At 72.0% G+C, this 56054-nt stretch carries 51 protein-coding genes, 2 rRNA genes, 1 pseudogene and 1 riboswitch (1 of these 55 cut by a window edge); of the genes and pseudogenes, 18 read left to right on the top strand and 36 right to left on the bottom strand.

The annotated features are described in order from the left end of the window. Positions 1-131, top strand: the end of a protein-coding gene (locus tag FHX73_RS25400) for a hypothetical protein (RefSeq protein WP_145907292.1). It extends 856 nt beyond the left edge of the window; the window shows 131 of its 987 coding nt (coding positions 857-987); its start codon lies beyond the left edge, outside the window; its stop codon occupies positions 129-131. A 20-nt stretch (positions 132-151) separates the two neighbouring features. On the opposite strand, the gene FHX73_RS25395 is transcribed toward FHX73_RS25400, so the two are convergent. From FHX73_RS25395 to FHX73_RS25380, 4 genes are all read right to left on the bottom strand, one after another. Then, entirely contained in the window at positions 152-625 is a 474-nt protein-coding gene (locus FHX73_RS25395) for a universal stress protein (protein ID WP_145907290.1), read from the bottom strand. Between the two features lie 140 nt (positions 626-765). Next, on the bottom strand, positions 766-2418 hold the full coding sequence (locus FHX73_RS25390; RefSeq protein ID WP_145907289.1) for a SpoIIE family protein phosphatase: 1653 nt from the start codon (positions 2416-2418) through the stop codon (positions 766-768). A gap of 12 nt (positions 2419-2430) precedes the next feature. After that, positions 2431-2886 (bottom strand): universal stress protein, encoded by a 456-nt coding sequence (locus tag FHX73_RS25385; RefSeq protein WP_145907287.1) that lies wholly within the window; start codon positions 2884-2886, stop codon positions 2431-2433. After that, positions 2883-5375 (bottom strand): ATP-dependent Clp protease ATP-binding subunit, encoded by a 2493-nt coding sequence (locus FHX73_RS25380; RefSeq protein WP_145907285.1) that lies wholly within the window; start codon positions 5373-5375, stop codon positions 2883-2885. Before FHX73_RS25380 ends, FHX73_RS25385 begins: the two co-directional genes overlap by 4 nt. Positions 5376-5527: 152 nt before the next feature. Between FHX73_RS25380 and FHX73_RS25375 the strand changes: the two genes are divergently transcribed. After that, the gene (locus FHX73_RS25375; protein WP_145907283.1) at positions 5528-7009 is read left to right on the top strand and encodes an MFS transporter; all 1482 of its coding nucleotides are present in this window, start codon (positions 5528-5530) and stop codon (positions 7007-7009) included. 7 nt (positions 7010-7016) lie between these two features. Here the strand turns inward: FHX73_RS25375 and purB are convergent, their stop codons facing one another. The 5 genes from purB to FHX73_RS25350 all read right to left on the bottom strand — a co-directional run bounded on the left by purB (position 7017) and on the right by FHX73_RS25350 (position 10987). Next, positions 7017-8447 carry an adenylosuccinate lyase gene (purB, locus tag FHX73_RS25370; RefSeq protein WP_145907281.1) on the bottom strand — a complete coding sequence of 477 codons (1431 nt, stop codon included), beginning with the start codon at positions 8445-8447 and terminating at the stop codon, positions 7017-7019. Between the two features lie 52 nt (positions 8448-8499). Beyond that, positions 8500-9231 (bottom strand): sulfite exporter TauE/SafE family protein, encoded by a 732-nt coding sequence (locus FHX73_RS25365; RefSeq protein WP_281292699.1) that lies wholly within the window; start codon positions 9229-9231, stop codon positions 8500-8502. A 106-nt stretch (positions 9232-9337) separates the two neighbouring features. After that, the gene (locus FHX73_RS25360) at positions 9338-9778 is read right to left on the bottom strand and encodes a MarR family winged helix-turn-helix transcriptional regulator (protein ID WP_246213706.1); all 441 of its coding nucleotides are present in this window, start codon (positions 9776-9778) and stop codon (positions 9338-9340) included. A gap of 64 nt (positions 9779-9842) precedes the next feature. Continuing rightward, positions 9843-10226, bottom strand: coding sequence for a DUF3037 domain-containing protein (locus tag FHX73_RS25355; protein WP_145907279.1), 384 nt, complete (start codon positions 10224-10226; stop codon positions 9843-9845). Beyond that, on the bottom strand, positions 10223-10987 hold the full coding sequence (locus tag FHX73_RS25350; RefSeq protein ID WP_145907277.1) for a HipA family kinase: 765 nt from the start codon (positions 10985-10987) through the stop codon (positions 10223-10225). The genes FHX73_RS25355 and FHX73_RS25350 overlap by 4 nt, the downstream gene beginning before the upstream one ends. Before the next feature lie 135 nt (positions 10988-11122). Here FHX73_RS25350 and FHX73_RS25345 point away from each other — a divergent pair, with 135 nt between their 5' ends. After that, positions 11123-12481: an NAD(P)/FAD-dependent oxidoreductase gene (locus FHX73_RS25345; protein WP_145907275.1), complete on the top strand. Its 1359-nt coding sequence runs from the start codon at positions 11123-11125 to the stop codon at positions 12479-12481. A gap of 46 nt (positions 12482-12527) precedes the next feature. On the opposite strand, the gene FHX73_RS25340 is transcribed toward FHX73_RS25345, so the two are convergent. Next, positions 12528-13880 carry an aminotransferase class I/II-fold pyridoxal phosphate-dependent enzyme gene (locus tag FHX73_RS25340; RefSeq protein ID WP_145907273.1) on the bottom strand — a complete coding sequence of 451 codons (1353 nt, stop codon included), beginning with the start codon at positions 13878-13880 and terminating at the stop codon, positions 12528-12530. Between the two features lie 35 nt (positions 13881-13915). On the opposite strand from FHX73_RS25340, the gene FHX73_RS25335 reads away from it, so the two are divergent. The 4 genes from FHX73_RS25335 to FHX73_RS25320 all read left to right on the top strand — a co-directional run bounded on the left by FHX73_RS25335 (position 13916) and on the right by FHX73_RS25320 (position 17587). Then, positions 13916-14617, top strand: a complete 702-nt coding sequence (locus FHX73_RS25335) for a pyridoxamine 5'-phosphate oxidase family protein (RefSeq protein ID WP_145907271.1) — start codon at positions 13916-13918, stop codon at positions 14615-14617. Then, positions 14611-15246: an FMN-binding negative transcriptional regulator gene (locus FHX73_RS25330; RefSeq protein ID WP_145907269.1), complete on the top strand. Its 636-nt coding sequence runs from the start codon at positions 14611-14613 to the stop codon at positions 15244-15246. The genes FHX73_RS25335 and FHX73_RS25330 overlap by 7 nt, the downstream gene beginning before the upstream one ends. Positions 15247-15306: 60 nt before the next feature. Further along, a complete protein-coding gene (locus FHX73_RS25325) occupies positions 15307-16761 on the top strand; it encodes a sugar porter family MFS transporter (protein ID WP_145907267.1) in 1455 nt (484 codons plus the stop codon). A 139-nt stretch (positions 16762-16900) separates the two neighbouring features. Then, positions 16901-17587, top strand: a complete 687-nt coding sequence (locus FHX73_RS25320) for a dienelactone hydrolase family protein (protein WP_246213704.1) — start codon at positions 16901-16903, stop codon at positions 17585-17587. On the opposite strand, the gene FHX73_RS25315 is transcribed toward FHX73_RS25320, so the two are convergent. Beyond that, positions 17559-18662, bottom strand: a complete 1104-nt coding sequence (locus FHX73_RS25315) for a hypothetical protein (protein WP_145907264.1) — start codon at positions 18660-18662, stop codon at positions 17559-17561. The genes FHX73_RS25320 and FHX73_RS25315 overlap by 29 nt on opposite strands. Positions 18663-18825: 163 nt before the next feature. Here FHX73_RS25315 and FHX73_RS25310 point away from each other — a divergent pair, with 163 nt between their 5' ends. Next, positions 18826-20100, top strand: a complete 1275-nt coding sequence (locus tag FHX73_RS25310; RefSeq protein WP_145907262.1) for an MFS transporter — start codon at positions 18826-18828, stop codon at positions 20098-20100. A 47-nt stretch (positions 20101-20147) separates the two neighbouring features. Here FHX73_RS25310 and FHX73_RS46430 read toward each other — a convergent pair. Further along, positions 20148-21266: pseudogene (locus tag FHX73_RS46430) on the bottom strand (MFS transporter); the annotation flags it as partial. A 150-nt stretch (positions 21267-21416) separates the two neighbouring features. Here FHX73_RS46430 and FHX73_RS25300 point away from each other — a divergent pair. Together FHX73_RS25300 and FHX73_RS25295 are read left to right on the top strand one after the other, a co-directional pair. Then, on the top strand, positions 21417-22106 hold the full coding sequence (locus FHX73_RS25300) for a TetR/AcrR family transcriptional regulator (protein ID WP_145907258.1): 690 nt from the start codon (positions 21417-21419) through the stop codon (positions 22104-22106). Between the two features lie 109 nt (positions 22107-22215). Next, positions 22216-22431: a hypothetical protein gene (locus FHX73_RS25295; RefSeq protein ID WP_145908517.1), complete on the top strand. Its 216-nt coding sequence runs from the start codon at positions 22216-22218 to the stop codon at positions 22429-22431. Positions 22432-22523: 92 nt separating this feature from the next. Here FHX73_RS25295 and FHX73_RS25290 read toward each other — a convergent pair whose 3' ends face one another. From FHX73_RS25290 to FHX73_RS25265, 6 genes are read right to left on the bottom strand one after another with little or no spacing between them, the layout of a single operon-like run. After that, complete coding sequence (locus FHX73_RS25290; protein ID WP_145907257.1) at positions 22524-23546, bottom strand: methyltransferase domain-containing protein; 1023 nt, start codon at positions 23544-23546, stop codon at positions 22524-22526. Position 23547: 1 nt separating this feature from the next. Further along, a complete protein-coding gene (locus tag FHX73_RS25285; protein ID WP_145907255.1) occupies positions 23548-23811 on the bottom strand; it encodes a Rieske (2Fe-2S) protein in 264 nt (87 codons plus the stop codon). After that, entirely contained in the window at positions 23808-24626 is an 819-nt protein-coding gene (locus FHX73_RS25280; RefSeq protein WP_145907253.1) for an iron-containing redox enzyme family protein, read from the bottom strand. Before FHX73_RS25280 ends, FHX73_RS25285 begins: the two co-directional genes overlap by 4 nt. After that, positions 24623-25402 carry a dihydrodipicolinate synthase family protein gene (locus tag FHX73_RS25275; protein ID WP_145907252.1) on the bottom strand — a complete coding sequence of 260 codons (780 nt, stop codon included), beginning with the start codon at positions 25400-25402 and terminating at the stop codon, positions 24623-24625. Before FHX73_RS25275 ends, FHX73_RS25280 begins: the two co-directional genes overlap by 4 nt. A 19-nt stretch (positions 25403-25421) precedes the next feature. Beyond that, positions 25422-25919 carry a DUF6190 family protein gene (locus FHX73_RS25270; RefSeq protein WP_145907250.1) on the bottom strand — a complete coding sequence of 166 codons (498 nt, stop codon included), beginning with the start codon at positions 25917-25919 and terminating at the stop codon, positions 25422-25424. Continuing rightward, positions 25909-27102: a pyridoxal phosphate-dependent aminotransferase gene (locus FHX73_RS25265; RefSeq protein WP_145907247.1), complete on the bottom strand. Its 1194-nt coding sequence runs from the start codon at positions 27100-27102 to the stop codon at positions 25909-25911. The genes FHX73_RS25270 and FHX73_RS25265 overlap by 11 nt, the downstream gene beginning before the upstream one ends. A gap of 399 nt (positions 27103-27501) precedes the next feature. Between FHX73_RS25265 and FHX73_RS25260 the strand changes: the two genes are divergently transcribed. After that, positions 27502-28125 (top strand): TetR/AcrR family transcriptional regulator, encoded by a 624-nt coding sequence (locus FHX73_RS25260; RefSeq protein ID WP_211786252.1) that lies wholly within the window; start codon positions 27502-27504, stop codon positions 28123-28125. 43 nt (positions 28126-28168) lie between these two features. Here FHX73_RS25260 and FHX73_RS25255 read toward each other — a convergent pair whose 3' ends face one another. Together FHX73_RS25255 and FHX73_RS25250 are read right to left on the bottom strand one after the other, a co-directional pair. Beyond that, on the bottom strand, positions 28169-28744 hold the full coding sequence (locus tag FHX73_RS25255) for a YceI family protein (protein WP_145907245.1): 576 nt from the start codon (positions 28742-28744) through the stop codon (positions 28169-28171). A 47-nt stretch (positions 28745-28791) separates the two neighbouring features. Further along, positions 28792-29124, bottom strand: coding sequence for a rhodanese-like domain-containing protein (locus FHX73_RS25250; protein WP_145907243.1), 333 nt, complete (start codon positions 29122-29124; stop codon positions 28792-28794). 109 nt (positions 29125-29233) lie between these two features. On the opposite strand from FHX73_RS25250, the gene FHX73_RS25245 reads away from it, so the two are divergent. The 3 genes from FHX73_RS25245 (at position 29234) to FHX73_RS25235 (ending at position 30971) form a co-directional block, all read left to right on the top strand. Further along, entirely contained in the window at positions 29234-29701 is a 468-nt protein-coding gene (locus tag FHX73_RS25245) for a MarR family winged helix-turn-helix transcriptional regulator (protein WP_246213703.1), read from the top strand. 108 nt (positions 29702-29809) lie between these two features. Beyond that, positions 29810-29998 carry a YegP family protein gene (locus tag FHX73_RS25240; RefSeq protein WP_145907241.1) on the top strand — a complete coding sequence of 63 codons (189 nt, stop codon included), beginning with the start codon at positions 29810-29812 and terminating at the stop codon, positions 29996-29998. A gap of 172 nt (positions 29999-30170) precedes the next feature. Beyond that, positions 30171-30971, top strand: a complete 801-nt coding sequence (locus FHX73_RS25235) for a PhzF family phenazine biosynthesis protein (protein ID WP_145907239.1) — start codon at positions 30171-30173, stop codon at positions 30969-30971. Positions 30972-31028: 57 nt separating this feature from the next. Here the strand turns inward: FHX73_RS25235 and FHX73_RS25230 are convergent, their stop codons facing one another. Further along, positions 31029-31826 (bottom strand): CPBP family intramembrane glutamic endopeptidase, encoded by a 798-nt coding sequence (locus FHX73_RS25230; protein WP_145908514.1) that lies wholly within the window; start codon positions 31824-31826, stop codon positions 31029-31031. Positions 31827-31883: 57 nt separating this feature from the next. Next, the gene (locus FHX73_RS25225; RefSeq protein ID WP_145907236.1) at positions 31884-33386 is read right to left on the bottom strand and encodes a glutamate-cysteine ligase family protein; all 1503 of its coding nucleotides are present in this window, start codon (positions 33384-33386) and stop codon (positions 31884-31886) included. Between the two features lie 351 nt (positions 33387-33737). Here FHX73_RS25225 and FHX73_RS25220 point away from each other — a divergent pair, with 351 nt between their 5' ends. Together FHX73_RS25220 and FHX73_RS25215 are read left to right on the top strand one after the other, a co-directional pair. Beyond that, on the top strand, positions 33738-34328 hold the full coding sequence (locus FHX73_RS25220) for a hypothetical protein (protein WP_145907235.1): 591 nt from the start codon (positions 33738-33740) through the stop codon (positions 34326-34328). A 291-nt stretch (positions 34329-34619) separates the two neighbouring features. Beyond that, on the top strand, positions 34620-34811 hold the full coding sequence (locus FHX73_RS25215) for a DUF5999 family protein (protein ID WP_145907233.1): 192 nt from the start codon (positions 34620-34622) through the stop codon (positions 34809-34811). Between the two features lie 72 nt (positions 34812-34883). On the opposite strand, the gene gcvP is transcribed toward FHX73_RS25215, so the two are convergent. Next, positions 34884-37784 carry an aminomethyl-transferring glycine dehydrogenase gene (gcvP, locus tag FHX73_RS25210; protein ID WP_145907230.1) on the bottom strand — a complete coding sequence of 967 codons (2901 nt, stop codon included), beginning with the start codon at positions 37782-37784 and terminating at the stop codon, positions 34884-34886. A gap of 230 nt (positions 37785-38014) precedes the next feature. After that, positions 38015-38120: riboswitch (glycine riboswitch) on the bottom strand. Positions 38121-38290: 170 nt separating this feature from the next. Here gcvP and FHX73_RS25205 point away from each other — a divergent pair. Further along, positions 38291-39322 (top strand): PRC and DUF2382 domain-containing protein, encoded by a 1032-nt coding sequence (locus FHX73_RS25205; protein WP_145907228.1) that lies wholly within the window; start codon positions 38291-38293, stop codon positions 39320-39322. A 207-nt stretch (positions 39323-39529) separates the two neighbouring features. Then, on the top strand, positions 39530-41026 hold the full coding sequence (locus FHX73_RS25200) for an MFS transporter (protein ID WP_145907226.1): 1497 nt from the start codon (positions 39530-39532) through the stop codon (positions 41024-41026). Between the two features lie 84 nt (positions 41027-41110). Here FHX73_RS25200 and FHX73_RS25195 read toward each other — a convergent pair whose 3' ends face one another. The 13 genes from FHX73_RS25195 to FHX73_RS25135 form a co-directional block, all read right to left on the bottom strand. Then, positions 41111-42496: a DNA polymerase IV gene (locus FHX73_RS25195; RefSeq protein WP_145907224.1), complete on the bottom strand. Its 1386-nt coding sequence runs from the start codon at positions 42494-42496 to the stop codon at positions 41111-41113. Positions 42497-42532: 36 nt separating this feature from the next. Then, positions 42533-43213, bottom strand: a complete 681-nt coding sequence (locus FHX73_RS25190) for a SanA/YdcF family protein (RefSeq protein WP_145907222.1) — start codon at positions 43211-43213, stop codon at positions 42533-42535. 138 nt (positions 43214-43351) lie between these two features. After that, entirely contained in the window at positions 43352-44005 is a 654-nt protein-coding gene (locus tag FHX73_RS25185; protein ID WP_145908513.1) for a MerR family transcriptional regulator, read from the bottom strand. 265 nt (positions 44006-44270) lie between these two features. After that, positions 44271-44744, bottom strand: a complete 474-nt coding sequence (locus tag FHX73_RS25180) for a bifunctional nuclease family protein (protein ID WP_145907220.1) — start codon at positions 44742-44744, stop codon at positions 44271-44273. A 54-nt stretch (positions 44745-44798) separates the two neighbouring features. Then, on the bottom strand, positions 44799-45569 hold the full coding sequence (gene ftsR, locus FHX73_RS25175; protein ID WP_145907218.1) for a transcriptional regulator FtsR: 771 nt from the start codon (positions 45567-45569) through the stop codon (positions 44799-44801). Positions 45570-45688: 119 nt separating this feature from the next. After that, positions 45689-46537, bottom strand: coding sequence for an FHA domain-containing protein (locus tag FHX73_RS25170; RefSeq protein ID WP_145907216.1), 849 nt, complete (start codon positions 46535-46537; stop codon positions 45689-45691). 226 nt (positions 46538-46763) lie between these two features. After that, entirely contained in the window at positions 46764-47555 is a 792-nt protein-coding gene (locus tag FHX73_RS25165; RefSeq protein WP_342795317.1) for a DUF881 domain-containing protein, read from the bottom strand. Positions 47556-47757: 202 nt separating this feature from the next. Then, positions 47758-48090, bottom strand: a complete 333-nt coding sequence (locus tag FHX73_RS25160) for a small basic family protein (RefSeq protein ID WP_145907214.1) — start codon at positions 48088-48090, stop codon at positions 47758-47760. Beyond that, positions 48087-49088 (bottom strand): DUF881 domain-containing protein, encoded by a 1002-nt coding sequence (locus FHX73_RS25155; protein ID WP_145907212.1) that lies wholly within the window; start codon positions 49086-49088, stop codon positions 48087-48089. Before FHX73_RS25155 ends, FHX73_RS25160 begins: the two co-directional genes overlap by 4 nt. A gap of 100 nt (positions 49089-49188) precedes the next feature. Further along, positions 49189-51687 carry a sugar phosphate nucleotidyltransferase gene (locus FHX73_RS25150; RefSeq protein ID WP_145907210.1) on the bottom strand — a complete coding sequence of 833 codons (2499 nt, stop codon included), beginning with the start codon at positions 51685-51687 and terminating at the stop codon, positions 49189-49191. A 125-nt stretch (positions 51688-51812) separates the two neighbouring features. Then, a complete protein-coding gene (clsA, locus tag FHX73_RS25145) occupies positions 51813-52424 on the bottom strand; it encodes a cardiolipin synthase ClsA (RefSeq protein ID WP_145907208.1) in 612 nt (203 codons plus the stop codon). A 115-nt stretch (positions 52425-52539) separates the two neighbouring features. Then, positions 52540-52656 (bottom strand): 5S ribosomal RNA (gene rrf, locus FHX73_RS25140). An 84-nt stretch (positions 52657-52740) separates the two neighbouring features. After that, positions 52741-55860, bottom strand: a 23S ribosomal RNA gene (locus FHX73_RS25135). Positions 55861-56054: the final 194 nt, after the last annotated feature.

The raw sequence follows: 56054 nt of genomic DNA, 5'->3' as shown, positions 1-56054 counted from the left end.
CCATCGCGGAGAACTCGGTGTGGCAGTTCAAGATCCCGCAGTCGCTGGCGGACAGCGGCGCCGCCTTCGCCAGGACGGTCTCCGAGTTCCCCTGCCCGACCGGCGCCGGCACGCACTGCGTGAGCGCCTGACGACGGGTCAGGGGAGTTCCTCAGTCCTGGTAGGCCAGCCCCATCCGGCAGTGCGCGGGGGCGATCCCGGAGTCCGGCTCGTCCAGCAGGTCGCCGGCCGGCACCACCAGCACCGGGCAGCCCGCCCGGGCCCGGCAGTACCGGGCCACCGAGGCGGCCCGTCCGGGCCGGCCGGCACCCACCACCAGCAGGTCGGACGGGCGGTCGGCGGCGGCCACCAGGGCCTGCCCGGGATCGGCGCGCACCACCTCGGGGTGCAGGAGCAGGTCGTCCGGCCAGCCGCCGAAGGCCTGCTCGAAGGCGGTGTCCAGGCGCTGCCGGGCCGCGTGCGCCAGTTCGGAGAGCGGACGCAGCGGCTCGTCCCCCGGTTGCCAGGCGACCACGGGCACCAGCACCGCGTGCCGCATCCGGGCCTCCCGCACGGCCCGGTGCACGGCCGCCAGCGCGCTCAGCGAGCTGCCGACCCCGACGACCACCCGTACTCCAGCAGTCATGGCTCCCGCCTCCTGATCCGCCCCACCGCATCGGGGCACCTCCCATTCGAACCCCGCCCGGCCGCCCGTGCGGCGCGTCTTGACGCGCGCGCTACGCGGACGAGGGCTGCTTTGACGACTCCTGAACACCCCCGGGGTGGTCAGTCGCGGCGCAGCAGCAACAGCGCGGCGTCGTCCTCGGCCTCCAGGCGGTCGGTGAGGGTGTCGCGGACGTGGTCGGCGAGGGCGGGGAGGGGGGTGGGGCCGGCCGCGAGGGTGGCGCAGAGGCGGGCGAGGCCGAGTTCGAGGTCCTCGCCGGGGCGTTCGACCAGGCCGTCGGTGTAGAGCAGCAGGGTGTCGCCGGGGGCGAGCCGGAAGGAGGTGGCGGGGTAGCCGCCGGCGCCCCAGGCGTCGGGCAGTCCGAGCGGCAGCCCGGTCGGCAGGTCGAGCCGCAGCACCGTGCCGTCGGCCCGGCGGACCAGCGGCGGCAGGTGGCCGGCGTTGGCCAGCCAGGCCTCCCCGGTGCCGAGCGCCACCTGCGCGTACAGGCAGGTGGCGAACCGGTCGGCGGGCAGGTCGGCGAGGAAGGCGGAGGCCCGGGCCAGCACGGCGGCGGCGCTGTGGCCCTCGGCCGCGTAGGCGGTCATCGCGATCCGCAGCTGTCCCATGATGGCGGCCGCCTCGGTGTCGTGGCCCTGCACGTCGCCGATCGCCACCCCGACCGCGTCCTCGGCGAGCGCGACCGCGTCGTACCAGTCCCCGCCGATCCAGGTGCCGACCCGTGCGGTCCGGTACCGCACGGCCAGGCTGCCGCCACGCAGCCGCGGCAGCCTGCCTGGCAGCATCGCGTTCTGCAGCCCGGCGGCGATCTCCCGGGACTGGTCCACCAGCATCGCCCGCTGCAGCGACTGCGCGATCGCGCTGGTCAGCGTGGTGAGCAGGGTGCGGTCCTCGGAGGTGAAGCTGCGCTTGCCCTCGTAGACCAGGGCGAGCGCGCCGATCGGCCGGCCCTGGGCGATCAGCGGGAGGAAGGCGGCGGCGGTGGCCCGGTCGTCCGACAGTTGCTCGGCCGTCGCCGGGTAGCTGCGCAGGAAGGCCTCCCGGGAGGTGAAGAAGCCCGGCTCGCCGGAGCGCACCGCGTCGGTCAGCGGCCAGTGCTCGCTGAGCCGGGTGCGGCGGCCGACCCGCACGGGCAGCGGGCCGACCGCGCCGACCAGCTTGAGCCGCCCCTGGTCCACCACGCCGATGGTGATGCCCTGGGCGCCGAGCCGGCGCCGGCTCTGGTCGTCCGTCAGCACCGCGACCACGTCGTCCACGGTGAGCGCCTCGCCGAGCGCGGCGGCCACCTCGCGCAGCCGGTGCTCCTGGCGCTGGCGGTCGTCCTCGGCCAGCAGCCGCATCGAGGAGTGGGCGAGTTCCAGGGTGGCGTCGCGGACCACCCCGACGACCCGCAGGCCGGCGCCGTCCGGCTCGCGGATCGCCTGGCCCTGGGTGTGGGTCCAGCGGGTGGCGCCGTCGCGCAGCCGGATCCGGAAGTAGCTGCTGTAGGAGTCGCTGCGGCCGGACTTGATGTCGTCGACCATCCGGTGCAGCCGGATCACCTCCTCGACCGGCATCCGCAGGTGCAGGCCGGCCGCCATACCGTCGTACTCCTCGGGCCGCAGGTCGAAGACGGCCAGGCCGGTGGCGTCGAGGGTGTACCGGCCGGTGGTCGGGTCCCACTCGAAGCAGCCGATCCGGTTGAGGGTGATCGCCTCCAGCCGGTCCAGGCCCGGCGGGTCGGCCGGGGCCGGGTCGCCCTGGTGAACCGTCATCCTGACGGCCGCTCAGCCGGTCCGGCCGTCGGCCCACTCGGCCCGCACCACGGTGACCGGGCAGGGGGCGTGCTCGACCACGTGCCGGCTGATCGAGCCGAGCAGCACGCCGGTGAAGCCGCCCAGGCCCCGGCTGCCGACCACCAGCAGTTCGGCGCCCTCGGCCTGCCGGAGCAGCGCGGTGGCCGCGGGGCCCGGCAGCACCAGTTCGCTGACCGGGACGTCGGGCTTGTCCCCGAGGTTGGCGGACACCGCGTCCCGCAGCGCCCGGGCGCAGAGCATCTGCGGGTTGGCCTCGTCGGTGGCGGGCGGCACGGTGCCGGCCAGCGCGTAGTAGCTGGGGATCTCCCAGGCGCTGACGGCCTCCAGCACGTCCGCCCCGGTCATCGCGGCCTGCCGGGCGGCCCAGCGCAGCGCGGCGGCGGCCGCCGGCGAGCCGTCCACGCCGACCACGATCCGCCGGGTCACGCCTTCACCGCCGGGCGGGCCAGGGTGCAGGTCAGTTCGCCGTCCTGGACGCTCGCGAGCACGGTGTCGCCCTCCCGCACGGTGCCGTCCAGCAGCAGGTTGGCGACCCGGTTGTCCAGCTCGGCCTGGATCGTGCGGCGCAGCGGCCGGGCGCCGAACTCGGGCTGGTAGCCCCGGTTGGCCAGCCACTCCTTGGCCTCGCCGGTGACTTCCAGGTCGACGTCCTGGGCCTTGAGGCGGCGTCTGCTGCGGGCCAGCAGCAGGTCGACGATCCGCACCAGGTCGGCCCGGGTGAGCGCGTGGAAGACGATCACCTCGTCGATCCGGTTGAGGAACTCGGGGCGGAACTGCCGGCCGAGGTCCTTCATCAGGTCGCCGCGGATCGATTCCACGTCGCCGTGGTGGTCCAGGATCCGGCGCGAGCCGATGTTGCTGGTCATGATCACCACGGTGTTGCGGAAGTCCACGGTGCGTCCCTGGGCGTCGGTGAGCCGGCCGTCGTCCAGCACCTGGAGCAGCAGGTTGAAGACGTCCGGGTGGGCCTTCTCGACCTCGTCGAGCAGCAGCACGCTGTACGGCTTGCGGCGCACCGCCTCGGTGAGCTGGCCGGCCTCCTCGTAGCCGACGTAGCCGGGCGGCGAGCCGACCAGCCGGGAGACGGTGTGCTTCTCCTGGAACTCGCTCATGTCGAACCGGATCATCCGGTCCGGGTCGCCGAAGAGCAGTTCGGCCAGCGCCTTGGCCAGCTCGGTCTTGCCGACGCCGGTGGGGCCGAGGAAGAGGAAGGAGCCGGTCGGGCGGTCCGGGTCGCCCATCCCGGCCCGGCCGCGGCGGACCGCCTGGGAGACGGCGGTGACCGCCTCGTCCTGGCCGATCACCTTCTGGTGGAGGGTGTCCTCCAGCTTGAGCAGCCGGCTGCGCTCGGTCTCGGTGAGCTGGGCGACGGGGATGCCAGTGCGCCGGGAGAGCACCTCGGCGATGTCGTCGGCGGTCACGTTGACCACTCCCTCGCGCTGCTCGGCCACCTCGGCCAGCTCGTCCTCGGCCTGCCGCAGGTCCTGCTTGAGCTCGGCGGCCCGGCCGAACTCCTCCTCGTCCACCGCCTCGTCGAGCTCCCGGCGGAGCTTGGCGATCCGGTCCTTCACCTGCTGGCCCTCGGTGCTGGCCCCGAGGTCGCGCAGCCGCACCCGGGCGCCGGCCTGGTCGAGCAGGTCGATCGCCTTGTCGGGCAGGAAGCGGTCGCTGACGTAGCGGTCGGAGAGCGCGGCGGCGGCGTCCAGCGCCTCGTCGGTGAACCGCACCTGGTGGTGCGCCTCGTAGCGGTCGCGCAGGCCCTGGAGGATCTGCACGGTCTCGTCCACGCTCGGCTCGGGCACCAGCACCGGCTGGAAGCGGCGTTCCAGGGCCGCGTCCTTCTCCACGTAGCGGCGGTACTCGTCCAGCGTGGTCGCCCCGACCACGCTGAGCTCGCCGCGGGCCAGCGCGGGCTTGAGGATGTTGCCGGCGTCCATCGAGCCCTCGCCGCCGCCCCCGGCGCCGACCACGGTGTGCAGCTCGTCCAGGAACAGGATGACGCTCTGCTCGGCGGCGACCACCTCGTCGATCACCTTCTTCAGCCGCTCCTCGAACTCGCCCCGGTACTTGGAGCCGGCCACCAGCCCGGTGAGGTCCAGGGTGACCACCCGACGGTCCTTCAGGGTCTGCGGCACGTCGCCGGAGACGATCCGCTGGGCCAGGCCCTCGACGATCGCGGTCTTGCCGACGCCGGGCTCGCCGATCAGCACGGGGTTGTTCTTGGTGCGGCGGGAGAGGATCTCGACGGTCTGCTCGATCTCCTCGGCCCGGCCGACCACCGGGTCGAGGTTGCCCGCGCGGGCCTCGACGGTGAGGTCGCGGCCGTACTCGTCCAGGGTGGGGGTCTGGCTGGGGTGCTCGCCGGTGCTGCTGCGGTCCCCGCCGGTGCCGTAGCCGTCCAGCACCCGGCGCAGCGCGCCCTCGGACGGGGCAGCGCCGCGCAGTGCGGTGCCGGCCCCGGAGCGCTCCTGCTCCAGCAGCGCGCCGAGCAGGTGCTCGGGGCCGATGTAGGAGGCGCCGGCGGCCTGCGAACGGTTGTGCGCGGCGAGCAGCACGCGCTTGGCGGCCGGGGTGAGCGAGGGGTCCTCGGTGACACCTCCGACGGACGTGGGCAGCGCCTTGCGCAGGTCGTCGGCGAGTTCGTCGGGGTCGATGCCGGCCCGCTCCAGCATCCGGCGGGAGGACTCCACCTGGCTCGCGGCCCAGAGCAGGTGGGCGGTGTCCAGGTCCGTGCTGCCGTCCTCGGCCGCCCGTTGGGCGGCGGCCTCGATCAGCTCCTGCGCCGAGTCGCTGAGCAGCCGTCCGATCGGCACCCGCTGCACCGCCGGCGGCGAGGAGTGCGGGCTCATTCCGAAGAACCGGCTGAACAGGTCGGAGAACGGATCGGAGGAGCCGAAGGCGGAGGGCAGCGTCATGGGGCATCACCTGACTGCGGGGGGACGTGGTCCGTGTCCCACCCTCGCCCGGCAGTTGACGGACCGCCACCGGAGCGCCGCCGCCCGGTTTTCCGGCACGCGTGCGGCGCGGGGGACTCCCGTGACCGGCCCGCATCGCGCAGGATGCAGGCATGGAGAACGGGATCAGGCTGCACAGCGCACAGGGCCGGTGGGTGGTGCTGGCCGCCGCCCTCGGGTCCGGGATGGCGATGCTGGACGGCACCGTGGTGAACGTGGCGCTGCCCCACATCGGCGCCGAACTGGGCGCCTCGCTGGCCTCGCTGCAGTGGACGGTCAACGCCTACCTGCTCACCCTGGCCGGCCTGATCCTGCTCGGCGGCTCGCTGGGCGACCGGTACGGGCGGCGGCGGGTCTTCCTGATCGGCGTGGTCTGGTTCGCGGCCGCCTCCGGGCTGTGCGCGATCGCCCCGACCGTCGGCGTGCTGATCGCCGCCCGGGCGCTGCAGGGCATCGGCGGGGCGCTGCTCACCCCCGGGTCGCTGGCACTGCTCCAGGCCACCTTCCACCCGGACGACCGCTCGGCCGCCGTCGGCGCCTGGTCGGGCCTGGGCGGGGTGGCCACCGCCGTCGGGCCGCTGCTGGGCGGTTGGCTGGTCAGCGGGCCCGGCTGGCGGTGGATCTTCGTGCTGAACCTGCCGCTGGCCGTGGTGGTCGTCCTGCTGACGGTGCGCCACGTGCCGGAGAGCCGGGACGACGAGGCCACCGGGCGGTTCGACGTGCCCGGCGCGGTGCTGGCCGCGCTCGCGCTGGGCGGTGTGACCTACGCGCTGACCGATGCGGCCGAGGGCTTCTCCGCCGCGGTGGCCGTCTCGGCCCTGGCCGGGGTGCTCCTCGCGGTGGCCTTCGTGGTGGTGGAGCGGCGCGCCGCCGAGCCGATGCTGCCGCTGGGGCTCTTCTCCTCGCGGCTGTTCACCGTGGTCAACCTGGTCACCCTCGGCATCTACGGGGCGCTCGGCGGCATCTTCTTCTACCTGCAGGTCCAACTGCAGACGGTGGCGGGCTTCTCCCCGCTGGTCGCCGGAGTGGCGTTCGCGCCGGTGACCCTGCTGATGCTGCTCTTCTCGGCCGGCGCGGGTCGGCTGGCCACCCGGCTCGGTCCGCGGCTGCCGCTCACCCTCGGCCCGCTGATCGCCGCCGCCGGTGTGCTGCTGATGCTGCGGATCGGATCGCACGCCTCCTACTGGGCCGACGTGCTGCCGGCCGCCGTGCTCTTCGGAGTCGGGCTGACCCTGCTGGTGGCGCCGCTGACCGCGACGGTGCTGGCGGCGGTGGAGGTGCGCCGGGCCGGCATCGCCAGCGGGGTGAACAACGCGGCGGCCCGGGCCGCGGGCCTGATCGCGGTGGCCGCGCTGCCGCTGCTCACCGGGCTCAGCGGGGACCAGTACCGGGTGCCGTCGGCGGTGGACTCGGCGTTCCGGACGGCGGTGTGGATCTGCGCCGGGGTGCTGGCCGGGGCCGGGCTGCTGGCGCTGGCCACGGTGCCGGGCAAGGCCCCCGAGGCGGCGCCGGAGCCGGATGCCACCTGGTACTGCCAGACCACGGCACCGCCGGTGGACCCGGGGCACGAGTGCCCCGGGTCCACCGCGAACTGACGGTCCGTCAGAGGATGTCGCCCGGCGCGTACTTGGCGGCCTCCGGGTAGCGCGCGGCGACCTCGCCGATCCGCTCGACCAGCTCGGCCACCTGGGCCCCGGCCGCGCCGGTGAAGGAGAGCCGGTCGGCCAGCAGGGCGTCCAGCGCGGCCCGGTCCAGCGGGATCCGCTCGTCGGCGGCGAGGCGGTCCAGCAGCTCGTTCTCCCGGACGCCGGCCCGCATGGCCAGCGCCGAGGCGACCGCGTGCTCCTTGATCACCTCGTGGCCGGCCTCGCGGCCGACCCCGGCCCGCACCGCGCCCATCAGCACCTTGGTGGTGGCCAGGAACGGCAGGTAGCGGTCCAGCTCGGCCTCGATCACGGCCGGGAAGGCGCCGAACTCGTCGAGCACCGTCAGGAAGGTCTCCAGCAGGCCGTCGAAGGCGAAGAAGGCGTCCGGCAGCGCGACCCGGCGGACCACCGAGCAGGAGACGTCGCCCTCGTTCCACTGGTCGCCGGCCAGCTCGCCGGTCATCGAGGCGTAGCCGCGCAGGATCACCGCGAGGCCGTTGACCCGCTCGCAGGAGCGGGTGTTCATCTTGTGCGGCATCGCCGAGGAGCCGACCTGGCCCTCCTTGAAGCCCTCGGTCACCAGCTCGTGGCCGGCCATCAGGCGGATCGTCTTGGCCAGGCTGGACGGCGCGGCGGCCAGCTGGACCAGGGCGGTCAGCACCTCGAAGTCCAGCGAGCGCGGGTAGACCTGGCCGACGCTGGTGAAGACGTTCTCGAAGCCCAGGTGGCCCGCCACCCGACGCTCCAGCTCGGACAGCTTCGCGGCGTCGCCGCCCAGCAGGTCGAGCATGTCCTGGGCGGTGCCGACCGGGCCCTTGATCCCGCGCAGCGGGTAACGGGCGATCAGCTCCTCCAGCCGCGTGAAGGCGACCAGCAGCTCGTCGGCGATCGAGGCGAACCGCTTGCCGAGGGTGGTGGCCTGGGCGGCGACGTTGTGCGAGCGGCCGGCCATCACCAGCTCGGCGTGCTCGGCGGAGAGCCGGCCGAGGCGGACCAGCACGGCCACCGTGCGGTCGCGCACGTGCTCCAGCGACTGGCGGACCTGCAGCTGCTCGACGTTCTCGGTCAGGTCCCGGGAGGTCATCCCCTTGTGGATCTGCTCGTGGCCGGCGAGCTCGCTGAACTCCTCGATCCGGGCCTTCACGTCGTGCCGGGTGACCCGCTCACGGGCGGCGATCGAGGCCAGGTCGACCTGGTCGACGACCCGCTCGTAGTCGGCCACCGCGGTCGCGGGGACGTCGATGCCGAGGTCCTGCTGGGCCTTCAGGACGGCGAGCCACAGATGGCGTTCGAGGACCACCTTGTGCTCGGGGGACCACAGCTGGGCGAGGGTCGCCGAGGCGTACCGGGCGGCCAGGACATTGGGGATCTGGGGCTTCGCGCTCACGCTTCGCAAGCCTAACAGCCGAGGTCAGCGCGCCCGGATGGCGGGCCGCCGGTCACAGCATGCTCATGCCCTTGAGCAGTGTGGTCACCCCGCCGCCGAGGGCGAGCAGCAGCACGACCGTGCGGGCACCGCGCTCGGGCACCCGGTCGGCCGCCCAGTGGCCGATCACCGCGCCGAGCGCCAGCGCGACGGCCACCGCGAGCCAGGCGGGGCCGGCCAGCCGCGGGACGCCCTTGGCGAGCAGCGAGAAGAGGTTCACGGTCAGGCCGTAGAACTGCGCGTTCGGGACGAACTCGCGCACCGTCCAGCCCGCGTTGACGGCGTACAGGGACAGCGCCGGGCCGCCGACGCCGGCCGCCGAGTTCATGAAGCCGCTGGCCGCGCCCGCCGCCACCGCGCCGCCCCGCCCGCGCAGCGCGGCCACCCGGGCGCCGCGCAGCACCAGCAGCACGGCGACCGTGACCAGCGCGCCCATCACCGCGAACAGCTGCGCCTCGGGCAGCCGGGCCGCCACCCAGGCGCCGAGCGGCACGGTGCAGGCGGCCGCCGCGATCAGCGGGAGCATCGCGCCCGGACGCACCTGCCGCCAGGTGCTGGCCAGACCGATCGCGCTGATCGCGCCGGCCGCGCAGTTGGACAGCACCACGCCCTGTTCCGGGCCGAGCAGCAGGGCCAGCACGGGGGCGGTGACCAGGGCGAAGCCGATCCCCGCCATCCGCTGCACCGAGGCGCCGGCCAGCACCACCGCGCCCAGGGTCAGATCGCCCGCCAAGCCTGAGACCACCGCACCGCTCCTCGCCCCGCGTCCACCCGCTTGCGGGACGGCACGCTACCGGTGGAACGGCTCGGTGGCCGAGGTATTTCACCCAGCGGGACGGCCGCCGGCGCCGTCAGCTCTGCAGCAGCGGCAGCAGCTGGGCGCACATCGCCAGCAGGTCGGCGCGCTGCGCGTCGTCCAGCGACTCCAGGGCCCGGTGCGCGCGGGTCATGTCGGCGCGGATCCGCTGCAGCACCTCGGCGCCGGCCGGGGTGATGGTGACGATCTTGACCCGCCGGTCGGTGGCCGCCGCCGCGCGACTGGCCAGCCCCATGCCCTCCAGCCGGTCCACGATCCCGGTCACGTTCGAGGCGTCGCACCCGAGCTGCTCGGCCAGCGCCCGCATCGGCACCGGCTCGGTGACCACCCCGAGCGCCTTGGCCTGGGTCGAGCTCAGCCCGTGCCGCCCGGCGGCCGCCGCGAAGTCGATCCAGAACGCGGCGCTCACGCCGGACACCGCCTCCATCAGTTCGGCGGTGGAGATGCGGGGCGCGGCGGTATTCATGGCAGCCATGACATCACAGTAGGCATAAAAGCTTTATTAACTCCAGCTTTCACCACCAGAACGAACTGTGTGGTTAGGCAACCAGCTGGTCGAAGAGCCGGGTCAGATCGGCCCCGGGGTCGGCGGTCAGGCCGGTGTGCACCGGGCCGGGCTGGATGACGGCGCTGCGCGGGGCGGTGAGCCAGCGGAAGCGCTGCCCGGGGCTGTCCCCGGCGGCCGGACCGGCCGCGGGGCCGCCGGCGGCGACCGCCTCGATGCCGCGCAGCGCCCGGGCGACGCCGACCAGGTCGACGGCCGGGTCGAGCGCCAGCAGCTTGGCCTCCGGCAGCAGGGTGCGGGCCAGCAGCTGCTCCTGCCAGCGGCAGTACAGCAGCACGCCCAGGTTGACGCACTCCCCCCGCTCGACCCGCGGCACCGCCCGGATCAGCGCGTACTCGTACTCGCGCAGCTCGCTCATCGCCCCGCCTCCAGCTCCGGCAGCCAGTCCCGCGGCCCGGCCAGCCGCTCCCCCAGCTGCGCCGCGTAGGCCGCCCGCACCTCGTCCGGCCCGTCGAACCCCGGCTCGTCCACCAGGAACTCGTCCGGCACGGCGGCGGCCGCGGCGGCCAGCAGCCGCGGCGTGCAGCGCGCCGCGAGCTCCGCGTCGGCCTCGGCGAGCCCGCCGGCGAACCGCCGCAGCGCGTGGTCGTCCGCGTCGTAGGCGCGCCGGGCCCAGGCGGCGGCGCCGGGCCAGTTGTGGTGGAAGACCAGGCTCGCCCCGTGGTCGATCAGCACCAACTCGCCGTCGGCCACCAGCAGGTTGGGGTTGCGCCAGGAGCGGTCCACGTTGTTGATCAGCGCGTCGAACCAGAGCACCCGGGCGGCGAGCCCGGCCGGCACCTCGAAGCAGAGCGGGTCGAAGTTGAGCGCGCCGCTGACGAAGGCCAGGCCGATGTTGACCCCGCCGCTGGCCCGCATCTGCTCCTGGATCTGCTGCTCCGGCTCGCTGCGGGCGAGCACCGGGTCCAGCTCGATCCGCACCAGTTCGGGCACCGGCAGGCCGAGCCCGCGCCCGAGCTCCCCGGCCAGCACCTCGGCGACCAGCGCCTTGCGCCCCTGCGCCGCCCCGCTCCACTTGAGCGCGTACAAGCGGTGGTCGTCGCCCGCCACCAGGCCCGGCATCGAGCCGCCTTCTCGCAGTGGCGCCGCGTAGCGGACCGCCGTCACTTCACGAAGCACGGGCCAACCCTATCCATCCGCCCGCCAGCGGTGGCGCCGCCCCAGGGCCCGTGCGATGGTGGCCGGGAACTGGCGCCCCGTCAATCCCCGCGCCGGTGCGTCCCGCAACAGCAAGCCAGCGGCGAAGGAAGTGCCATGGAACGTCCTCGGATCCTGGTGGTCGGCGGCGGTTTCGCCGGTCTGGAGTGCGCCCGCCGGCTGGAGCGCAAGCTCGCTCCCTCGGAGGCGCAGATCACCCTGGTCGCGCCGTTCAGTTACCAGCTCTACCTGCCGCTGCTGCCGCACGTCGCGGCCGGGGTGCTGACCCCGCAGTCGGTGGCGGTGTCGCTGCGCCGCTCGCTGCGCCGCACCCGGATCGTGCCGGGCGGCGCGATCGGGGTGGACCCGCGGTCCAAGGTCTGCATCGTCCGCAAGATCACCGACCAGGAGGTCGTGGAGCCGTACGACTACCTGGTGCTGGCGCCCGGCAGCGTGACCCGCACCTTCGACATCCCGGGGCTGACCGACCACGCGCGCGGCATGAAGACGCTGGCCGAGGCGGCCTACGTGCGCGACCACGTGATCGCCCAGCTCGACCTGGCGGCGGACACCGACGACCAGGCCGAGCGGGAGTCCCGGCTGGGCTTCGTGGTGGTCGGCGGCGGCTACGCGGGCACCGAGACGGCGGCCTGCCTGCAGCGGCTGACCACCGCCGCGCTGGACCGCTACCCGCGGCTGGACCCGCGGCTGATCAAGTGGCACCTGATCGACATCGCCCCGAAGCTGATGCCCGAGCTGGGCGACCACCTGGGGTCGCGCGCCCTGCGGGTGCTGCGCGACCGGGGCATCGAGGTCTCGCTGGGCGTCTCGGTGGCCAAGGTGGACGACACCTCGGTGACCTTCACGGACGGCCGGGTGATCCCGTCGCGCACGCTGATCTGGACCGCCGGCGTCGCGGCCAGCCCGCTGATCGGCACCCTGGACGCGGAGACGGTGCGCGGCCGGATCGCGGTGACCGCCGAGATGCGGGTGCCGCAGTTCGAGGGCGTCTTCGCGCTGGGCGACGCGGCGGCCGTGCCGGACCTGGCCAAGGGCGACGGCGCGGTCTGCCCGCCCACCGCGCAGCACTCGGCCCGCCAGGGCCGCCGGGTGGCCGACAACCTGGTGGCCGCGCTGCGCAACCAGCCGCTGGAGCCCTACTACCACAAGGACCTGGGCCTGGTGGTGGACCTGGGCGGCAAGGACGCCGTCTCCAAGCCGGTGGGTGTGGAGATGTCCGGGGTGCCGGCCCAACTGGTGGCGCGCGGCTACCACTTGATGGCGATGCGGACCAACGTGGCGAAGTTCCGGGTCGGTTGCAACTGGCTGATCAACGCGACCGCCGGCGACGACTTCGTGCGGATCAACTTCCTGGCCCGCCAGCCGGCCCGGCTGCGGGACTTCGAGTACACCGGCGTCTACCTGTCGAAGGATCAGGTGCGCGAGCACGCCGAGGCCCTACGGGCCGAGCACTGAGACCGGGAGCCGCTCCGATCGGAGCGGCTCCCACGCTTTCCGGCGCTCACACCGCCCGCGACGCGCCGCCCACCGTGCCCAGGGCCTGCGCCAGGTCGGCGGCCAGCCGGGGGGCCTCGGCCGGGTCCAGCCGGGAGACGGTGATCCGGATGCCGGGCGGCGACTGGAGCCGGAACCGCGCGCCGGGCGTCACCGACCAGCCGCGCTGGAGCAGTCCGACCACCGCCGCGGTCTCCTCCGGCACCGGCACCCAGACGTTCAGCCCGCTGACCCCGTGGCCGCGCAGCCCGTGCCCGGCGAGCGCGTCGAGCAGCGCGTCCCGCCGCTCGCGGTAGGCGGCGGCCACGCCGGGGGGCGAGGCGCCGACGTCGCGCCAGAGCTCGACGACGGCGCGCTGGAGCAGGTGGCTGACCCAGCCGGCGTCGAGCCGCTGGCGGCCGAGCAGCCGGTCCACGGTCTGCCGGTCGCCGGTCGCGACGCCGACCCGCAGGTCGGGCCCGAAGTTCTTGGCGACCGAGCGGACCACCAGCCAGCGCGCGGTGACGGGCCGGCCGTCCGGGCCGCAGCCGATGGTGTGGAAGGGCTGCTCGGTGATGCCGTGGCCGTGGTCGTCCTCCAGCAGCAGCACCTCGGGGTGCCGGGCGAGCACGGTGCGCAGTTCGGCGGCCCGGGGGCCGGTGACCGCGGCCCCGCTGGGGTTCTGCGCCCGGCTGGTGACGACCACCGCGCGGGCGCCCTCGGCCAGCGCGGCGGCCAGCGATTCGGGGCGCATGCCCTGGTCGTCCAGGGCGACCGGGAGCGGGCGCAGGCCGTGCGCGGCGAGCAGGTCGAGCACGCTGGCCCAGCCCGGGTCCTCGACGGCCACCGCGTCGCCCGGGCGCAGCGTGACGGAGAAGGTGCGGTCGATGGCGTCCAGCGCGCCGCCGGTGACCGCGAAGCCGCCGTCCGGCACGCCGTCGGCGTGGAAGCCGGCGACGGCCAGTTCGATCAGTTCGGGGTCGGCGGCGGGGTGGCCGTAGAGCACCGGTGACCGGTCCGCGGCGGCGGCCGCCGCGGCGAGCGCGGGGCCGAGCGGGGGCAGCAGGGCGGGGTCGGGGTTGCCGGCGCCGAGGTCGCGCACGCCGGGCGGGACGGGCGGCGGGGTCTGGTCGCGGTGGGTGGTGACCGGGCGGGGCCGGATCCGGCTGCCCTTGCGGCCGGCCGTCTCGATCACGCCCCGGTCGCGCAGCAGCCGGTAGGCGGCGGCGACGGTGTTGGGGTTGACGCCGAGTTCGCCGGCCAGGTCGCGCAGCGGTGGCAGCGCCTGGCCCGGCTGGAGGGCGCCCTCGGCGACCGCGCGTTCGACGTCGGCGGCGATCTCCGTGGCACGCCGGCCCTGGATCCGATAGTCTCCTAGCACAAAGCCAAGTATGCACTAGTACAGAGGGGGCTGTCATGTCGGACCCGCAGGACGGCGCGACCCAGGACGACGCGACGCACTACGCCCGCACCGACCGCACCACGCCGACCCGCTACCGGGACCGGGCGACCTGGGAGAAGGCCGAGATCCACGCCGTCCTGGACAGCGCCTGGGTCTGCCACCTGGGCTTCGTCGCGGACGGCGCGCCGGTGGTGCTGCCGACGATCTTCGCCCGGGTCGACGACCGGCTCTACGTGCACGGCTCCACCGGCAGCCGTCCGATGCGCGCCGCCGGCGCCCCCCAGGGCCTGCCGGTCTGCGTGACCGTCACCCACGTCGACGCTCTGGTGCTGACCAAGTCCGCCTTCAACCACTCCGTCAACTTCCGCTCCGTGGTGGCCCACGGGGTGGCCGAGCAGGTCACCGACCCGGCCGAGCTGGCCGTCGCGCTGGACGCGCTGGTGGACCACGCGGTGCCCGGGCGCTCGGGCGACGTGCGCCGGCCCAACCCCAAGGAGCTGGCCAAGACGGCGGTGCTGCGGCTGGTGCTCGACGAGGTCTCGGCCAAGACCCGGGCCGACGGCGCGGACGACGACGAGGAGGACCTCGCCCTGCCGTACTGGTCCGGCGTGGTCCCGGTCCGCACCGTCTACGGCGCGCCCGTCCCCCACCCCGGCACCGAGCGCGAGCTGCCCGGGTACCTGGCGGACTTCCAGCCCGGCGGTGCGCCGTGCTGATCCGCAGCTGGGACCGGGGCGACGAGCAGGAGTGGCGGGACTGGCTGGCCGGGCGGGACTTCGGCCTGCTGTCCGCCAACAACCCGGACGGCGGGCCGGTGCTGGTGCCGACCCACTTCCTGCTGGACGGCGCCGAGATCCTGCTCCACCTGGCCGCGCCCAACCCGCTGTTCACCGCCGTCCGGGCCGACCCCCGGGTCACCCTGGCGGTGACGGACGACTACGCCTTCGCCCCCGGCACCTGGCGCGCCTCGGCGACGCCGACCAGCTACTACGCCTCGGTGCAGTTCGACTGCACCGCCGAGATCCTGGACGGCCCCGCGGAGAAGGCCGAGGTGTTGAACCGTCAGCTGGACCACTTCCAACCGGAGACCCCGGACGTGCGGGTGGTGCCGGGCGAGAAGCCCTACGGCCCGATGCTGAGCGGGATCCGCGGGCTGCGGCTGACGGTGCGCCAGGTCCGGGCCAAGTTCAAGTACGACGACAAGCTGCCGGTGGAGCAGCAGGCGGCCGCGGGCGACCGGCTGGCCGAGCGCGGCGCGCCCGGCGACGCGGCGGCCCGCGAGCAGTTGCTGCGCCGGCTCGGGCGGCGCGGCGGGTGCCCGGTGACGGAACCCGCCCGGGGCTGACTGCGCCGGAATAGCCTGAAAGAAGGTCAATCCGGGAATTCCGGGTAGGCGGCTGGTCTCATGGTCGGGTTCCGTCCGTCCGCTCCCGGGAGGTCAGCCGTGTCCAGGACCGCGCCATCCGCGCAACAGGCCGACAACGCGCACCTCGGCCACGTCGTCTTCATCTCGGCCGCGGCCGCGATGGGCGGCTTCCTGTTCGGCTACGACAGCGCCGTGATCAACGGCGCTGTCACCGGCATCCAGAAGCACTTCCACGTCGGCAGCGGCGAGACGGCCTTCGTGGTGGCGATCGCGCTGCTCGGCTCGGCCGCCGGTGCGGTGGCGGCCGGCTGGCTGGCCGACCGGCTGGGCCGGGTGCGCACCATGCTGCTGGCCGCCGTGCTCTTCGCGATCAGCGGGGTCGGCTCGATGTTCCCGCCGAGCGTGCAGCTGCTGGGCATGTGGCGGGTGCTGGGCGGCATCGCGATCGGCCTCGCCTCGGTGATCGCGCCCACCTACATCGCCGAGGTGGCGCCCACCGCCTACCGGGGCCGGCTGGCCTCCTTCCAGCAGATGGCGATCGTGCTCGGCATCACCATCTCCCAGCTGGCCAACTACGCGCTGAACAGCGCGGCCGGCGGCGAGTCCACCCACCACCTCGGGCCGGTGCAGGCCTGGCAGTGGATGCTCGGCGTGGAGACCATCCCGGCCCTGGTCTACGGGCTGATGGCGCTGTCCATCCCGGAGTCGCCGCGCTACCTGATCGCGGCCGGCAAGGAGCAGAAGGCCCGTCAGGTGCTCAGCGAGGTGGAGGGCACCGGGGTGGACCTGGACGCCCGGGTGGCCGAGATCCGGGCGGTGCTGCGGTCCACCCACAAGCCGAGGCTGCCCGATCTGACGGGCGGTCGGTTCGGCCTGCTGCCGATCGTCTGGGTGGGCATCGGCGCCTCGGTCTTCCAGCAGTTCGTCGGCATCAACGTGATCTTCTACTACTCCTCGGTGCTCTGGCAGTCGGTCGGCATCAACGAGAGCAACTCGCTGCTGATCAGCCTCTCCACCTCGATCGTCAACGTGATCGGCACGGTGATCGCGATGGCCCTGGTGGACCGGATCGGCCGCAAGCCGCTGGCGCTGGCCGGCTCGATCGGCATGGCGGTCGCGCTCGGCATGGCCGCCTGGGCGTTCTCCTACCGGACCGGCCACGGGGACAGTGCCACCCTGCCCAGCCTGCAGGGCACCGTGGCGCTGGTCGCGGCGCACGTCTTCGTGCTCTGCTTCGCCTTCTCCTGGGGCGTGGTGGTCTGGGTGCTGCTCGGCGAGATGTTCCCCAACAAGATCCGCGCGCTGGCCCTCTCGGTGGCCGCCTCCGCGCAGTGGCTGGCCAACTGGGCGATCACCGTGTCCTTCCCGAGCCTGTCGGACTGGAACCTCTCGGCCACCTACGTGATCTACGCCTGCTTCGCGCTGCTCTCGGTGCCGTTCGTCGCGTTCTGCATCAAGGAGACCCGGGGCAAGGCGCTGGAGGAGATGGGCTGAGCCGCGATCGGGCCGGCCACCGGCGCGACACGTGGATGACGGGCCGGGAAACTGCCGGACGGCCCGCCCGCCCCGCACTTACCATCGTCCCCGCGGGCCACCGGGGCCCCGTCCGGCGCGGCAGATGGAGCGTGGACACGTGGGAGCGCAGAACGTCACCTTCTCCAGCAACGGGGGGCTGGCGCACGGGTACCTGGCGCTGCCCCCGCAGGGGACCGGCCCCGGGCTGCTGCTGGTCCAGGAGCGGTGGGGCCTGACCGAGCACATCACCACCACGGCCGACCGGTTCGCCGCCGAGGGCTTCCTGGTGCTGGCCCCCGACCCGTTCGGCCGGGAGACCACGCACGACCCGGCGGCGGCCGCCGAGCGGCCGGCCGCGCTGCCGGTCCAGGACGCGGTGCGCGACCTCGCCGGCGCGGTGGACCTCCTGCTCAAGCACCCGGCGATCATCGGCGACGCGGTCGCGGTGGTCGGCTTCTGCGCGGGCGGCGACCTCGCGCTGCGCCTGGCCGTGCAGGAGGGCGACCGGGTGGCCGCGGTTGTGCCGTTCTACGGGCTGCCGCGCGAACCGGACTTCTCCTACCTGGGCCTGACCGCGCACGTGCTGGGCCACTTCGGCGAGCGCGACGCCGGCATCCCGGAGGCGCTGGTGGACGAGGCCGCGATGCTGATCGGCGAGGCCACCGACCGCCGCCCGGAGATCCACTTCTACCCGGCCGGGCACGCCTTCATGAACGAGGAGGACCCGCAGGGCGGCTACGACCCGCTGCAGGCCCGGGTCGCCTGGCGGCGCACCCTCAGCTTCCTGCGCGGTCACCTGAGCTGAGCCCGACCGACCGGAAGGCCGGGTAGTGCGGCAGGTCGGGCACCTGCCAGTCGTCGGAGAGGGCGAGCAGCTCGCGCATGGTCGCGGTCAGCGCCGGCAGCCCGGGCAGCTCGGCCGCCCGCGCCCAGCGGTGGCGCAGCAGCTGACGGCGGGTCGGCACCGGGCGGCGGCGCGGGTGCACCGGCGCGTCCCCGGTGAGCACCCGGGGCAGCTGACGGGCCGTGAGGTCGACCGTCCAGAGCGCGACGGCGGCGGCCAGCCCGGCGGTCCAGACCTCGTCGTCGGCCAGCTCCGGGTGGATCCGGACGACCCGCTCGCGGTAGGTCCGCTCCACCTGCGCGGCCAGCTCGGGCGGCAGGGTGAAGACGCACCAGCAGCTGGAGAACGGCATCCGGCAGTAGGCGGCGGTGAGGAAGACCGAGAGGTAGCAGGCGGCCTCGAAGTCGATCAGCCGCAGGCCGTCCGGGGTGATCAGGTTGTTGTCGGCGCAGGTGTCGCCGGGGGTGAAGGCCGGGTAGCGGTCGGTCAGCAGCTCGGCCACGCCCGCCAGTTCGGCGGCCAGGCCCGGGGCCGGCGCGACGCCGGCCCCGGCCAGCGCGGTGAGCAGCCCGGTGGCGTTCTCGGCGTGCCAGGGTTCCCGGTCCCAGGACGGCAGCCCCTGGTCGTAGCGGGCCCAGAGCGCGTCGAACTCGGCCCGGCGGGGCGCGGCGGCGACCGCGAGGTCGCCGAGGCCGGCCGCCCAGGCGAGCAGCGCGGCCGTCGCGGCCTCCGGGTCCTCGCCGAGCAGCAGGTCGGCCAGGGTGGGCAGGTCGCCGAGGTCGGTCTGGACCAGCAGGCGGCGGGCCGGGTCGGCGGCCAGCAGGTCGGCGCCGCCCACTCCGAGCGCCAGGCCGGCCGCCTCGCCGGTGAACGAGCGGCCCGCCTCGGGCGCCTGCGCGAAGGCCTTGACCACCACGTCGCGGCCGCTCGCGGTGCGGGCCCGGAGCACCGTGCTGCGGGTGCTGCCGCCGAGGTCGCGGGGATCGGTCAGCGGCTCGCCGAGCAGGTCGGCGGCCTCACGCAGGGTCTGCTCCATCCCGACATCGTTGCGTCGATCTGACACCAGATCAACCGATTATCGATCAGCAAATGGCCGTTTCCGATCAGGTGATGCCGGGTACCTCCATCAACCTGTCAACAGCTGTTCATCCCTGTCCACAGCGTGGACCACCGTCCATGCCAGCGTCATAGTCGGGCGAATGCCGAAACTGATCCACCGCCGCGCCCCCCACCACGAGTGGGCCGGGCGCGGGTACCTGATCCACACCGCCGCCACCGTGGTCAGCGGCCTCGGCAACGCCGGCGCGCCCATCGCCACCGCCTTCGCCGTGCTGCGCATGGGCGGCGGGGCCACCGGGATCGGCCTGGCCACCGGGGCCCGGCTGGCGGCCACCGTGCTCTTCCTGCTGATCGGCGGCGCACTGGCGGACCGGCTGCCCCGGCACCGGGTGATGGTCGCCGCCAACCTCGGCAACGCGCTCTCCCAGGCCCTGCTCGCCGTGCTCGTGCTGACCGGGCAGGCCCGGCTCTGGGAGGTCGTGCTGCTCTCGGTCGCCAACGGGATCGGGCTGGCGTTCTTCGCGCCCGCCTCCGAGGGCATGGTGATGGACTCGGTGGAGCAGCGGCACGCCTCCCGGGCCTTCGCGCTGTTCCGCACCGCGCTCAACTCCTCGCAGATCGTCGGCGCGGCGCTCGGCGGGGCGCTGGTGGCCGCCGTCGGACCCGGCTGGGTGCTGGCGCTGGACGCCACCGGGCTGGCCGCCGCCGGCGGACTGCGGATCTTCCTGCGGGCCGCCGCGCCGGCGCCGCGCGAGCCCGGGCCGGGGATGCTCGCCGAACTGCGCGAGGGCTGGCAGGAGTTCCGCTCGCGCCGCTGGCTGTGGGTGGTGGTCGTGCAGTACGGCGTGGTGAACGCCTGCCTGATCGCCGCCGAGTCGGTGCTCGGGCCGCTCGTCGCCGACCTGCGGCTCGGCGGGCCGCGCCCGTGGGGGCTGGCCAACGCGGCGATGGGCGCGGGGCTGGTCGCCGGCGGGCTGCTGATGGTCCGTTGGCAGCCGCGCCGGCTGCTGCTCGCCGGCACCTTCGGGGTGCTGGCGTTCGGCCTGCCGTCCGCCGCGCTGGCCGCCGGGGCCGGGCTGCCGCTGGTCGGCGCGGCGATGTTCGCCTCCGGGGTCGGCGGCACGGTGTACGGGGTCAGCTGGATGGTCGCGCTGCAGCAGGAGATCCCCGCCGCGCGGTTCTCCCGGGTCGCCGCCTACGACTGGTGCGGGTCGGTGGCGCTGGCCCCGGTCGGCACGGTGGCCGCCGCGCCGCTGGCCAACGGGCTCGGGCTGGACGGGGCGCTGTGGGCCTGCGCCGCCGTGATGACGGCGCTCTCGCTGCTGGTGCTCACGGTGCCAGAGGTGCGCTCGCTGGTCCGCGGCACGTCCGGCGCCGCGGAGCGGTCCAACCGGCTGGAGCCGGTCACCGTCTGACCCCCGCCGGCCGGCCGGCGGCGGCGCAGCACCGGGGCCAGCAGCGGCCCGGTCAGCGCCACCAGCCCGGCGCCGGCCAGGTAGGGCATCCGCAGCCCGTAGGCGTGGGCCAGTTGGCCGCCGAGTGCGGCCCCCACCGCCATGGCGCCGTTCGCCACCAGCTGGTACGCCATGCCGACCCGGCTGAGCAGGTGCTCCGGCACCAGGTCCTGCCGCAGCGAGACCGCGGTGATGACGAAGAGGTAGCTGAGCGCGCCGTAGCCGACGGTGCAGCAGAAGGCCGGCAGCCACCAGCCGGTGGCGGCTGCCCCGGCCAGGAACAGCCCGGCGCCCAGCGGTGCGAGCACCAGCACCCGGTGCACCCCGAAGCGGGCGCCGAGCCGCGCCGCCGCCAGTGAGCCGGCCACCCCGCCGACGGCCGAGCAGACCTCCAGCAGGCCGAAGCCGGTGGCGCCCAGGTGCAGCACGTCGCGGGCGTAGAGCACCAGCAGGGCCACCACCGCGCCGAGCACCAGGTTGCCCGCCGCCGTGGCCAGGCAGAGCGCCCGCACCACGGGCTGGCGGTACAGCCAGCGGATGCCCTCGGCCGTCCCGGCGAACGGCCCGCCGCGCCGGGCCGGCGCCGGGCCCGCCGCCGGCCGCGGCCCGCGCGGGAGGGCCAGCACCAGCAGCGCGGCGGCCGCGAAGCTGAGCGCGTCCACGCCGAACGGCACCAGCACGGCGATGCCGAAGAGCACGGTGCCGAGCGGGGCGCCCAGCAGGGAGTTGCTGATCAGCGCGGCGGCCTGCAGCCGGCCGTTCGCCCGGGGCCGCTGCCCGGGCGGGACCACGCTCGGCACCGCGCCGGTCCAGCCGGCGCTGTAGCAGGTCTGGCCGCAGCCGAGCAGGAAGCCGACCAGCGCGAGCAGCGGCACGTTCACCGCGTGCAGTGCGACGGCGAGGGCGAAGCCGCCGGCCAGCAGGGTGCGCAGCAGGTCGACGGTGGCGAGCAGTCGGCGCCGGTCCACCCGGTCGGCGAAGGCCCCGGCCGGCAGGCTGAGCAGCAGCCAGGGCAGTTGCTCGGCGGTGGCCACCAGGGCGAGGTCGCGCGGGTCGCCGGAGATCCGCGCGGCCAGCAGCGGCAGCGCGACCACCCGCATCCCGTCTCCCAGGCCGGAGACGGTCACCGCGGTCCAGAGCAGGTTGAAGGGTCTTCCCAGCGGCGCCTCGGCCGTTCCCCCGTTAGAAAACACGAACCAGACTTTCGTTCTTGTTTGACGAGCTGTCAAGATGGTTCACGCCAGCAGCCGAGCGGCGCACCCGAGAGGACCGGCCCGATGCCCGAGCCCGACGCCACCGCCCTCCCCGGCGTCCCCGCCCAGTCCGACACCCAGTCCGACGCCCCCGCCCTGCCCGGCGCGCTGCGCGCCCCGCAGCAGGCGCGCAGCCGGGAGAAGGTGGCCCGGATCCTCGCCGCCACCGCCCGGCTGCTGGCCGAACTGCCGTACGCGGAGCTGGGCACCAAGCGGATCGCCGCCGAGGCGGGCGTCTCGGTCGGCATGCTCTACCGGTTCTTCCCGGACAAGCACGCGATCGCCACCGCGCTGGCCGCCGACTGGCTCGACCGGTTCGTCGCGAGCACCGAGCGGGTGCTCGCCTCCTCCCCCGCCACCCCCGAGTTGCTGCTCGCCCGGCTGCTCGACGCCCAGGCCGAGTTCCGGCGCGCCCAGCCCGGCTTCCGCCGGCTCTGGTACGCCGGCCCGGCGCTCCCGGCGCTGCGCGAGCACGACGAGCGCACCGACCGCACGATCGCCGAACTGGTCCACCGCGCCCTGGTCCGGGACCACGGCTACCCCGACTCGGCGGAGTTCGCCCTGCGCACCCGGCTGGCCGTCCGGACCGCCGCCGGCCTGCTCAACCAGGCCTTCGAGCAGGACCCCGAGGGCGACCCCGCCGTCCTCACCGAGACCCGCCTGATGCTGGAGCGCTGGCTGCTGCACCGCCCGGACACGCCGAAGCGGAGTTGAGAATTCCCCCCGACGGCGCAACCTTTCGGCGCCGGCGCCGGTCCTACCCCCCGCGGGCGCACCACTGCGGGAGGGAGCACCATTGCCATCACCGACGGCCCATCCTGGCCTGCCTGACGAACCGTCAGGAACTGACGGCGGTTCGGCCTGCTGGCTGGTCGAGCTGGCGGGGGTGGACGGCTGCCGCTACGCCTACCGGGTCTACGCCGAGCGCACCGCCCGCCCCGGCGACCTCTTCTGGTCCGCCCTGCACCACCACGACGAGGGCCCCCACCCGCGCGCCTTCGACCTCTTCGACACCGCCTCGATCCGCCTGATCGGCTGACCGGTGCCGCGTGCCACGGACCGGGCCGGAACGCCGAGTTGGACGGCCCGCTCGGCGCGGGCCGTCCAACCGGAGCCGTGACCGGGCGCCGCTCAGGCGGTGCCCTGGGAGAAGCTCGCGACGGTCCGGCCGCCCCGGGCCGAGATCACCTCCCCTTCCCAGCGGTAGCCCTGCCGGAAGGTGTGCTCCGACCCGGCGCCGAGCCGGCTGAAGGTGACCACGATGCGATCACCCGGTTCGACCTGGACCGGGGTCTCGATCGGCAGGAAGCAGTGCTTCCAACTGTCCGAGGTGGTCCGCCGCCCGATCTCGTCCCCCGAGATGTCCAACGCCACCGTGTCGGCCAGCGTGGCGACGAAGTAGCCCTTGAACCCGGTGAATCGACCGGGCCGACGACAGGCGTACACCAGCGGGACCCGGTAGTCGGAGGGCTCCGGGGCGGCGGTCAGGTCGAAGGCCCGCAGGATCCTGGGCGCCGCCAGGTAGCCCGACAGCGGCAGGATGGTGTCGTAGTACAGGTCGAACGCGCTGCGCGAGCCGCGTCGGCCCAGCAGGGCCGCGAAGGCCTCGGCACCGCCCGCGTCGGCGGGCGAGCCCTCGCGCAGCCGGCGGTGCGCCCGTTCGGCGGCCACCGGCACCAGGTAGCTCTCCACCCGGCTGGGCAGCATGCGGCCCCCGGGGCGCAGGAAGCGCTGCCGGGCGTCGCCGAGGATCGCCGGCGCGTTCTCGTTGTCGGCGAGGTTGCCGAGGATCTCGGAGATCACCAGGTCCACCCGCTCGGGCAGTTCCAGGTCGAAGGAGAGCCCGTGCAGGGGGACGAACCTGTCGACCAGGCCGAGCACGGTCAGCCGCTCGACGGCGGTGTCCAGGATGGACTTGTTGAGGTCGATCCCGTACACCCGGGCGGCCCCGGCCTCCAGGGCCCAGCGGGCCAGGATGCCGGTGCCGGTGCCGAGGTCCAGTACGGTGTCGCCGGGCCTGACGGACTCGGCGACGGCCGCCCGGTAGGCGTCCATCCGCAACTGGTCGCCGAGCATCAGACGGTGGAAGTCGTCGCTCCAGTCGAGCAGTTGCTCGGAGGCGGGCAGCCAGGGCTGCTCCGGCTCGTACTCCATCTCAGTTCCCTCCGACCGGGCCGGCGTGGTGCACGGTGAGCCGCCCGGCGGCCGGACCCGCCATCACGCAGCCGGTGGCGAGGTCGAAGGAGGTCCGGTGCAGGGGGCAGGTGATCCGCAGGGTGCGGGGGTTCACGTAGCCGTGCGCCAGTCGCCCCCCGCGGTGCGGGCAGGCCGCGTCGATGACGAACTCCTGGTCGGCGACCGTGACCCGGACTAGGTCGCGGCCCAGTTCCTCCACCGTCGTCTCCTCGTGCCCGGTCATGCCGGCACCTCCGCCCGGGCCCGTTCGACGGCGGCCTCGAAGGCCGTGCCGAGCAGGTCGGAGAGCAGCAGCGCGCCGGCCCACAGCTTCGAGGCGTCCAGCCCGCGCGCCGCCTGGAGCTCCCGGATCGCGGTCTGCATCTCCTCCCGGTGGAAGGTGTCGATGTGCAGGTGCTCGGTGTAGTAGGCGCCGTGGGCCAGGCCCAGCCGCTCGCAGGCGCGCGCCTGCACGGTGAAGGCGTCCGGGATGCTGGCCTCCAGGTAGGCCAGCGCCCCGAGGAAGTACTCGACGGCGGGCGCGCGTTGGGCGAGCCAGTAGAAGACGTTCAGGAAGCCGTAGGTCTCGTCGGCGGTCGTCTCCAGGAAGCTCTCCAGGTCCTGCGGCAGGCCGAGTTCGGCCAGCAGGTCGAGGTACAGCCGGGAGTGCGCCCGGGCGATGTTGCCGCAGCCGAACTCGTCGATCAGCACCCGCATCACCGCCATCTGGGCCTTGATCGGCAACCGTGGGATCGCCGGGAAGAAGTTCTGCGCCTCGGTCAGCCCGTCGAGCGCGAACTCGCGGACCACGCGGGCGAACTGCTCCCGCGTGGCGGACTCGGCCAGGTAGTGCCCGGCCGGGCTGCCCGGCTTCTCCGCCGCCAGCAGCTGCGCGAGCGCGCCGAGCCACTGCTCCCGGCTGGTGACCTGCGCGGCGCGGGCGGCGAGCCCGTCCAGCTTCGGCGGCAGCCAGTTCTGCTCGATCTTCAGGATCCGGTCCAGCACGTCCCGGTCCGGCACCGCACGGTTGAGCAGGAACAACTCCTGCTGTTCGGTCATCCCGACACCGTCCGGGCGCTCGACAGCACACCGCGCCGGTGCAGTTCGTCCTTGACCGCCACGTACCAGTCCTCCCGGTCCAGGCCGTACCGCTTGCACATGGCCAGCAGCTCGGGCAGCTTCGCGGGTGCCGGATCCTGGAACAGCCCGGCGCAGAAGGCCGGTTCGACGCAGGACAGGGCGATCACGTAGCCGTCGACCGGCCCGGAGTCCAGCAGCAGTTCCTCCATGCCCTGGTACACCGCGACGCCGGGTTCCGCGGCGATCAGCTCCTTGATGAACTCCACGCTGTTGGAGGAGTCCTTGACCCCGACCACGCCGGGGATCCGGCAGATCTCCAGCAGTGTCGCCAACTCGGTTTTGTTACCGGACAGTTCGGATTCGTGGTAGACCAGCACCGGCAGCCCCGCCGCGGCGAGGGCCGCGAAGTGGCGGACCATCTCGGCCTGCTCGACCTCGGGCCCGTACGGCGTGGTGGCCACCACCGCCGCGGCCCCCAGCTCCCGGGCCCAGGCGATCCGCTCCACCACCTGCGCGGTGGTGGGCAGTTCGATGCCGGCCAGCACCGGTACGCCCTGGGCGTGCCGCACCGTCGCCGCGACCATGTCCCGCCACTGCTCGGGCGTGAGCGCCCAGCCCTCGCCGGTGCTCAGGGTCGCCAGCAGCGCCGCCACGTGGTCCCGCAGCGAACCGACCAACCGCGCGACGTCCGCCTCGGCCACCGCCCCGGCGGGGGTGAGCGGTGTCACCAGCGCCGCCGTCACTCCGCGATACATGTCCTCACCTCAGTTCCGGTCACAGTGCGTCAACAGGCAGTCGGAGCACCAGCGACTGCTGGTACAGGCCCTCCAGGGGTTCCGGGAAGGCGAGTTCGGGCCCGGCGGGCGGCGCGAGCACCTGGCCGTCCGGGCCGCCGAGCAGGCGGGGGCTGACCGTGCGCAGGGTGCCGCGCCGGTTGCGCACCATCGCGAGCAGCAGCCGCTCGTGCATCGGCAGGCCGGTCTCCTCCGCCAGCCCCCGGCTCAGGTCGGCGGCCTCGTACGGCACCCGGTCGATCGCCATGTCGGTGTGCAGCACGTCCATGAACGGGTAGTAGGCGTCCTGCACTTGGCGCGGGAACCGCCAGACCAGGTCGTCGCAGCGGCCGACCTGCTCCAGGCTCATGGTGACCCGCCCGGTCAGCCGGGCCGCGAAGTACGACTTGCAGGCGATCCGGGTCCGCTCGTCGGCGCTGTTCATCCCGAGGAACAGCGCCGCGTCCACGAACTCCGCCCCGGACTGCTCAGCCCGCATGGCCGTCGAGCAGTTGGCGGGTGAGGGCCATCGCGTCGGCGAACATCTGCGGGTCGCGGGCCAGCGCGATCCGGACGTAGGAGTCGCCCTTGCCGGGCTCGTTCCAGTAGAAGTACCGGCCGGGCAGCACGTAGACGCCCTGGGCGTACAGCAGCTTCTGCAGTTCGGTGGCGGACAGCTCGGGGTGGTCGACCCGGAACCAGGCCACGCTGACCTTGGCGACCGGCTCCTGGTACTCCAGGATCGAGCCGTCCAGCGCCTTGCGCGCCGTCTCGCGGTTGCGCTCCAGCACGTCGCGGACCGAGCGCATGCCCTCCTCGCGGGCGTCGTCCACGTACTCGGCGAGCATGTTGAGCACGAACGGCGAGACGTTCAGCAGCACGCTGGTGTGGATGTTGTAGACCGTCTCGGCGATGTCGTCGCTGGCGGTGATCATCGCGGCCTTGGCGTCCTGCACCGGCCAGGTCTTGCCGGTGTCCTCGATCGCCAGGTACGAGACACCGGAGCTCTCCAGCAGCTCGTAGATGTCGAAGCGGGCCAACTCGGGGTCGTCGAGCGTGAAGGAGGCGAAGCAGAAGTCGATCAGCAGCAGCTTGTCGTGGTCCTTGCAGTACCGGACGACCTCCTCGAAGCCGCGCCGGCCGTACTGCAGCAGCGTGAAGCCGGTCGGGTTGTTCGGGTCGACCAGGAACAGCGCGTCGGTCTTCACCCGGCGCTTGAGCTCGGCGTAGATCCGGTCCGGGTCGTGCAGCGCGACCTCGTCCAGCGGGTAGGTCGCCACCCCCAGGTTGGCCAGCACGTCGTGCAGGTTGTCGAAGCAGGGCTCGACGAGGGTGACCGCCATCCGCTGCTGCTTGAGGAACATGCCCGCCACCATGGTGGAGATGGAGGCGGCGTACGACAGCAGCGTCTTGTTCTTCGCCAGTGCGGTCGGCTGGCGGTGCAGGCGGAAGAAGGCCTCGATGAACTTCTGCTCGTAGCCGGCCTGCAGGCCCTCCTCCGCCTCGTACCAGAGGTCGGAGAGGCGGGAGACGATCTGCCGCTGGCGCTCGGACTGGCGCTGGTGCGTGTGGGCGTCGGCGAGGTTGTAGCGGGACTTCAGCGCTTGGATCTCATGCTGGGTCAGGTCGAGCAGACCGACCGGGTCGAGGGTGGTTCTGTCGTCGTCCTGGTGCTCGTTCATGCTGCCTCCAGTCACCCACAGGTCTGTGGTGACCTCCGTATCGGGCGCACGCCGGCCCGGCGTGCGGGGAAGGACATGATTTGGCGCAGGGCGAACCCCACTCGGATCGGCTCGGGGCGAGTGGGGTTCGGGGATTGGCTGAACGTGGTTGTCGCAGTGGACCCACCTGTAACCGGACTACAGTCCGGTAGCGCGACTATGGCATACGCTCCCGGACGTGAACAAGAATTGAGCCATGCTCAGGGGCGATGCGTGAGCCAATATCCCTTCTGTCTGTGCTCCGCCGCCGGCGGCGAAACGGACATCAGCTCACGTACCATCTCCCCAACCGACAACCCAGGACCAAGGTCTCAGCGAACCCGTGCCGAGTCGGATCCGTGACGTCAACGGGAGCGACACATGAGCGACTCCGCCGAACTGGACCTGATCGAGATCCGCCGGAGCCCGCCGAAGGAACGGGCGGACGCCTCGCGCAACCGGGTCCGGATCCTCGACGCGGCCGCCCGGCTGTTCGGCGAGCACGGAGTGGACGGGGTGTCGCTGGACGCGATCGCCGCGGCGGCGGGCGTCGGCAAGGGCACGCTGTTCCGCCGGTTCGGCAGCAAGGCCAACCTCGCCGCGGCCCTGCTCGACGCCCAGGACAGCGAGTTGCAGACCCGGATCCTGTTCGGCCCGCCACCGCTCGGCCCGGGCGCCCCGGCCGACCAGCGGATCATCGCCTTCGTCCAGGCCTACCTCGAACTCCTCTTCCGCAATCTGGAGTTGGTCAGGCTGTCGGAGACCGCGGCACCGAGCGCGCGCTACCAGGTCGGCTCCTACCAGTTCTGGCGGCGCCACCTCGCGCTGCTGGTCGCCGAGGCCCGCCCGGAGCTCGACGCGGAGATCGTGGCCCACGCCCTGCTGGCGCCGCTGGGCGCCGATCTCCAGCACTCGCTCGCCGTCTCGGGCCACTCCCCCGACCGCATCACGCCGACCCTGGTCCGCCTGGTCGCGGACCTGCTCGGCGCCCGGCCCACGCAGTAGCGGGCCCGGCACTGGCGCACCGGACCCGCTCACCCACGGCCGATCAGACCTGCCGCAGGGCCTCCAGGTCCAGCACCAGCTCGATCTCCTTGGAGACCAGGATGCCGCCGGACTCCAGGACCATGTTCCAGGTCAGGCCCCAGTCCTCACGGTTGATCTTGCCCTTGGCGGAGAACACGATCCGGTCGTTGTCCCACGGGTCCCGGGCGTAGCCGAGGTACTCGACGTCGAGCGTGACCGAGTGGGTCACCTCCTTGATCGTCAGGTCGCCGATCAGCTTCCCCTCGACACCGTCCCAGGTCACCGAGGTGGACTTGAAGGTGGCCTGGGGGAACTTCTCCGCGTCGAAGAAGTCGGCGGACTTGATGTGCTCGTCCCGGGCCTGGTCACCGGTCGCCAGGCTGGTGACGTCGATCACCGCGGTGACCTTGCTGTCCTCCGGGCGCTCGCCGATCTCGACGGTGGCCTCCACCGAGGTGAACCGGCCGCGGATCTTGGTGAGCATGAAGTGCCGGCCCACGAAGCCGACCTCGGCGTGGCCGGGGTCCAGCTTCCAGGTGCCGGCGGCCGGCAGCTCGACGCCGCCGACCGAGCGGGTGGGTGCAGAGGCGCTACTCATGGCAACTGGCCCTTCTTGTCGGGTACCGCTGTCGGACGGACGGGAGCTCAGGCGCGCGGGCCCGACTCGGTCGGCAGGCCGGCCTCGACCCAGTCCTTCTTGCCGTCCTCGTACTTGTGCACGTTGGTGTAGCCCAGCTCCACCAGGCGGTCGGCCGCGATGCCGGAGTTGGGACAGGTGCTGTCGCTGCAGTAGACGATGATGTCGGCGTCCTTGTCGGTCAGCAGCGTGCCGGCCAGCCGGTCCACGTCGTCCAGCGGGAAGCAGTGCGCACCGGGCAGGTGCTTGTCCTCGAAGTACTGCGCGGGCAGCGCCTCCAGCACGGTGGCGCCGTTCTCGATCCGCTTGCGAACCTCTTCGCGCCCGATGATCTCGGCCATGGGGATCCCCTCCTCTGGGTCGGTGACGCTCCATCAGGTCAATACCGTGCGTCCGCACACACTTTAACAAGTGCGTGCGGACGCACGCAAGCGCCGTTAGACTCGGCCCGTGAGCAATGGTGATACGAGCCTCGATGCCTGGCGGGCCCTGCTGATGGCGCACAACGCGGCCGTCCGCGCCATCGAGGCGGACGTGCAGCGAGCCGGGACCGTCCCCCTCACCTGGTACGACGTGCTCCTCGAACTCCGCGCCGGGGGGCCCGACGGCCTGCGCATGCAGGAGCTCTCCGACCGGGTCCTGCTCAGCCGCACCCGGGTCAGCCGACTGGTCGACGAGATGGCCCGGGTCGGCCTGGTCCGCAAGCAGCAGGACGCCACCGACAAGCGGGTGAACTGGGCGAGCATCACCGACCAGGGCACCCAGGCCCTGCGCGACACCGCACCGGTGTACATGCGCAGCATCCACCGGCACTTCTCCACCTACCTCACCGAGGACGAGGCGCACGTGCTGGCCGAGGCCCTGCTGCGGGTCGCCCACGGCGACCGGGCCGAGGTCGAGTGGCGGCTCCAGCCGTAGGGCCCGACGGATCCCCGCCACTCGGCTGGCTCATCTGGCCTGCGCCCCAAGAGGTTTGGCCCTACGTTTCCTGACAGGGGGTCAACCGGAGGAAAGGCGTCAACTGCGATGGCAGGCAAGTTCGAGCTCTACACCGACGAGGGCGGCATGTACCGGTTCCGGCTCAAGGCGAGCAACGGATCGGTGGTCGTGATCGGCGACGCGCACGAGACCCGCGAGGACCTGCTGAAGAACATCGAATCGCTGCGCAAGCTCGCGCCCTACGCCAAGCTGCAGGAGGCCGGCGCCCCGGCCTGACCCGGCGTCACGGTGCCCGGCAGGCCCCCGTGCCGCCGGGCACCCGCGCGTCCCGGGCGGGCAGCAGCGGCCGCGTGTCCCGGGCGGGCACCGGCAGCCGCGCGTCCCGAGCAGGCCACTGATGCCGAATTGGCCCTGGGCCCGCCGACCTGACGATCCGTACCCTCGGGCCATGCAGATCACCGTCATCGACGCGTTCACCGACCGCCCGTTCGCCGGGAACCCCGCCGCCGTCTGCCCGCTCCCGGCCGGCGACTGGCCCGCCGAGGAGTGGCTGCGCCGGGTCGCCCGGGAGCTGAACCTCTCCGAGACCGCGTTCGTCCGGCCGCTGCCCGACGGCGAGTGGGGGCTGCGCTGGTTCACCCCGGTCACCGAGGTGCGGCTCTGCGGCCACGCCACGCTGGCCACCGCCCACGCGCTGCGCGAGCAGGGGCTGGTGGGCGCCGAACCGGTGCGGTTCCACACGCTCAGCGGCGTGCTCACCGCCGAACCCCGCCCCGACGGCCGGATCGCCCTCGACCTGCCGACCGCCGCGCTCACCCCCACCGAGGTCCCCGAGGGCCTGGCCGAGGCGCTCGGCAGCCCGGTGCTCGGCTGCCGGGAGACCGGCGAGCTCGACATCCTGGTCGCCGAGCTCGGCAGCGAGCACGCGGTGCGCGCGCTCGCCCCGGACCTGGCCGCGCTGACCCGCGAGGTCGCGGTCACCGCGCCCGCCGAGGACCCGGCGAGCGGCTACGACTTCGTCTCCCGGTTCTTCGCGCCGACCATCGGGATCCCCGAGGACCCGGTGACCGGCAGCGCGCACACCGCGCTCGCCCCGTTCTGGGCCGAGCGGCTCGGCCGCACCGCCCTCACCGGCTACCAGGCCTCGCCGCGCGGCGGCCTGGTCGAGTGCGAGCTGGCCGGCGACCGGGTGGCCGTGGCCGGACACGCCGTCAGCGTGCTGACCGGCACCCTGCTCGCCACGCCGTGAGCCCGGTCCGGGCGCGGTCCGGGCCTGGGTCCTAAGGCTTGGGCCCTAAGGCTTGGGCTAAGGCTTGGGCAGCCAACCGACGTGCCCGACCAGCAGCACGTAGCCGACGAAGGCGGTGGTGTCGATCAGCGCGTGCGCGGCCACCATCGGCATCACCCGCCCCCAGCGCCGGTAGAGCAGCACGAAGACCACGCCCATCACGACGTTCCCGATGAACCCGCCGATCCCCTGGTAGAGGTGGTAGGAGCCGCGCACCACGGCACTGGTGATCAGCACGGCCCGCGGCGACCAGCCGAGCTGGTCCAGCCGGCGGACCAGGTAGCCGAGCACCACCACCTCCTCCAGCACCGCGTTCTGGCAGGCCGACAGCACCAGCACCGGGATCCGCCACCACACGTCCGGCAGCCCGGAGGGCACCACCGTCAGGTTGAACCCGGCGGCCCGGGAGCCGACGTAGAGCGCCAGCCCGGTGCCGCCGATCACCGCCGCGACCAGCGCGCCGCGCCCGAGGTCGGAGAGCTTGCGGCGCAGGTCGAAGCCGAGCACCCGCAGCGAGCTGCCCTCGCGCACCAGCAGGTAGCCGACCAGCACCACCGGCATCACGCCCTTGGTGACGTAGTAGAGCTGGTAGGCCAGGTCGATCCAGGGCCGCCCGGGCGCGGCGGAGGCGTTCAGCGACGCGTCCTGGTGCGAGAGCGCGACGTTGCGGGTGACCGAGTCGACGAAGCTGATCAACGCGTAGACCCCGCTGGCGCCCAGCGAGAGCGCCAGCACGATCAGCAGTTCGGCACCCAGCAGCCTGCGCCGCCGGTCGCCGGGCGGCAGCAGGTGGTCGGGCTCGGCGGGTGGTGCCATCGTCATGGCGGATCATCTTGTCACACGGCCCTGAGAGCCCCCCGGTGCGACGGACCGTCAGCCCACCGGCCAGGTGTGCACCGGCTCGCCCGCCCGCATCAGCTCCATGTAGCGGCGCGTCATGGTGGCCAGCGCGGTGGCCCGATCCGTCCCGTACCGCTCGCGCAGCTGGTGCACGGTGGCCGCCTGCCACGCCGCGCCGTTGGTGCGGCGCAGGCAGCGCTGCTCGATGATCCCCAGGTAGCGGTCCCGGTCGGCCGGCTGCACGCCCCACTCGTCCAACCCCTGGTGGGCCAGCGGCAGCAGCTCGCCGAGCACCAGGTCGACCAGCGGCACCTCGGCCGGCGCCCCCTTGGCCCCGCGGCCCGGCCTCGGCCAGCGCAGCACGGCGTCGATGCCGTGGCGGGCGGCGTCCTGGAAGTTCTGGTCGGCGGCGGCGAACGGCAGCCGGGACCAGACCGGGCGCGACTGCTCGGCCAGCACCCGGACCAGGCCGTAGTAGAAGGCGGCGTTGGCCAGCGTGTCGACCACCGTCGGGCCGGCCGGCAGGCAGCGGTTCTCCACCCGCAGGTGCGGCACCCCGTCGGAGACGTCGTAGATCGGGCGGTTCCAGCGGTAGATGGTGCCGTTGTGCAGCTTCATCTCGAACAGCCGCGGGATGCCGCCGGAGGCCAGCACCTTGGCCGGGTCCTCGTCGTCGCAGATCGGCAGCAGCGGCGGGAAGTACCGCAGGTTCTCCTCGAAGAGCTGCTCCACCGAGTCCACCCAGCGCTCGCCGAACCAGGTGATCGGGCGCACGCCCTGGGCCTTCAGCTCGGCCGAGCGGGTGTCGCAGGCCTGCTGGAAGAGCACCGGGCGGGTCTCCCGCCACAGCTCCCGGCCGAACAGGAACGGCGAGTTGGCGCCTAGCCCGACCTGGACCGCGGCGATCGCCTGGGCGGCGTTCCAGACCGGGGCGAACCGGTCGGGGGTGACCTGGAGGTGCAGTTGGAGCGAGGTGGCGGCGGCCTCGGCGACCATGCTGACCGAGTCCAGCTGGAGGTGCTCGACCCCCTCGATGTCCAGCCTGATGTCCTCGCCGCGGGCGGCCAGGATCTGGTCGCTGAGCAGGCTGTAGCGGTTGACCGGACTCATCGCGTCCAGCCCGGTGTGCCGCACGTCCAGGGTGGGCAGCACGCCGACCATGATGATCCGGGCGCCGGCCTCGGCGGCCCGCCGGTCGGCGTAGCGCAGGCCGGTGTCCAGCTCCTCGCGCAGCTCCTCGAAGACGTGGCCGCTGAGTGCGTGCGGGGCGATGTTGACCTCGATGTTGAACCGGCCCAGCTCGGTCTGGAAGTCGGCCGAGCCGATCGACTCCAGCACCTGCTGGTTGCTCATCAGCGGCAGCCCCTGGTCGTCCGCCAGGTTGAGCTCGATCTCCAGGCCGAGCACGGCCCGCGGCCGGTCGAACCGGCCGTCTCGCAGCATCCGTTCCAGGGCCTCCTGACAGGACTGCAGTTTTCGGCGGTACTGCTGCCGGTCCGACAGCTCCGCCCGGGTCGTGGTGACCTTCTCCCCCATCGGTTGCCCCCTTCGCCCGCTCGACAGTGCCCTGCATCATGCCCATCCGGAAGATCGATACCCGATCCGGCGCAATGCCTTGCGCCACAAGGGATCTGACGGATTCTCACCCCGCCTGCCGACTTGCCGACCAGCACCGAAGGTGATAAACAGGTCACCCTGCGCACTTGTTCGAGTGGGCTTACCGACACCTCCGCCGGCACCGGACACGATCCGGTGCGGCCGACTGCTGCCGTGCAGCCCACCCGCGCGCACAGCCACGCGATCACGCCCAACCGGACCCGGCCCTGTCGCGCCACGCCGGTATGCCGCTTTTTCGCACGCCGATCTCGCACGGAGAGGCGACCCGCCATGACCCTGCAGACCCCCCAGCCACCGCCGAGCGCACTACGCGCCGTGCTGGCTGCCCTGAATGCGGAGACCGCACTGCGCCAACCCGGCGCCGCGGCCCTGCGAAGTACCCCGGGGCAGCTCCAGCCGGCCCATCCGCTGGCCGTCCACCAGCTGCCGCCCGGCACCGCCACGGCCCGGGCGCTGGCCTCGGCGCCGCGCACGGGCTGGCGGTTCCTGATCAAGCACGGCACGGCGGTGCTGGCCGCGGCCGAGGTGGCCAAGTCCACCGAGGGGCACAGCTTCGCGCACTTCGCGGCCGGCCCGTACCTGGACTCCACGGTGCGCGCACTGGCCGAGGCCTGGCAGTTGGTGCAGCCGCTGCCCACCACCTACCAGGCCAGGCTGCTCTCCATCCCGGGCCACTACGCGACCGCGCTGTGGCTGCACGCGGCGGAGGCCGACCCGGCCACCGACCTGCTGCTGCCACTGGCGCCGGCCCCGCTGGGCATCACCGCGCACCACGGCTACCCGGCGGACGAGCTGCTCTCCCGACTGGCCCTGCGCTCGGTGCGGGCCGCCGCCCGCCCGCTGAGCGGCACCGCTGCCTGACGGGTACACCTCACGGAACGTCAGCCCCACCCGCACGGACTACCCGAGGGCCACCCGGCCGAGCCATAGCCGGGTGGCCCTCGGGCTGCCCCGCGCCCTCCCGGGCCATCTGAATGGGTGATCTCTGCCCCGCAGTTGTGGCGTGAGTCACCAAAAGGGCTGCGCAACGCGGGCCGGACGCGGACACTGGAGGCAGCGTGGCAGGACCACCTGTCCTACCCACAGAAGCGCTGGTTCACACCCGCGCTGCGCTGCGGGGGGCGTGAAGCGTGAGTGAAGTGAGGTACCACGATGTGCCAGCACCGACCTGAGTGTCCGTCGGCCGATTCCCCCGACCGCGAGGCCGCGGTCTCCGTCGCCCGCCACCCCGAGCAGGGCTGGAGCCTGCTCTGCAACGGGGTGCTGCTCTTCGAGGACACCGGCGAACTCCTGCCGGACGGCCGGGTGATCGCGCCCCGCCGCCCGCTGGCGGTCGCGGCCTGAGGCCCGTCCGGAAAGGCGGAAGGTCCCCCCGCGGCGAGCCGCGGGGGGACCTTCGTCACTCGGTCACCCGGTTCAGACGCCGTACTCGTCCAGCGGCGGGCAGGAGCAGACCAGGTTGCGGTCGCCGTAGGCGCCGTCGATCCGGCTCACCGGCGGCCAGTACTTGTCGGCCGGGTTGACGCCGGCCGGGAAGACGGCCTCCTGGCGCGAGTAGCCGTGCGTCCAGTCGCCGGCCAGCACGCCCGCGGTGTGCGGGGCGTTGTGCAGCGGGTTGTCCTCCGCCGCCCACTCGCCCGAGCCGACCTTGTCGATCTCCGCACGGATCTCGATCATGGCCGCGCAGAAGCGGTCGATCTCGTACAGGTCCTCGGACTCGGTGGGCTCGATCATCAGCGTGCCGGCCACCGGGAAGGACATGGTCGGGGCGTGGAAGCCGTAGTCGATCAGGCGCTTGGCGATGTCGTCCACGGTCACCCCCGTCTCCTTGGTCAGCGGGCGCAGGTCGATGATGCACTCGTGCGCCACCAGGCCGCCGGGGCCGGTGTAGAGCACCGGGAAGTGCGGGGCCAGCCGCTTGGCGATGTAGTTGGCGTTCAGCACGGCCACCTGGGTGGCCCGCTTCAGGCCCTCGCCGCCCATCAGCCGGACGTACGCCCAGGAGATCGGCAGGATCGCCGCCGAGCCCCAGGGCGCGGCCGAGATCGGACCGACGCCGGTGGCCGGGCCGGCCTCCTCCTGCAGCGGGTGGTTCGGCAGGTACGGCGCCAGGTGCGCGCGGACCGCGACCGGGCCGACGCCCGGGCCGCCACCGCCGTGCGGGATGCAGAAGGTCTTGTGCAGGTTCAGGTGCGACACGTCCGCGCCGAACTTGCCCGGCTTGGCCAGGCCGACCAGCGCGTTCAGGTTGGCGCCGTCCACGTACACCTGGCCGCCCGCCTCGTGCACCAGGCCGCAGATCTCGGTGATCCGGGTCTCGTACACGCCGTGGGTGGACGGGTAGGTGACCATCAGCACGGCGAGCTGCTCGCGGTGCTGCTCGATCTTGGCCTTCAGGTCCTCGACGTCCACGTCGCCGTCGGCCAGGGTCTTCACCACGACCACCCGCATGCCGGCCATCACCGCGGAGGCGGCGTTGGTGCCGTGCGCCGAGGACGGGATCAGGCAGACGTCGCGCTGGGTGTCGCCGTTGGCCTGGTGGTAGGCGCGCACGGCCAGCAGGCCGGCGAACTCGCCCTGGGAGCCGGCGTTCGGCTGGATCGACACCGCGTCGTAGCCGGTCACCTCGACCAGCTGCTGCTCCAGCTGGCGGATCAGGGTCAGGTAGCCCTGGGCCTGCTCGATCGGCGCGAACGGGTGCAGCTGGCCGAACTCCGGCCAGGTGACCGCCTCCATCTCGGTGGTGGCGTTGAGCTTCATGGTGCAGGAGCCGAGCGGGATCATGCCGCGGTCCAGCGCGTAGTCCCGGTCGGAGAGGCGGCGCAGGTAGCGCAGCATCGCGGTCTCCGAGCGGTGGCTGTGGAAGACCGGGTGGGTCAGGTACTCGTCGGTGCGCAGCAGGCCGACCGGCAGCGTCTCGGCGGCCTCGGCCACCTCGGCGCCGACCACTCCGAAGGCGGCCCAGACGGTCTGCAGGTGCTCCCGGGTGGTGGTCTCGTCGCAGGAGATCGAGACGGTGTCGGCGTCCGCGAGGAAGAGGTTCACGCCCTCGGCACGGGCGGCGGCGACCACCTCGGCGGCCCGGCCCGGCACCTTCGCGGTGACGGTGTCGAAGAACTCGCCGTGCGCGAGCTCGACCCCGCCGGCCCGCAGGCCCTCGGCCAGCGCGGCCGCATAGCGGTGGGTGCGGCGGGCGATGTCGGCCAGGCCGTCGGGGCCGTGGTAGACGGCGTACATCGAGGCCATCACGGCGAGCAGCACCTGGGCGGTGCAGATGTTGCTGGTGGCCTTCTCGCGGCGGATGTGCTGCTCGCGGGTCTGCAGGGCGAGCCGGTAGGCGCGGTTGCCGTCGGCGTCCACCGAGACGCCGACCAGGCGGCCGGGCAGCGAGCGGGCGTACTCGGCGCGCACCGACAGGTAGCCGGCGTGCGGGCCGCCGAAGCCCATCGGCACGCCGAAGCGCTGCGAGGTGCCGCAGGCGATGTCGGCGCCCAGCTCGCCGGGCGACTTGAGCAGGGTGAGCGCCAGCAGGTCGGCGGCGACCGCGACGATCGCGCCCAGGCCGTGCGCCTGCTCGATCACCGGGGTGAGGTCGCGGACCGCACCGGAGGCGCCCGGGTACTGCAGCAGCACGCCGAAGACACCGCGCTCGGCGATCTCGGCCGGGATGCCGGCGGACAGGTCGGCGACGACCACCTCGACGCCGGTCGGCAGCGCGCGGGTGTTGATCACCGCGATGGTCTGCGGCAGGGTGTCGGCGTCCACCAGGAAGACGCCGCCCTTGACCTTGCCGACCCGGCGGGCCAGCGCCATCGCCTCGGCGGCGGCGGTGCCCTCGTCGAGCAGCGAGGAGCCGGAGGTGGGCAGGCCGGTCAGGTCGGAGACCAGGGTCTGGAAGTTGAGCAGCGCCTCCAGGCGGCCCTGCGAGATCTCCGGCTGGTACGGGGTGTAGGCGGTGTACCAGGCCGGGTTCTCCATGACGTTGCGCAGGATCACCGGCGGGGTGAAGGTGCCGTAGTACCCGAGGCCGATCATCGGGGTGAGCACCTGGTTGCTGCTCGCCAGCTCGCGCAGCTCGGCCAGCACCTGGGCCTCGCTGCGGCCGGCCGGCAGGCCCAGCGCGGTGATGCTGCGGATCGCCTCGGGGACGGCCGCGGTGGACAGGTCGGCCAGCGAGGCGTAGCCCACCTGGGCCAGCATCTTGGCCTGGGCGGCGGCGTCGGGGCCGATGTGGCGCGACTCGAAGGGGCTGGCCGCTTCGAGCTCGGCAAGGGTGGCGTTGCTGCTGGAACGACCGGCGGTCGGCTGGGCAGTCATGGTGGTCGAGGCCTCCTGGTCACGGACCGGCGGGGGCGCGCACGCACGGCCCTCGCCGCCTGGGGAGCGGAGCGGCCGGTGCGGACGGGCCCGACAGGCCTCCCCCTCTGTCATCGGGACCTGAGAGCTTCGCCCGCACGGGGCCGCGGGCCCCGCCGGCTTGCACCGTCGGTGAGGGTGGTCGCCTCCGGTTCCCTCACCGGTGGTCCTGCCCTGCTTTCCAGAGTGACCTATCCCACACGGTACGGATGCCTGAGAGATTCCGGGGAGGGTTTGCTCCTTCGGCGTCCCAGAGCCCTCGGATTCGAAGGCTGGGAACTCTCCCGTGCGGGTTCGGCGGTCGGGGCCCAGGGTACCAGCGGAGGCCTTGGTGAACACCGGTCAGGTAGCCGTTCCCGGTCCCCCGAATGGCCCGATGGCCTGCACCGATGGCCGATTCCGACTGGCCGCGCTCCGTTATGTGCCTTTTGGTGTGAATCGAAAGCGGTACCACCAGGAGGAACAGCGTGCAGACCGACATCGATCCCCGAGACCTGATCGGGCACAAGGCCGTCGACCGGAATGGCGACAAGATCGGCACGGTGGACGAGGTCTACCTCGACGACGCGACGGGTGAGCCCGAATGGGCGGCCGTCCGCACCGGGATCTTCGGCCGGGACGCCTTCGTCCCGTTGACCACGAGCGAGTTCTCCGGCGAGGAACTGCGCGTGCCCTACGACAAGTCGCTGATCAAGGAGTCGCCGGACTTCGGGGTCGGCCAGCACCTCTCACCCGCCCAGGAGCTCCAGCTCTACCGCTACTACGGGCTGGACTCCCCCGCCGACGGCGTGCCCACCGCCGACCGCGACTTCCCCACGAAGGCACCGGATCCCACTGTGACGACCACCACCGCCGCCCACCCGACCACCACGACCGCCGCGATGCCCGCGCCGTCCCCGGCCACCATCGGCCTGGACAAGCCGGTCGAGCCGGTGCCCGCGCCGCCGGCCCCCGAACCCGGGCAGGCCGCGGCCAAGGCCGCGCCCGACCAGGACCCCGGCAGCATGCCGCCGCCCGGCCCGATCGAGCTGACGCTGCGTGAGGAGCGGCTGGAGATCACCAACGAGTGGCATGTGCTCGGCACCGCCCGGATGCGCAAGTACGTGGTCACCGAGCCGGTGGAGCGCCGGGTCCAGGTGGTCAAGGAGCGGGTCCGGGTGGAGCGGGTGCCGGTGGGCGAGGCCGAGCGGGCCGCGCTCTCCGGGCAGGAGATCGCCGAGGCGGTGGAGGAGGTGACGCTGCGGGAGGAGCGCCCGGCCGTGCGCAAGTACCTGGCGCCGCTGGAGCGGGTCCGGCTGGTGGTGGAGCGGTACACCGAGGAGCAGGTGATCAAGGACGAGCTGCGCCGCGAGCAGGTGGAGATCCACGACGACACCGCACCGGCCGCGGCCGCGCAGCCGCCCCACGGGCAGAACGGCCAGCTCCAGCAGCCGGCCCCGTCGCACACGGTGCAGGCCCAGCCGCAGCACGCCGAGCCGATGGGCGGCGCCACGCACTGAGCCGCCCGACGGCCGTCGGCCCGGATCCGCTCCTGCGGGTCCGGGCCGACGGCCGTTGACGGGCCCTCAATCCCCGGGCCCCGAAGGTTCAGCACTCGATATTTGACAAAATGAAGCACTTCGCGGATTGTTACTTCAGTCGATTAACTGTCGTCTGCCTGAAGCAGTACCCACACTGCCGGGCCGACCCGTCGAAGGAGCCCATCCGTGAGTGAGGCCGCACAGCCCGCCGCCACGGCCGTGAAACCGAGCAGCGCCCGGGTGCTGCCCGCGCTGGTGCTGGCGATGCTGGCGTACAGCGTGATCCAGACCGCGGTCGTGCCGATCCTTCCGTCGCTCGCCAAGGAGCTGAAGGTCTCCGGCTCGGACATCACCTGGCTGATGACCGCCAACCTGCTCTCCGCCGCCGTGCTCACCCCGCTGCTCGGCCGCTTCGGCGACCTGCGCGGCCGCAAGCCGATGCTGCTGATCTCGCTGGGCGGCCTGGTGCTCGGTTCCGGCCTGGCGGTGGCCACCCACTCGTTCACGCTGCTGGTGGTGGCCCGCGTGCTGCAGGGCGCCGGCGGTGGCGTGCTGCCGCTGGCGATCAGCATCGTCCGCGACGAGCTGCCCAAGGAGAAGGTCACCGGCGGCGTCGCCGCGATCAGCGCCTCGATGGGTGTCGGCTCCGGCCTCGGCCTGGTCGCCACCGGCCTGCTGCTGGAGCACTGGGACTACAAGTCCATCTTCTGGATGGGCCTGATCGCCGCCCTGCTGGCGATGGCCCTGGTGATCTTCCGGGTGCCCAAGGACCCGGTGGTCGACCGGGCCGGCGGCGCCGACCCGCTGGGTGCGATCACCCTGGCCGGCTGGCTCTCCGCGCTGCTGGTCGCGGTCAGCCGCGGCAACGAGTGGGGCTGGACCTCCACCAAGACCCTGGGCCTGTTCGCCATCGCCGCCGTGGTCGCGCTGATCTGGGGCGTCATCGAGGTCAAGGTGGCCCACCCGCTGGTGGACATGAAGATGATGGCCCGTCCGGCCGTCGCCTTCACCAACCTGGCCGGCCTGATGATCGGCTTCGGCATGTACGGCTCGTTCCTGGTGATCAGCAACTTCACCCAGACCCCGCAGCAGCTGGCCCACTACGGCTTCACCGCGAGCGTGCTGCACGCCGGTGTGCTGCTGCTGCCCTCCGCGCTCGGCTCGATGGTCGCCGCCCCGGTCGGCGCCAAGCTGATCGGCCTGCGCGGCCCGCGCCTGCCGCTGGTGCTCGGCGGCGTCTTCGGCGCCGTGTCGATGGCCTACCTGGCCCTGCGGCACAGCGCCGAGGGTGACATCTACTTCGCCGCCGGCCTGTTCGGCCTGGGCGTCGGCCTGGCCTACGCGGCGATGCCCGCCTACATCAACGGCGCCGTCCCGGCCGAGCAGAGCGGCATCGCCAACGGCATGAACGCCGTGCTGCGCACCGTCGGTGGCGCGATCGGCACCGCGGTGATGGGCTCGATCCTGACCAGCGACACGATCAAGTTCCCGCCGCAGATCGCCGCCATGATCCCGGTGCAGATCCCGACCCTGGACGCCTACAAGCACGCCTACTGGGTCGCCGCCGTGATGTGCCTGGTGGCCGCCGTGGTGCCGTTCGCGATCCGCTCCGCCCGCCGGCCGTCCACCCCGGTGGCCGGCTCCCCCACCCAGGCCTCCGAGCCTGCCAGGACCGGCGCCTGACGAGGCAGCCGTAGCCGGGGAACGTCAAGGGATCGGCGCCCCCGGCCGACAGTGAGCCCCCGCCCGGCGACCCCGGGCGGGGGCTCACTGCTGTTCGACGGGCGGCCGCAGCGGCAGCGGGTCGGCAGGGGCCAGCGCCGGGTCGTCCACCTTGAAGGTGCGCACCCGCCCGGGCGGCGAGTCCGGCGTCTCGAACCGCACCGTCACCCGGCCCACCCCGCTGCCCTGCACCCAGCCCGCCCCGAGCTCCTCGTGCACCACGTCCTGGCCCGGCAGCCAGACCTGGGCGCGCACCGGCTGCCGGGACGAGGCGGTCGGCGCCGAGCCCTCCTGCTCGCCGCCGGCCTCCTCCTCGTCCTCGGCCAGCTCGGCGGCGGCCTGGGCGAACAGGTCCTCCTGGGTGTACTCGGCGAGCTGCGAGACGCCCACCCCGAGCAGCCGGATGCCGCCGGCCAGGCTCACCTGGTCGGCCAACCGGCGCGCGGTGGCGGCGATCACCCGGCCGTCGTCGGTCGGCCCGGCGAGCGTCTCCGAGCGGGTCAGCGTGGAGAAGTCGAAACGGCGGATCTTGATCACCACGGTCCGCCCTGAGCGCCCGGCCGCCTTCAGCCGCCGCACGCAGCGCACGGCCAGCCGGTCCAGCTCGAACAGCACCTGGTCGCGCTCCATCAGGTCCACCTCGTAGGTGTCCTCCACCGAGACCGACTTGGTGTCCCGGTCCGGCACCACCGGCCGGTCGTCCAGCCCGCGGGCCATCAGCGCGACGCCCGTGCCGTGCGCCCGGCCGAGCAGCCGGACCAGCTCCCCCTCGGACTGCTCGGCCACCTCGGCCACCGTCACCAGCCCCGCCCGGCGCAGCGCCTGCTCGGTGGCCGGCCCCACCCCCGGCAGCGCCCGCACCGCCATCGGCCCGAGCACCGCGCGCTCCTGACCCGGCGTCACCAGCACCAGCCCGTTCGGCTTGGCCTGCTCGGAGGCGATCTTCGCCATCAGCTTGGAGGAGGCGGCGCCGACCGAGGCGGTCAGACCGGTGCGCCGCTCGATGTCGGCCCGCAGGTCCTCGGCGATCGCCCGGACCAGCTCGGCCCCCTCGGCCGGCGCCACCCCGTCCAGCGCCGGCGCGAACTGGCCGGCCGTCAGGTCCACGTAGGCCTCGTCCACGCTGAGCTGCTCGACCAGCGGCGAGACCTCCCGGACCAGCGCCATCACCTGCTCGCTGAGGTCCCGGTAGGCCACGAACCGGGGCCACAGGTAGGCCGCGTTCGGGCAGAGCCGGCGGGCCACCGCGGTGGCCATCGCCGAGCGCACGCCGAACACCCGCGCCTCGTACGAGCAGGTGGAGACCACGCCCCGGTTGCCGAGCCCGCCGACGATCACCGGCTTCCCCCGCAGGCTCGGCTTGGCCGCCTGCTCCACCGAGGCGAAGAAGGCGTCCATGTCGAGGTGCAGGATGCTCGGCAGGGTGCGCACGCTCCGATCATCGCGCACCGCTGTGACAGGCGGGCCTCAGCGCCGCCCGGCCGCGTCCGCCAGTGCCTCGGCCACTCCGGGGTCGGTGGGGCCGAGCAGTGTCGGGTCGGGGTGGAAGGCCGCGCTGAGCATCGCCTTCCCGGCCCCCGGCAGCTCGCGGACCGTCCCCGCGTACCAGGTGGCGTCGTGCGGCTCGGCGGCGCCGACCGCGTAGGAGTCGATCCCGGCGGCCCGGCACAGGGCCAGCGCCCGGCGCACGTGGTAGTCCTGGCTGACCAGCACCGCGTGGTCCACCCCGAAGATCCGGTGCGCCCTGGTGCAGGAGTCCCAGGTGTTGAAGCCCGCGTAGTCGCGCACCACCCGGTCCGCGGGCACCCCGTGGTCCACCAGGTAGCTGTACATCACGCCGGGCTCGTTGTAGTTCGGGGTGCTGTTGTCGCCGGTCACCAGGATCGCCCGCACCTTGTCCGCCCGGTAGAGCGCCAGCGCGGTGTCCAGCCGGTGTGCCAGGTAGGCCGAGGGCTCGCCGTTCTCCACCCCCGCGCCGAAGACCACCGCGACCGGCTCGCTCGGCACGTCCGCCACGGTGCGGATCCGGGAGCTCTCCGCCAGGAACTCCCAGCCGCTGGGCACCAGGGCCAGCAGGGTGCCCAGCACCACCGCCTGGAACACCCGCCGCTGCCTGCGCCGCCCCCGCAACAGCCCGGACACCCGCATGATCGATCCCCTCCGCGGACCCCCCTGGCCCGTACATCCGTGCGGACGTGATCAGGCGGCCGATCGGTTCCGGGAGGCGGCCGGACGCGGCCTGAGGGGCCGTCAGGCGGACGGACGGGCACCGCCGGCGACGGGTCGTCAGACGGCGCGGTTGCGGCGCCGGGCGAGCTCGTCGCCCGGGTCCTCGCCGAGCAGCGTCTCGCCGGTGTCGGTGCGCTCGGCGTGCAACCGGCCGAGCGTGGTCTCCAGCTCCTGCCACACCGCGCCCACCGCGATGCCGAACACGCCCTGCCCGCCCTGCAGCAGGTCGACCACCTGCTGCGCGGAGGTGCACTCGTAGACGGTCGCGCCGTCGCTCATCAGGGTCAGCCCGGCCAGCTCGGAGAGCTCCATGGACTGCAGATGGGTGACCGCCACCCGGATGTTCTGCAGCGAGACCCCGGCGTCCAGCAGCCGCTTGACGATCTTCAGCACCAGCACGTCGCGGAAGCTGTAGAGCCGCTGAGTGCCGGCCGGGTAGGCGGTCCGCACGCTCGGTTCCAGCAGCCCGGTGCGGGCCCAGTAATCCAGCTGGCGGTAGGTGATGCCGGCCGCCGCACAGGCCGTCGGGCCGCGGTAGCCGAGCAGTTCGGAGGACGGCCCGATCCGCTCGATCGCGGGCTGGCCGGGCTGCACGGCCGGGAACCGGCCCACCCGGGGCAGTTCGGCCGGCGGTTCGGCGACCGGGAACTGCCGGGTGCCGGCCGGTCCGCGGCGCTCACGCGGCAGGTGGAGGGCGCACGGGCCCGTCATGGGAGCCTTGTCGTCGCTGCTCATGCCTGCCTCCGTCCGTCCCGTGCCCCGATTCCGGGATCGGGCGTCCCGGCTGCCAACCATGACGGTAGGCAGTCGTCCGAGACGCGTCAACGATCGCCACGCCGGGCCGACGAAACGACATCACCCCGTCGAGTGGTTTCGCGTGCCCCTAGTGTGGGTAGGACCGAACACTTTGGCAAAACAGCTGATCGAGTGCGGAGCGATCGGGACCGAACCACGGCCCCTGACCAGCCCGCCCGCCCTACTGGGCGTTGCCCCCGAAGTCCTCCGGCGAGACCTGGTCGAGGAACTCGCGGAACTTCTCCACCTCGTCCTCCTGCTCGTCCGGGATCGCGATGCCGGCCTCCGCCAGCACCGCCTCGGCGCCGTAGATCGGCGTCCCGGTGCGCAGCGCCAGCGCTATCGCGTCGGACGGACGGGCACTCACCTCGACCCCGCCGGAGAACACCAGCTCGGCGTAGAAGACGCCCTCCCGCAGGTCGGTGATCCGCACCTGGGTCAGCTGCTGCCCGAGCGCGTCGAGCACGTCCTTGAAGAGGTCGTGGGTGAGCGGGCGCACCGGAGTCATGCCCTGCTGGGCGAAGGCGATCGCGGTCGCCTCGCCGGGGCCGATCCAGATCGGCAAGTACCGGTCGCCCCCCACTTCGCGCAGCAGGACGATCGGCTGACTGGAGGGCATCTCCACCCGGACACCCACGACGTCGAGCTCATTCACAAGGCAACCCTATGACCCTGGACGCGGATAGGAAAGCGCGGCCCCACCGGGGCGCTACCGGGCCTGGCCACGCAGCCCCGCCTGGACCATGGTCGCGTGCAGCCGCACGGCCAGGGTGGCCAGTTCGCGTGCGGTGGTCTCGGCGTGCGCCCGGGTCTGCGGATTGCGGTGCCGGCGCAGCGGCGCGACCACCTGGTCCACCAGTGCGACCTCGCGTTCGGCGGCCGCCTTCACCTGGCGCAGGTGGCGCGGCTCCAGGCCGAACCGGCCGAGTTCGGCGACCAGCCGGGCGATCTGCAGGGTGTCCGCGTCGTAGCCGCCGTCCGGCCCCGCCACCACCAGGCCGTACGACTCCCACTCGGCCAGCTCGCGCTCCTCGGCGCCGGCCGCGGCGAGCAGCTCGGCCCGGCCCAGCCGGACCCCGCCGGGGGCGGGGGTGTCCAGCTCCCGGTCGGCCTGCTCCAGGGGCCCCGGCCGCTCACCCGCGGGGGGCAGCGCGGGTGGGGCTTCGCCGCGCTCGATCGCGTCCAGGTGCTCGCGGATGACTCGCAGCGGCAGGTAGTGGTCGCGCTGCATCCGCAGCACGTAGGCCAGCCGCTCGACGTCGGCCGGGCCGAACTTGCGGTAGCCGGACGGGGTCCGCTGGGGCTCGACCAGCCCCTCCGCCTCCAGGAAGCGGATCTTCGAGATGGTCACCTCGGGGAAGTCCTCGCGCAGGTAGGCGAGCACCGCACCGATGCTGAGCAGGTCACCGCCGCGCCGGTCGCCGGCCCGCTGCTGCGGGCCGACCGGGCGGCGGGGGGTCACGATCTGATTCGAGGTCATTCGAGCTCTCCTGCCGTCGTCCTGTGGAAACCCCCACCCGCCCGTGCCGGAGCCCGTCCCGTGCTCGGCGGCCGGTCCGACCTGGGTCGGACCGGCGGCGCCCAGCCGGTGCAGCTGCCTCAGTACCGCTGCGGTCCGGCGAAGAACACCAGGCGGTACTTGCCGATCTGCACCTCGTCACCGTTGTTCAGCGCGACCTCGTCGATCGCCTCCCGGTTGACGTAGGTGCCGTTCAGGCTGCCCACGTCGGCGACCGAGAAGCCGCCGGCCGGCTGCCGGCGGAACTCCACGTGCCGACGGGAGACGGTGACGTCGTCCAGGAAGATGTCGCCCTGCGGGTGGCGGCCGGCCGTGGTCACGTCGGCGTCCAGCAGGAACCGGCTGCCCGAGTTCGGACCGCGCAGCACGATCAGCAGCGCCGAGCCCGGGGGCAGCGCGTCGATCGCGGCGAGCACCTCGGGCGAGAGCGTCGGGGTGGCGCCGGTGCTGGTGGCGTTCGGGTCGTACGACTCCAGACCGGAGATCGAGATGGTCGAGGTGGTCTCGACCGAGCTCTCCGGACCCGCGACCCGCAGCGGCGTCCCGCAGTTGTTGCAGAACCGCGCGGTAGCCGGGTTGTGGTTGCCGCACCGCGGGCAGACGATCTGGCCGTGCATGTTCGCTGCCTCCTGGCGCGGCACTCCCCCTGGGACGTGCCCGGCGTAGGGATCCGGGGCAAACCCTCCACCAGAGGTTGAGGGTCCTGACGGGAAACCTATGCGCGGCGAACCCGAGGGGTCAACCGACGCGCCGTAGCCGCCGTCGCGGAAGAGCGGCCGGTCACCGGCGGTCTGGTAGCCGTCCTGGGGCGCCGAGCGCATCCCGGGGACCTGGCCCGTCTCCTCCTCCCGGCGGTGGCGCGCGGTGGGCGCCTCGACCGCCGCGGCGCGGCGGTTGTTGCGGCCGAACAGCTTCGAGAACAGACTCACGGGCGAATCCCCTTGCGTGAAACAGACCCGCCCGCGGGGCAGGGTGAGAACCTCGGACAGGCTGCGTGCCCGGCTGACGGCCGGAACATCGACAGTGGTGGTACTTCACAGTGTGGCCGACGCCGTTCCCGGTGCTCGCACCGGGGTTCGTCTGACGGCGCAGGTGAGGAGCGGTGCGGCCGACGGAGCGTCAGCGCGGGACCCCGGCGGAGCGGCGGGCGGCCCGTCACTTCGCCGCCGGCTTGGCGAACTGCTGTGGGGCGGGCGCCACGAGCGCGTCCACCGTCACCTTCTGCTGCTCCGAGATGTTGGTGGCCACCTGCTCTTTCTCCAGAGTACGGACGATGCCCCCCGGAATGTTCAGAGCAGGCGTCAGGTCCTGCGGGTCGCCGATCACCGTGAACCGGTACGGCTGCGCGACGGTCCTGCCGTCGATCTGCTCACCGCCCGATGGCAGGTCGGTGAAGTACGTGTGGGCCACCACGCGGACATCGTTGATCTGAATCGCCTCCGCCCCCGCCGCTCGGAGTTCCTGCAGGGTGTCCAGCAGCATATCGGCCTTGACCTGCCCCTGGGGGTCATCGACCGTCAGTACGATCCCCGGACCGGTGGCCTTCACCGTACCCGCCAGAACGCCGAGTTCCAGTGCCTTCTGCTTGGTCTGTTCCTCGGCCTCCTTCGCCTGGTTCGAGCTGGTCTGCAGCTGGGTCAGCGACTGGTCCAGCTGGGACTTCTCCTGCTGCAGGCGCTGCTGCCGGCTGTCCAGCTCGTCCAGGATCCGCACCAGGTCCTCCTGGCGGGCACCGCGCAGCGCGCTGTGGTCGTTGGTCGAGCGCACCTGGATCGCCAGGCCCAGACCGAGCGCGAAGAGCAGCAGGGCGACCACCAGCTGGCCCCGGGAGGCCCGGGGCGGCCAGAGCGCGCTGCGCAGGCGCTTGCGACCGTCCGACGACGGCTGGACGGGGTCGGCGGGCTCGGCGAGCCCCTCCTCCGGTTCCCCGGACTCGGCGGACTCCACGGACTCAGCGACCTCAGCGGGCTCGTCCGACTCACCGGACTCGACGGACTCAACGGACTCAACGGCACCGTCCGGCTCCGTGGACCCCACGGGCTCGTCGGACTCCGTCCCGGGCTGTATCTCTTCGGCCCCGGCCGGTACGGGCTCGGTCTCCGGATCCGCCGGCCCGGGCCGCTCCTGCTCGCTCGTCACCGCGCCGCCCTCAAGCCCGGAACACGTGGCGTCGGATCGCCGCCGCGTTGGAGAAGATCCGGACCCCGAGCACCACCACCACGCCGGTGGAGAGCTGCGAGCCCACGCCCAGCTGGTCACCGAGGAAGACGATCAGCGCGGCCACCATCACGTTGAAGAGGAAGGAGACCACGAAGACCTTGTCGTCGAAGACTCCGTCCAGCATCGCCCGCACCCCGCCGAAGACCGCGTCCAGCGCGGCCACCACGGCGATCGGCAGGTACGGCACCACGGCCGACGGCACCGAGGGCTGCACGAACAGCCCGACGACGACGCCTACCACCAGGCCCACTACGGCGATCACGGCTTGGATGCTCCTGTCCTGGAGGGCTTGGCCCCGGCCGACGGCGCGGCGCCGGCGGGCGTGGAGGAGGAAGGTGACGGGGGCGTCGAAGGTGAAGGGGGCGCGGGACTGTCCGGCGCGACCGGCACGGCCAGCCGCAGGGTGAACCCGACCGCCGCCGGCAGGTCCAGCGAGTGCTGCGGGCTGCTGGTCTCCTTGATGCCGAAGCTCTCCTGGAGGATCCGCAGGTAGCGTCCGCCCATGCTGTCCTGGAAGGCGCCGGGCAGCCGCTTCTCGTCCCCGATCGCCAGCAGGGTGTACGGCGGCACCAGCGGCCGGTTGTCCACCAGGATGGCGTCCCCGGCGGCCCGGATCGGCGAGAGCGCGGTGAGCCGCTGGCCGTTGATCGAGACCGCCTCGGCCCCGGCCTCCCAGAGGCCGTTGACGACCAGTTGGAGGTCCCGGTCGCGCAGCCGGCCACCGGTGAAGCCGTCGGCGGTGCGCGGGTCCACCGCGCTGCCGGAGCCGCTGTCGCCCGCGTCGTCGATCACCAGCTTCATGCCCGGCCCGGAGACCGCGCCGGTGCCGACGGCACCGTTCAGCGCCGTCAGTCCGCCGTCACCGCCGTTGCCGATCGCCCGCTGCTGCTCCTGCTCCACCTGGGTGCGGGCCGCCTCGACCTGCTTCTGCAGCTTGTCCGCCGCCGCGGTCGAGTCGTTGACCCGCTGCACTAGGGCGTCGTGCTCCTTGGCCAGCACCGGTTCGTCGTTCTGCGCGGTCACCCCACTGACCGTCACCACCACGGCCGCCAGCGCCAGGCCGAGCGCGAGCACCAGCTTGCCGCGGGTGCTGACGGGCAGCCGACTGCGCCCCTCCGCTCCCCTGGCCCGGGCGGCGGCCGCGTAGCCCTCGTCCAGGCTCTGGTCCATCACCATGGTCAGCAGCGTCATCGAGGCGTCGGGGCGGATGTACCGGCCGTCCCGTCGGTTCGGTGATCGCGTCGCTGGCATGCCGGACATCGTCGCACGGCACGGCACCGCCGGGCGAACGCCCTCCGTTCGGGTGAACGTCCGTCCGACGGTGTTTCACCGTGCCGCTACAGGCTGCGCTTGTACACGATTACCGCCCGGCGCCGTCGACCACCGCCGCCCACTCGTCCAGCAGGCCCTGGGTGGCCTCGTCGTCCGGGCCCTCGGCCCACAGGTGGGTGACCGCCTCGGCCGGGTCCGGCAGCACCAGGGTCCACCGGCCGTCCGCCTCGACCACCCGCACGCCGTCGGTGGTGTCCAGCCTGCGGTTGCCCGCCGCCTCGACCACCGACCGCATCACCATGCCCTTGGCCGCCCATGGAGTGGCGATGTCCCGCCGGCCCATGTGGGCCTGCGGGATCCGGGCGTCGATCTGACTGAGGGTCAGCTGAGTGCGGGCCACCAGGCCGACCAGCCGGACGAAGGCCGCCGCACCGTCCAGCAGACCGCCGCTGAACTCCGGCACCACGTAGCCGCCGCGCCCGTCGCCGCCGAAGATCGTGCCCTCGGCCGCGGCCGCCTTGGCCAGGTCGTCCAACGAGGTGCTGGTCCACCGCACCTGGGTGCCGTGGTAGGCCGCCACCTGCTCGGCGATCCGGGTGGTTGTCACCGGCAGGGCCACCTGGCCGCTGCGCCGTTCGGCGGCGACAAGGTCGAGCAGCACCAGCAGTGCCCGGTCGTCGTCGATCACCCGGCCCAGCTCGTCGACGAAGGAGACCCGCTCGCCGACCGTGTCGAAGCGCACCCCGAAGGCCGCGCGGGAGGAGGCGACCAGCGCACCCAGCCGGGCCAGGCCGGCCCGGCGCTCCTCGGCGTCCTCGGTCGGCCGGGCCTCGTCCAGACCGCTGTTGACGCTCAGCGCCTCGACCCCGAGTCGGCCGAGGATGCTCGGCAGCACCAGGCCGGCGCTGCCGTGCGCGGTGTCCACCACCACCTTGAGCCCGGCCTCCCGGACCCCGCTGGTGTCGATGGTCCGCAACAGGTTGCCCGCGTACGAGTCGAAGACGCTGGACGGGAAGGTCAGGTCGCCGATCTCGCCCGGGAACGCGCGGCGGAACTCCTGCCGGGCGTAGACCCGGTCGAGCTTGCGCTGCCCGGCCTGCGACAGGTCGGCGCCGCGCTCGTCGAAGAACAGGATGTCCAGCGAGTCCGACACGCCCGGGGTGGTGCGCAGGAAGATCCCGCCCGCGCTGCCGCGCGCCGTGTGCTGCCGGGCCACCGGCATCGGCACGTTCTCCAGGTCGCGGACGTCGATCGCACTGGTCTGCAGCGCGGAGATCATCGCCCGCTTGAGCGCCCGCGCACCACGCGAGTGGTCACGGGCGATGGTGACGGTGGCGCCCTTCTTCAGCGTGGTCGCGTAGGCGCCGGCCAGCCGGACCGCGAGCTCCGGGGTGATCTCCACGTTGAGGATCCCGGAGACGCCGCGGGTGCCGAACAGGTGCTCCTGGCCCCGCGACTCCCAGATCACCGAGGTGTTGACGAAGGCCCCGGCCTCGATGGTCTTGAACGGGTAGACCCGGACGCCGGTCGCGATGATCGACTCCTCGCCGATCAGGCACTCGTCGCCGATCACCGCACCGTCGTCGATCCGGGCCGCGCGCATCACGTCGGTGTTCTTGCCCACCACGCAGCCGCGCAGGTTGGTCTGCGGGCCGATGTACACGTTGTCGTGCACCACGGCCTTGTGCAGGAACGCACCGCGCTTCACCACGACGTTGCTGCCGAGCACGGTGTGCTCGCGCAGCTCCACGCCGGCCTCGACCTTGGCGTAGTCACCGATGTAGAGCGGGCCGCGCAGGATCGCCTCCGGGTCCACCTCCGCACCCTCGGCCACCCAGACACCCGGAGAGATCTCGAACCCGTCGAGCTCGACCTCGACCTTGCCCTCCAGCACGTCGGCCTGGGCCTTGCCGTAGCTCTCGTGGGTGCCCACGTCCTCCCAGTAGCCCTCGGCGACGTAGCCGTAGACCGGCTTGCCCTCCTTGAGCAGCTGCGGGAAGACGTCACTCGACCAGTCCACCGAGGTGCCGGCCGCGACGTAGTCGAAGACCTCCGGCTCCATCACGTAGATACCGGTGTTGACGGTGTCCGAGAAGACCTGACCCCATGTCGGCTTCTCCAGGAACCGCTCCACCCGACCCTCGTCGTCGACGATGGTGATTCCGAATTCAAGTGGATTGGGCACCCTGGTGAGGCACACGGTGACCAGTGCGCCCTTCTCCCGGTGAAAGGCGATCAGCTCGGAAAGATCGAAATCCGTCAGTGCGTCACCGGAGATCACCAGGAACGAGTCGTCGCGGAGCGCGTCCTCCGCGTTCTTGACGCTCCCGGCAGTGCCCAGTGGAATCTCCTCGTTCGCGTAGGTGAGGTTCATGCCAAGATCCTCACCGTCCCCGAAGTAGTTCTTCACCAGCGAGGCGAGGAACTGGACGGTGACCACCGTGTCGGTGAGGCCGTGCCGCTTGAGCAGCCTGAGCACGTGCTCCATGATCGGACGATTGGCGACCGGCAGGAGCGGCTTCGGCATGCTGGAAGTCATCGGTCGGAGACGAGTTCCCTCGCCTCCTGCCATCACAACGGCTTTCATTGCGGGTGCGTCCTCCTTCGCGGCAATGGACTCCTCGTCCATCAAACCGTTCCAGGACTCATCTACCCGGATGAAATGATCCGACGCGCGGGTCCGACGATTAACTCGGCCCGATTAGCCGCGCGCTAGCCGGACGTTACCCCGGCGGCCTTGACGATCTGTCGCGTCTGCATCGCGTAGAGGATCGCGGCCCACCAGTAGAGCACCGTCCCCCACCCGATGAATGCCCAGCTGACCACCGCCGCGGTGCTGTGGATCCACCCGCTTCCGTGCCCCAGCAGCAGAAGCGGAAAGGCGTACATCAGATTGAAGGTCGCCGCCTTGCCCAGAAAACTCACCTGCAACGGCCCGTAGCCGTGCCGGTTCAGAATCGGCAGCAGCGTGCTGATGAAGACGTCGCGGGCCAGCAGGATCGCGGTCAGCCACCACGGCAGGATGCCGCGCCAGGTGAGGCCCAGCAGGGTGGAGAAGATGTAGAGGCGGTCGGCCAGCGGGTCCAGCAGCTGGCCGAGCCGGCTGATCTGCCCCCAGCGCCGGGCCAGCTTTCCGTCGAGGTAGTCGCTCACCCCGCTGAACAGCAAGATCAGCAACGCCCAGCCGTCGTTCTTCGGGCCCCCGAACTCCGGCCAGAGAATGAGCCAGAGGAAGACCGGCACCCCGACCAGCCGGGCCATGCTCAGCAGGTTCGGGATGGTGAGGACGCGGTCGGTCTGGACTCGCGTCTCCTGGACCTCCACTCGGGGGCCTCCTCTGTACGGTACGGCGACGGTGCTGGGCCGACTTTACCCGGCCCCATCCGGAAACGCGAAGAAGCCCCCATCACCAAGTGATGGGGGCTTCTTCTGAAAGATTGTTCGGCGGCGTCCTACTCTCCCACAGGGTCCCCCCTGCAGTACCATCGGCGCTGTAAGGCTTAGCTTCCGGGTTCGGAATGTAACCGGGCGTTTCCCTCACGCTATGACCACCGAAACACTATGAAACTGTCAACCGCACCCACCCAACACTAACGGTGGGGGTCGTTGTTTCAGAACAACACAGTGGACGCGAGCAACTGAGGACAAGCCCTCGGCCTATTAGTACCGGTCAGCTCCACCCCTTACAGGGCTTCCACATCCGGCCTATCAACCCAGTCGTCTACTGGGAGCCTTACCCTCTCAAGGAGGTGGGAGTGCTCATCTCGAAGCAGGCTTCCCGCTTAGATGCTTTCAGCGGTTATCCCTCCCGAACGTAGCCAACCAGCCATGCCCTTGGCAGGACAACTGGCACACCAGAGGTTCGTCCGTCCCGGTCCTCTCGTACTAGGGACAGCCCTTCTCAACACTCCTACGCGCACAGCGGATAGGGACCGAACTGTCTCACGACGTTCTAAACCCAGCTCGCGTACCGCTTTAATGGGCGAACAGCCCAACCCTTGGGACCTACTCCAGCCCCAGGATGCGACGAGCCGACATCGAGGTGCCAAACCATCCCGTCGATATGGACTCTTGGGGAAGATCAGCCTGTTATCCCCGGGGTACCTTTTATCCGTTGAGCGACGGCGCTTCCACAAGCCACCGCCGGATCACTAGTCCCTGCTTTCGCACCTGCTCGACCCGTCGGTCTCACAGTCAAGCTCCCTTGTGCACTTACACTCAACACCTGATTGCCAACCAGGCTGAGGGAACCTTTGGGCGCCTCCGTTACTCTTTAGGAGGCAACCGCCCCAGTTAAACTACCCACCAGACACTGTCCCTGATCCGGATCACGGACCCAGGTTAGACATCCAGCACGACCAGAGTGGTATTTCAACGGCGACTCCACAATGACTGGCGTCACTGCTTCAAAGTCTCCCACCTATCCTACACAAGCCGAACCGAACACCAATATCAAGCTATAGTAAAGGTCCCGGGGTCTTTCCGTCCTGCTGCGCGAAACGAGCATCTTTACTCGTAATGCAATTTCACCGGGCCTATGGTTGAGACAGTCGAGAAGTCGTTACGCCATTCGTGCAGGTCGGAACTTACCCGACAAGGAATTTCGCTACCTTAGGATGGTTATAGTTACCACCGCCGTTTACTGGCGCTTAAGTTCTCAGCTTCGCCCCATCGAAACAGAGCTAACCGGTCCCCTTAACGTTCCAGCACCGGGCAGGCGTCAGTCCGTATACATCGCCTTACGGCTTCGCACGGACCTGTGTTTTTAGTAAACAGTCGCTTCTCGCTGGTCTCTGCGGCCGGCCCCAGCTCAAGCAGCAAGTGCCATCACCAGTTCCGGCCCCCCTTCTCCCGAAGTTACGGGGGCATTTTGCCGAGTTCCTTAACCATAGTTCACCCGAACGCCTCGGTATTCTCTACCTGACCACCTGAGTCGGTTTGGGGTACGGGCCGCCATGAAACTCGCTAGAGGCTTTTCTCGACAGCATAGGATCATCCACTTCACCACAATCGGCTCGGCATCAGGTCTCAGACTATATGTCGTGCGGATTTGCCTACACGACGTCCTACACCCTTACCCCGGGACAACCACCGCCCGGGCTGGACTACCTTCCTGCGTCACCCCATCGCTCACCTACTACCCTGTTGGATCAGCGGCTCCACCACGTCCCTTCGTCCGAAGACTCCAGGCCGGCTTCACGGCTTTAGCATTCAGAGGTTCAGCGTTGGCGCTTCAAAGCGGGTACGGGAATATCAACCCGTTGTCCATCGACTACGCCTGTCGGCCTCGCCTTAGGTCCCGACTTACCCTGGGCAGATCAGCTTGACCCAGGAACCCTTGGTCAATCGGCGCAAGAGTTTCCCACTCTTGTATCGCTACTCATGCCTGCATTCTCACTCGTATACCGTCCACGACTCGATTCCTCGGCCGCTTCACCCGGCACACGACGCTCCCCTACCCATCACAGCGGGCGTTGGCCCTCATGCTGCAATGACACGACTTCGGTGGTGTACTTGAGCCCCGCTACATTGTCGGCGCGGAATCACTTGACCAGTGAGCTATTACGCACTCTTTCAAGGGTGGCTGCTTCTAAGCCAACCTCCTGGTTGTCTCTGCGACTCCACATCCTTTCCCACTTAGCACACGCTTAGGGACCTTAGTCGGTGTTCTGGGCTGTTTCCCTCTCGACCATGGAGCTTATCCCCCACAGTCTCACTGCCGCGCTCTCACTTACCGGCATTCGGAGTTTGGCTAAGGTCAGTAACCCGGTGAGGCCCATCGCCTATCCAGTGCTCTACCTCCGGCAAGAAACACGCGACGCTGCACCTAAATGCATTTCGGGGAGAACCAGCTATCACGGAGTTTGATTGGCCTTTCACCCCTAACCACAGGTCATCCCCCAGGTTTTCAACCCTGGTGGGTTCGGTCCTCCACACGGTCTTACCCGCGCTTCAACCTGCCCATGGCTAGATCACTCCGCTTCGGGTCTTGGGCATGCAACTCAACCGCCCTATTCGGACTCGCTTTCGCTACGGCTACCCCACACGGGTTAACCTCGCTACACACCGCAAACTCGCAGGCTCATTCTTCAAAAGGCACGCAGTCACGGCCCGCCAGCAAGCTGACGAACGACGCTCCCACGGCTTGTAGGCACACGGTTTCAGGTACTATTTCACTCCGCTCCCGCGGTACTTTTCACCATTCCCTCACGGTACTATCCGCTATCGGTCACCAGGGAATATTTAGGCTTAGCGGGTGGTCCCGCCAGATTCACACGGAATTTCTCGGGCTCCGTGCTACTTGGGAGAAGCTCAAGTGAGCCGTACAGATTTCGCCTACGGGGGTCTTACCCTCTACGCCGGACCTTTCGCATGTCCTTCGACTATCCATACGGTTTCTGACTCACCCAGCCGCCGGCAGACGACTGAAGAACTTTCCCACGACCCCGAAGTGGCAACCCCTGCCGGGTCTCACACCACTACGGTTTAGCCTCATCCGGTTTCGCTCGCCACTACTCCCGGAATCACGGTTGTTTTCTCTTCCTGCGGGTACTGAGATGTTTCACTTCCCCGCGTTCCCTCCACATACCCTATGTGTTCAGGTATGGGTGACAGCCCATGACGACTGCCGGGTTTCCCCATTCGGACACCCCCGGATCAAAGCTCGGTTGACAGCTCCCCGGGGCCTATCGCGGCCTCCCACGTCCTTCATCGGTTCCTGGTGCCAAGGCATCCACCGTGCGCCCTTAAAAACTTGGCCACAGATGCTCGCGTCCACTGTGCAGTTCTCAAACAACGACCAGACACCCACACTCGACACCCGAAGGCACCTCACATGGGACCGGCACTGAGACAACGTTTCCGTTCCCTCAGGACCCAACAACGTGCCCGACACACCAGCATCAACATCCGCGTTCCACGCCCCGAAGAGCAGTACTGACGAACCATCAACCA

The sequence above is a fragment of the Kitasatospora viridis genome, from assembly GCF_007829815.1.
GTDB lineage: Bacteria > Actinomycetota > Actinomycetes > Streptomycetales > Streptomycetaceae > Kitasatospora > Kitasatospora viridis.
This window is presented reverse-complemented; position numbering and strand designations above follow the sequence as displayed.

What these genes read in the sequence shown, in the direction of transcription:
- FHX73_RS25395 (WP_145907290.1), bottom strand. Translation starts at nt 625, where the DNA reads ATGACTGCTGGAGTACGGGTGGTCGTCGGGGTCGGCAGCTCGCTGAGC.
- FHX73_RS25390 (WP_145907289.1), bottom strand. Translation starts at nt 2,418, where the DNA reads ATGACGGTTCACCAGGGCGACCCGGCCCCGGCCGACCCGCCGGGCCTG.
- FHX73_RS25380 (WP_145907285.1), bottom strand. Translation starts at nt 5,375, where the DNA reads ATGACGCTGCCCTCCGCCTTCGGCTCCTCCGATCCGTTCTCCGACCTG.
- FHX73_RS25375 (WP_145907283.1), top strand. Translation starts at nt 5,528, where the DNA reads ATGGAGAACGGGATCAGGCTGCACAGCGCACAGGGCCGGTGGGTGGTG.
- FHX73_RS25360 (WP_246213706.1), bottom strand. Translation starts at nt 9,778, where the DNA reads ATGGCTGCCATGAATACCGCCGCGCCCCGCATCTCCACCGCCGAACTG.
- FHX73_RS25355 (WP_145907279.1), bottom strand. Translation starts at nt 10,226, where the DNA reads ATGAGCGAGCTGCGCGAGTACGAGTACGCGCTGATCCGGGCGGTGCCG.
- FHX73_RS25345 (WP_145907275.1), top strand. Translation starts at nt 11,123, where the DNA reads ATGGAACGTCCTCGGATCCTGGTGGTCGGCGGCGGTTTCGCCGGTCTG.
- FHX73_RS25335 (WP_145907271.1), top strand. Translation starts at nt 13,916, where the DNA reads ATGTCGGACCCGCAGGACGGCGCGACCCAGGACGACGCGACGCACTAC.
- FHX73_RS25325 (WP_145907267.1), top strand. Translation starts at nt 15,307, where the DNA reads ATGGTCGGGTTCCGTCCGTCCGCTCCCGGGAGGTCAGCCGTGTCCAGG.
- FHX73_RS25315 (WP_145907264.1), bottom strand. Translation starts at nt 18,662, where the DNA reads ATGGAGCAGACCCTGCGTGAGGCCGCCGACCTGCTCGGCGAGCCGCTG.
- FHX73_RS25310 (WP_145907262.1), top strand. Translation starts at nt 18,826, where the DNA reads ATGCCGAAACTGATCCACCGCCGCGCCCCCCACCACGAGTGGGCCGGG.
- FHX73_RS25300 (WP_145907258.1), top strand. Translation starts at nt 21,417, where the DNA reads ATGCCCGAGCCCGACGCCACCGCCCTCCCCGGCGTCCCCGCCCAGTCC.
- FHX73_RS25290 (WP_145907257.1), bottom strand. Translation starts at nt 23,546, where the DNA reads ATGGAGTACGAGCCGGAGCAGCCCTGGCTGCCCGCCTCCGAGCAACTG.
- FHX73_RS25285 (WP_145907255.1), bottom strand. Translation starts at nt 23,811, where the DNA reads ATGACCGGGCACGAGGAGACGACGGTGGAGGAACTGGGCCGCGACCTA.
- FHX73_RS25280 (WP_145907253.1), bottom strand. Translation starts at nt 24,626, where the DNA reads ATGACCGAACAGCAGGAGTTGTTCCTGCTCAACCGTGCGGTGCCGGAC.
- FHX73_RS25275 (WP_145907252.1), bottom strand. Translation starts at nt 25,402, where the DNA reads ATGTATCGCGGAGTGACGGCGGCGCTGGTGACACCGCTCACCCCCGCC.
- FHX73_RS25270 (WP_145907250.1), bottom strand. Translation starts at nt 25,919, where the DNA reads ATGCGGGCTGAGCAGTCCGGGGCGGAGTTCGTGGACGCGGCGCTGTTC.
- FHX73_RS25265 (WP_145907247.1), bottom strand. Translation starts at nt 27,102, where the DNA reads ATGAACGAGCACCAGGACGACGACAGAACCACCCTCGACCCGGTCGGT.
- FHX73_RS25260 (WP_211786252.1), top strand. Translation starts at nt 27,502, where the DNA reads ATGAGCGACTCCGCCGAACTGGACCTGATCGAGATCCGCCGGAGCCCG.
- FHX73_RS25255 (WP_145907245.1), bottom strand. Translation starts at nt 28,744, where the DNA reads ATGAGTAGCGCCTCTGCACCCACCCGCTCGGTCGGCGGCGTCGAGCTG.
- FHX73_RS25250 (WP_145907243.1), bottom strand. Translation starts at nt 29,124, where the DNA reads ATGGCCGAGATCATCGGGCGCGAAGAGGTTCGCAAGCGGATCGAGAAC.
- FHX73_RS25240 (WP_145907241.1), top strand. Translation starts at nt 29,810, where the DNA reads ATGGCAGGCAAGTTCGAGCTCTACACCGACGAGGGCGGCATGTACCGG.
- FHX73_RS25235 (WP_145907239.1), top strand. Translation starts at nt 30,171, where the DNA reads ATGCAGATCACCGTCATCGACGCGTTCACCGACCGCCCGTTCGCCGGG.
- FHX73_RS25230 (WP_145908514.1), bottom strand. Translation starts at nt 31,826, where the DNA reads ATGGCACCACCCGCCGAGCCCGACCACCTGCTGCCGCCCGGCGACCGG.
- FHX73_RS25225 (WP_145907236.1), bottom strand. Translation starts at nt 33,386, where the DNA reads ATGGGGGAGAAGGTCACCACGACCCGGGCGGAGCTGTCGGACCGGCAG.
- FHX73_RS25220 (WP_145907235.1), top strand. Translation starts at nt 33,738, where the DNA reads ATGACCCTGCAGACCCCCCAGCCACCGCCGAGCGCACTACGCGCCGTG.
- FHX73_RS25215 (WP_145907233.1), top strand. Translation starts at nt 34,620, where the DNA reads ATGTGCCAGCACCGACCTGAGTGTCCGTCGGCCGATTCCCCCGACCGC.
- gcvP (WP_145907230.1), bottom strand. Translation starts at nt 37,784, where the DNA reads ATGACTGCCCAGCCGACCGCCGGTCGTTCCAGCAGCAACGCCACCCTT.
- FHX73_RS25190 (WP_145907222.1), bottom strand. Translation starts at nt 43,213, where the DNA reads ATGCGGGTGTCCGGGCTGTTGCGGGGGCGGCGCAGGCAGCGGCGGGTG.
- FHX73_RS25185 (WP_145908513.1), bottom strand. Translation starts at nt 44,005, where the DNA reads ATGACGGGCCCGTGCGCCCTCCACCTGCCGCGTGAGCGCCGCGGACCG.
- ftsR (WP_145907218.1), bottom strand. Translation starts at nt 45,569, where the DNA reads ATGACCTCGAATCAGATCGTGACCCCCCGCCGCCCGGTCGGCCCGCAG.
- FHX73_RS25155 (WP_145907212.1), bottom strand. Translation starts at nt 49,088, where the DNA reads ATGTCCGGCATGCCAGCGACGCGATCACCGAACCGACGGGACGGCCGG.
- FHX73_RS25150 (WP_145907210.1), bottom strand. Translation starts at nt 51,687, where the DNA reads ATGAAAGCCGTTGTGATGGCAGGAGGCGAGGGAACTCGTCTCCGACCG.